Origin of the sequence: Mycobacterium sp. E2327, assembly GCF_001672675.1 — a bacterium.
In the GTDB taxonomy this organism is placed as follows: domain Bacteria; phylum Actinomycetota; class Actinomycetes; order Mycobacteriales; family Mycobacteriaceae; genus Mycobacterium.
The window spans coordinates 1-57671 of record NZ_LZKE01000039.1 but is presented as its reverse complement, the minus strand read 5'-3'; the positions used below and the strand labels follow the sequence as shown (position 1 = coordinate 57671).

Sequence of the window (57671 nt, the reverse complement as noted above, 5' to 3'; positions counted from 1 at the left end):
CGCGACGTGGTGGCGCAGCTGCTCGAGGCCGGCGAGGCCTACTACGCCTTCTCGACGCCGGAGGAGGTCGAGGCGCGGCACATCGCCGCGGGCCGAAACCCCAAGCTGGGCTACGACAACTTCGACCGGCAGCTGACCGATTCGCAGCGCGCGGCGTTCCTCGCCGAGGGCCGCAAGCCGGTGGTGCGCCTGCGCATGCCCGACGACGATCTGAGTTGGGACGACCTGGTACACGGGACCACGACCTTCGCGGCGGGCAGCGTGCCCGATTTCGCGCTGACCCGCGCGAGCGGAGATCCCTTGTATACGTTGGTCAACCCGCTCGACGACGCGCTGATGAAGATCACCCACGTGCTGCGCGGCGAGGACCTGCTGTCGTCCACCCCGCGCCAGCTGGCGCTGTACGGGGCCCTGACGCGGATCGGTGTGGCCGAGCGCACACCGCAATTCGCGCACCTGCCAATCGTGTTGGGCGAGGGAACCAAGAAGCTGTCCAAGCGCGACCCGCAGTCGAACCTGTTCGCGCACCGCGATCGGGGCTTCATCCCCGAGGGCCTGCTCAATTACCTTGCGCTGCTGGGCTGGGCGATCGCCGACGACCACGACCTGTTCAGCCTGGACGAAATGGTGGCCGCATTCGACGTCGTCGACGTCAATTCCAACCCGGCCCGGTTCGACCAGAAGAAGGCCGACGCGCTCAACGCCGAGCACATCCGGATGCTCGACGTCGCCGACTTCACCGCCCGGCTGCGCGACTACTTCGACGCGCACGGCCACGACACCGGGCTGGATGACGCCGGATTCGCCGAGGCCGCCGAGCTGGTGCAGACGCGCATCGTCGTCCTGAGCGATGCGTGGGACCTGCTGAAGTTCCACAACGACGACGAATACGCGATCGAGGAGAAGGCCGCCGCCAAGGAGCTCGGCCCGGACGGCGCCGCGGTTTTGGACGCCGCGCTGGCAGCGCTGGACGGCGTGACCGACTGGACAACCGAGCGGATCGAGGCCGCGCTCAAGGCCGCGCTCGTCGACGGGCTGGCGCTCAAACCGCGCAAGGCGTTCGGCCCGATCCGCGTCGCCGCGACGGGAACAACGATCAGCCCGCCGCTGTTCGAATCGCTCGAACTACTGGGCCGCGAGCGCAGCATGGCGCGGTTGCGGGGCGCGCGCGACGGGGCGGTCTGAGTTTTTGGTAGTCTGCACAGCGGTTTACAAAGGCCGACGACGGCCGGCCACGACGGCGCGGGACACCGCAGAACCGTTGTGACCAGCGGTTTTAGGCAGCCAATGGGGTATGGTGTAATTGGCAACACAGCTGATTCTGGTTCAGCCATTCTAGGTTCGAGTCCTGGTACCCCAGCAAGATCGCGGTCCGGCTTGCGATTAGGTCGCCCTTCTCGGGTGAGCTATGCTGGCAGCTCGGATCGGTTCAGGCCCCGTCGTCTAGCGGCCTAGGACGCCGCCCTCTCACGGCGGTAGCGTGGGTTCGAATCCCATCGGGGCTACAAACAATTACTGGCCGGTCCCCAGCACGGCCGGGGCGGTCGACCCGCCCACCGGCATGGGCGGCAATCCGAGCTTGCGGTGATCCCACGAACGCGCGCGGCGGGCCACGATGCGCACGCACACGCGCTTGTTCATCATCTGCTCGACGAAGGGCTTCATCTCGTCGGTGTAGGGACCGGTGTAGCGCTCGAACACGCTGACACCCACGCGGTGCGCGACGTCGGGATCGTCGACGATCTCCGCGACCCCCTCGAACGACACCCCGCGCAGCGTGTCGTAGGTGTCACCGTCCTCGATCAAAAAGCTCACCCGCGGATCCCGGGTGAGGTTCACCGCCTTCTGCGACTTGGCCTTGGTCTCGAGCCAGACCTCGCCATCGACGACGGCGTACCACATGGCGGTGAGGTGCGGCTGGCCGTCGGGCCCGACGGTGGCGAGTGTTCCGGTGCGGCTCTTGACGACGAAATCGGCGATCTCGTCCTCCGACATGACGATGCTCGCGCGCTGATTGGTTCCCATGGCCGTCAGTTTGTCAGGTCGCTCTTCGGTGTGCGTTCAGGGCGCCCTGTACGCACAATCTCCGCCCTGACGTCACACGCGTCGCGGGGACTACAGCCGGCGGGTGAGCGCCTCGGCGGCGGACAACAGGTCGGCGGCCCAGCGGGCCCCGGGGCGGCGCCCGATGCGATCGACGGGCCCCGACACCGATATCGCGGCGATGACGACACCGCGGCCGTCACGCACCGGCGCCGACACGCTCGCCACCCCGGGCTCGCGCTCGGCGACGCTTTGCGCCCAACCGCGCCGGCGCACTTCGACCAGGGCCCGGTCGGTGAATTTCGCGGTCGGCAGCACGGCCTTCTGGACGGTGGCGTCGGCATAGGCGAGTAGGACTTTCGCCCCCGAGCCCGCCGTCATCGGCAGGCGCGCCCCGACGGGAACCGTATCGCGAAGACCCGCAGCCGGTTCCAGGGCGGCCACGCACACCCGCGACGTGCCCTCGCGGCGATACAACTGCACGCTCTCGCCGGTGGTCTCGCGCAGGCCGGGCAGCACCGCCGCGCTCGCGGCCAGCAGCGGATCGTTGACGCGGCCGGCCAATTCGGTGACGGCCGGACCGAGTCGCCAACGCCCTTCGTCGTCGCGCGCCAGCAGCCGATGGACTTCCAGCGCGGCCGCCAGCCGATAGGCGGTGGCCCGGGGCAACCCGGTCCGCTCGCACAGTTCGGCCAGCCCGCACGGGGATTCCGCGATCGTATGCAGCACGCCCACCGCTTTGTCGAGGACGCCGATGCCGCTATGCTGTCTCACAAAGAGATACTAGCGTCTCGCATTCTGAGATGACAGCCGAAAGACCGGATAGGGGCGAATTCGATATGGGATCCGAAGCCAAGCCGCGCACCCTGGCCGAAAAGGTTTGGGACGACCACGTTGTGGCGTCCGGGGACGGTGCCGAACAAGCGGGGGCCCCTGACTTGATCTACATCGACCTGCATCTGGTGCACGAGGTCACCAGTCCGCAGGCGTTCGACGGCCTGCGCCTGGCCGGCCGGGGAGTGCGGCGCCCCGATTTGACGCTGGCCACCGAGGACCACAACGTGCCGACGGTCGACATCGACAAGCCGATCGCCGATCCGGTGTCGCGCACCCAGGTCGAGACGTTGCGGCGCAACTGCGCGGAATTCGGCGTCCGGCTTTATCCGATGGGCGACATCGAACAGGGCATCGTGCACGTCGTCGGTCCGCAATTGGGGCTCACGCAGCCGGGGATGACGATCGTCTGTGGCGATAGTCACACGTCCACGCACGGCGCATTTGGCGCGCTGGCCATGGGGATTGGCACCTCGGAGGTGGAGCACGTGCTGGCCACCCAGACGCTGCCGCTGCGGCCGTTCAAGACGATGGCGGTCAACGTCGACGGGCAGTTGCCCGCGGGCGTCACCGCCAAGGACATCATCCTCGCGCTGATCGCCAGGATCGGCACCGGCGGGGGACAGGGTCACGTCATCGAATACCGGGGCAGCGCCATCGAATCGCTGTCGATGGAAGGCCGGATGACGGTCTGCAACATGAGCATCGAGGCCGGCGCGCGGGCGGGCATGGTGGCGCCGGACGAGACCACGTACGAGTTCTTGCGTGGCCGGCCACACGCCCCGACCGGCGCGCAGTGGGACGCCGCGGTGCACTACTGGCAGCAGTTGCGCACCGACCCCGGCGCCGTCTTCGACACCGAGGTCTACCTCGACGCGGCCTCGCTGAGCCCGTTCGTCACGTGGGGAACCAACCCTGGCCAGGGGGTGCCCCTGGGGGCGGCGGTGCCCGACCCCGAACTGATGGCCGACGACGGCGAGCGGCAGGCCGCCGAGAAAGCCTTGGCGTACATGGACCTTCGACCGGGCACGCCGATGCGCGAGATCGGCGTGGATGCCGTGTTCGTGGGGTCTTGTACCAACGGTCGTATCGAAGACCTGCGCGTGGTGGCCGACGTGTTGCGGGGGCGCAAGGTCGCCCCGGGGGTGCGCATGCTCGTCGTGCCGGGCTCGATGCGGGTGCGCGCGCAGGCCGAAGCCGAAGGGCTGGGCGAGGTTTTCACCGCCGCGGGCGCCGAGTGGCGCCAGGCCGGATGCTCGATGTGCCTGGGCATGAACCCCGATCAGCTGTCGCCGGGTGAGCGGTGTGCCGCCACGTCCAACCGCAACTTCGAAGGGCGGCAGGGCAAAGGGGGCCGCACCCACCTGGTATCGCCGGCCGTCGCTGCGGCGACGGCGGTGCGGGGCACGCTGTCCTCGCCGGCCGACTTGAACTCCAACTGATTTGAATCGAGGACGAAATGGAAGCCTTTCGCACCCACACCGGCATCGGAGTGCCGCTGCGGCGGTCCAATGTCGACACCGACCAGATCATTCCGGCGGTGTTCTTGAAGCGGGTAACCCGAACCGGATTCGAGGACGGGTTGTTCGCCACGTGGCGCTCGGATCCCTCATTCGTGCTCAATCTCAGCCCCTTTGACCGCGGCTCGGTTCTGGTGGCCGGACCCGATTTCGGCACCGGATCGTCGCGCGAGCATGCGGTGTGGGCGCTCATGGACTACGGGTTCCGGGTGGTCATCTCGTCTCGGTTTGGTGACATTTTCCGGGGCAACGCCGGCAAGGCGGGCCTGTTGGCGGCGGAAGTTTCTCAGGACGGCGTGGAACTGCTTTGGAAGCTCATCGAGGGCAGCCCGGGCTTGGAAATCACTGCCAATCTTCAAGATCGAAATATCACCGCCGGAACGACGGTGCTGCCGTTCAAGATTGACGACCACACCGCGTGGCGATTGCTCGAGGGCCTCGACGATATAGGCCTTACGCTGCGGAAACTCGATCAGATCGAGGCGTTCGAGTCGGCGCGCCCGGAGTGGAAACCGCGCACTCTGCCCGCCTCCTGAAGGGTCGATCGCGACGGCGATTTCACCTCCGACCGTTTAGGTAGCCCGTCTTATTTTGCCCCCGCGCCACCGGTCAAGGGCGGCAACCGGATTGCGAAAAATTCGTTCGTAACGTCCTGAAATTGCGCGTGGCTCTTGGAAATTTGCTGGGTGAGGGTTTACCGTGTTCGCAGTCGGTTCCCAAAAATGGGACCACTGACTTCGGAGGGTTTGGATGAACAAAGCAGAGCTCATAGATGTGCTCACACAGAAATTGGGCTCGGACCGTCGGCAGGCGACCGCCGCCGTCGAGAATGTTGTCGACACCATTGTGCGCGCGGTGCACAAGGGCGACAGCGTGACCATTACCGGGTTCGGTGTCTTCGAACAGCGGAAGCGCGCGGCGCGGGTGGCCCGCAATCCGCGTACGGGCGAGACGGTAAAGGTGAAGCCGACGTCGGTCCCGGCGTTCCGGCCCGGTGCTCAATTCAAAGCGGTTGTGTCTGGCGCACAGCGCCTCCCGGCGGAAGGACCTGCAGTGAAACGTGGTGTTGTATCGGCCGGCGCAGCCAAGAAGGCGGCGAAGAAGGCTCCGGCGAAGAAGGCGGCCAGCAAGGCTCCGGCCAAGAAGGCCGCGGCCAAGAAGGCTCCGGCCAAGAAGGCCGCAGTGAAGAAGGCCCCGGCCAAGAAGGCCGCTACCAAGGCTCCGGCCAAGAAGGCCGCCGTGAAGAAGGCTCCCGCCAAGAAGGCCGCAGTGAAGAAGGCTCCGGCCAAGAAGGCCGCAGTGAAGCGGGCTCCGGCCAAGAAGGCGGCGAGCAAGGCTCCGGCCAGGAAGGCTCCTGCCAAGAAGGCCGCCGCTCGGCGCGGTCGCCGGTAGGAAGTTCCAAACGCGGATACCCTTCGGGGTGGCGGCAACTGCCCCACCCGGAGGGTATTTGCGTGTCAGGCCCGCACGTTGGCGGCCAGCGCGCCGCCGATGTGGTCGGCCGCCACCAGGCGGCCGCCTGACAGGGATAGCACCCACGTGCTGCCCTTGTGGTTGCGCGATTTGTCGGCGCGCACTCCGTCGCGTTCGCACCACCAGGCGATGAGGTCCGGAATCACCTTGCCCTGCGTGCAAATCACGGGGGTGTCTGCCTCCTCGGCGATGCGCAGCATCCGGTGGCGCGCGCGCTTGGGGCTCTTCGCGTACGACTCCTCGGTGAGGGCGGGCTCGTTGTGGACCGTCACACCGAGTTCCTCGGCGAGTGGTTCGACCGTCTGGTGACAGCGCAGCCGGTCCGCCGCATACACGTCGGTGACGCCGAAGGCCAGCAGCTGAGGAACCAGTGCCTCGGCCTGCGCGCGTCCCCGCTTGTCGAGCGGGCGTTTGGTGTCGTCGCCTTTGAAACGTGATTTCCGGCCGGCGGTGCCGTGGCGGACCACGAGCACGGTGCGCGTGTCCTCGGGCTGTTTCGCGAAGTGGCGCAACATCTTTCGATCGTGCGGATAGGTGAGTTTGTCCTTCGCCTCGGCGACCGGCAACCACACCAACTCATCGACCTCGCGTCCCGGCGCGAATTCGCCGCCGGTGTCGCGCGCCGCCCAGTAATAGACCTTCTTGACGCCCTGCTCGATCGGATAGCTCACCATGTCGAGTCGCCGTCCGAGGATCGCGCGGTGGCCCGTCTCCTCGAACACCTCGCGGACCGCCGCCACCGGGGCCGTCTCGCCGGGGTCCACCTTGCCCTTCGGCAGCGACCAGTCGTCGTAGCGGGGGCGGTGGATCAGGGCCACCTCGAGGCTCGGGTCCGCCGGGTCGTCGCCGGTCCTGCGCCACAGCACCGCGCCCGCCGCGTACACGATCTTGCTTCCCGACCGCCGACCCGCCGATGAGGTCTGGTTCGACACCTAAACTCCTGCAGGTCAATTCGCTCGCGGTCGTGGATGCGACCTGGAAGCTACCACACGGCGTCAGGGGCTGCGGTGCCGCTCCATCAGCGATACCTGATGGTCGCGCACGGTGTGACCCTCCTGGGGTGACGCGGTCCACTGCCCGTCGGGACCCAGTTCCCAGCACCGGGTCGAGGGGTCCAGCGCGGACTCGAACAAGTCGTCCAGATAGGCCGTGAGCCGCGGATCCTTGACCTGAACCAGCGCCTCGACGCGCCGGTCGAGGTTGCGGTGCATCATGTCGGCGCTGCCGATCCAGAACTCGTTGAGTCGGTTGAAATGCATAATCCGCGAATGCTCCAGGAAGCGGCCGAGGATGGAACGGACCGAGATGTTCTCCGAAAAGCCTTCTGCTCCGGGGCGCAGCGCGCAGATGCCGCGCACCACCACCTCGACCCGCACACCCGCCCGCGACGCGCGATACAACGCGTCGATCACCTGCTCGTCGACCAGAGCGTTCATCTTCATTCGGATCCGGCCGCCGCCGTGTTCGCGGTGGGCGGCGATCTCGCGCTCGACGCGTTCGATGATGCCGGTGCGAATGCTGTGCGGGGCGACCAGAAGATTGCGGTAGGAAACCTTGCGCGAGTAGCCGGTTAGCGAATTGAACAAATCGGTCAGATCGGCCCCGATTTCAGGGGACGCCGTGAGCAGACCGACGTCCTCGTACAGTCGCGCCGTCTTTCCGTTGTAGTTGCCGGTCCCGATGTGGCAGTACCGACGGATCGCCGAGCCTTCGCGGCGCACCACGAGGCAGGTCTTGCAGTGCGTCTTCAGTCCGACGTAGCCGTAGACCACGTGCACGCCCGCCTGCTCAAGTGTGCGCGCCCAGCGGATGTTGGCCTGTTCGTCGAAGCGTGCCTTGATCTCCACCATGGCCACCACTTGCTTTCCGGCCTCGGCCGCGGCGATCAGCGCCCGAACGATCGGCGAATCACCGGAGGTGCGGTACAACGTCTGCTTGATCGCGAGCACGTTGGGGTCGGCGGCGGCCTGCTCGATGAATCGCTGCACGCTGGTGGAGAACGAGTCATACGGATGATGAAGCAGCACATCGCCTTCGCGCAGCGTCGCGAAGATGCTCCGCGGTGTTTCGCGGTCGGCGAAGGCGGGGTGGGTGTCGGGAACGAATGTCGGATCCTTGAGCGCCGGCCGCTCGATCCCGTAGATCTGCCACAACGACGAAAGGTCGAGCAGGCCGGGCACTTCGATGACGTCACCGGGATGCACGTCGAGTTCACGCAGCAGCAGCTCCAGCATGCTTTCGGTCATGTCGTCGGCGATCTCGAGCCGCACCGGCGAACCGAAACGCCTGCGCGCCAGCTCCCGCTCCAGTGCCTGCAGCAGGTCCTCGTCGCGGTCCTCTTCAACCTCGTAGTCCGCGTTGCGGGTGATGCGGAACGCGTGATGCTCAACGATTTCCATACCCGGGAACAGCTCTGGCAGGAAGGCCGCGATCAGTTCTTCCATCGGGAGATAGCGGACGATCTCCGGTCCCTCGCCGTCGGCACCCCGGATGTCGAGCTCGACGAAGCGATCGACGTTGTTCGGCACCTTGACCCGGGCGAAGTGCTGGCCCCCATCCTCGGGCTGGCGCACCATGACCGCGAGGTTCAGGCTCAACCCGCTGACGAACGGGAATGGGTGAGCGGGGTCGACGGCCAGCGGCGTCAAGACGGGAAAGACTTGTTCGCTGAAATAGGTCGACAATTCGTCGCGCTCCGCCTGATCCAGATCGGCCCACGTGACGATGTGGATGCCTTCCTCGGCGAGCGCCGGTCGTACCGAATCGAGGAACACCCGCGCGTGCCTGGTGGCGATTCGCTGGGTCTGTTCGCCGATGACGGCCAGTTGCTCACGCGGTGTCAACCCGTCGGCCGACCGGACGGACAGGCCCATTTCGTCGCGGCGCTTGAGGCCGGCGACCCGCACCATGTAGAACTCGTCGAGATTGGACGCGAAGATCGCCAGGAATTTAGCGCGCTCCAGCAGCGGCAGCGAGTTGTCGTCGGCCAGCGCGAGCACGCGCGCGTTGAAGTCCAGCCAGCTCAGCTCGCGGTTGAGGTAGCGGTCCTCGGGCAGCTCGTCGGAGATCGCGGCGGGGGTCGCGGCAGGCGGCGCGGCGACGTCGGCCTCGCCTGAGTGCCATGTGGTCTCGTCGGGCCGTGCCTCGGCTTCGGTTTCGGTCACCATGCGATCATTGCTCATCACCCGCTGGTGCTGCTAGCGCTCGGCGGACATCCATTCGCAGTTGGCGCGCCGTTCATCGCTCGTACAGATTTGCTGTGGCCGGTTTTCGTTACTGCTGCGCTCGCACTATTTGATGGCGCGGGCGGTCGCCGCGCCGACTCCGAGACGACGCGCGGCCGCCAGGTCGGCCGGGGTATCGACGTCGCAGCGCAGGCCGGGCCACGCTCCCGTCAGCTCGATCGCGCCCGAACGCCGGTGCCGCGCGCACGAATCCGGGCCGAACTGCGGATCAAGCGCGGCGCCGAACGCGCAGAGCGCGGCGGTTCCGGTGGCCAGCCGGTCGGCGACGAAGCTGCGCCGGTGCTGGCGCGCGGCGGCGATCGCCTCGGCCAGCTCCTGGGTCTGCAGCGCAGGCAAATCACCTTGCAGCACAACGACATTGGTGAAGGCCCCGGCCACCGCTTGTTCGGCGGCGACGATCGCACTGTTCAGCGGGTCGCGGTCGCCCTCGGGCGTCGGGTCGGCCAGCACGGCGGCCCCGAGTTCGGCCGCCGCGGCCGCCGCGGCGTCGTCGGGCGTGACGACGGTGATCGAGCCCAGCGCGTCGACACCCGACGCGGCGGTCAGGGTGTCGACCAGCATGGCCAGCACCACCTTTTCCCGCCGCGGCGCCGAGAACACCGGGGCCAGGCGGGTCTTGGCGGCGGCAAGCCGCTTGACGGCGATGATCAACGCGACGTCACCCGCGCCGTCGTCCGCCCCCTCGGCCCGTGTGCCGCTCATCCCGCCATCCTGCCAGCGCGACCGCGCCGACCCGGCGTCGCGGTAGCGTGATCCGCGTTGAGGACATAACCGCTCGGACGGGGGTGACTGATGGCCGGCACTGACGGCGCCGTTGCGGTGATGGGCGCCGGTGCCTGGGGCACGGCGCTGGCCAAGGTGCTCGCCGACGCGGGCGGACCGGAAGCACAAGTTGTGCTGTGGGCGCGGCGCTCCGACGTCGCCGACGAGATCAACGGCACCCGCTATAACCCGGCCTATCTGCCCGGCACGCTGTTGCCGCCCGGCATCCGCGCCACCACCGATGCGAGCGAGGCCCTGGCCGGCGCGACGACGGTGCTGCTGGGGGTGCCGGCACAGACGATGCGCGGCAACCTCGAGCGGTGGGCGCCGTTGCTGACCGACGGCGCGACCCTGGTCAGCCTGGCCAAGGGCATCGAGCTGGGCACCCTCATGCGGATGAGCCAGGTGATCGTTTCGGTGACCGGCGTGGATGCCACACAGGTCGCGGTCATCTCGGGGCCGAACCTGGCCAGTGAGATCGCCCAGTGCCAGCCGACCGCGACGGTCGTGGCATGCAGCGACTCCGGCCGCGCGGTCGCCGTGCAGCGCATGCTCAACAGCGGCTACTTCCGTCCTTATACCAACAGCGACGTGGTCGGCACCGAGATCGGCGGCGCGTGCAAGAACGTCATCGCGCTCGCCTGCGGGATGGCGGCCGGCGTCGGGCTCGGCGAAAACACCGCCGCGGCGATCATCACCCGCGGCCTGGCGGAGATCATGCGGTTGGGGATAGCGCTGGGCGCCAAGGGGGCGACGCTGGCCGGGCTCGCCGGCGTCGGAGACCTGGTGGCCACCTGCACCTCGCCGCACTCGCGCAACCGGTCGTTCGGCGAATGCCTGGGCCGCGGCGGGACCCTGGAGTCGGCCACGCAGGCGGGGGAGGGGCACGTCGTCGAGGGCGTGACGTCCTGCGAGGCGGTGCTGGCGCTGGCGTCCAGCTACGACGTCGAGATGCCGCTCACCGACGCCGTGCACCGGGTGTGTCACAAGGGTTTGTCGGTGGAGGAGGCGATGGCGCTGCTGCTGGGCCGCAGCACCAAGCCCGAATGAGACGCCCCGGCGAGCGAAAGCCCAGGTAGCGGTGCGGTGCCCGACCCCGCCGCGGATGTACCGGTAGCCTCTCCAGGTTGTGAATGCCAGCGAGCGCGTGCGCGTCGCCGTCGTGTTCGGCGGGCGCAGCAACGAGCACGCCATCTCGTGCGTGTCCGCGGGAAGCATTCTGCGCAACCTCGACCCGCAGCGCTTCGAGGTGATCGCGATCGGCATCACCCCGCAGGGCTCGTGGGTGCTCACCGACGGCGACCCGGATGCGCTGGCGATCACCGATCGGCGGTTGCCCGAGGTGACCGCCGATTCGGGCACTGAGCTGGCCCTGCCGGCGGATCCTGGGCGCGGCGGTGAGCTGGTGTCGCTGTCGCCTGGCGCCGGCGAGGTTTTGACGGCGGTCGACGTGGTGTTTCCGGTGCTGCACGGCCCCTACGGCGAGGACGGCACGATCCAGGGGCTGCTCGAACTCGCCGGGGTGCCCTACGTCGGCGCCGGGGTGCTGGCCAGCGCCGCGGGCATGGACAAGGAGTTCATGAAGAAGCTCCTTGCCGCCGAGGGACTTCCGGTCGGTCCGCACGCGGTGCTGCGCGCGCCGCGGGCGGCGCTGAACCTCGACGAGCGCGAGCGTTTGGGCCTGCCGGTGTTCGTGAAGCCCGCGCGCGGCGGCTCCTCGATCGGCGTCGGCCGGGTCACGAGTTGGGACGAGCTGCCCGCTGCGGTCGCGAACGCCCGCCGGCACGATCCGAAGGTGATCGTCGAGGCGGCGATCACCGGTCGCGAGCTGGAGTGCGGCGTCCTCGAAATGCCCGACGGCACAGTGCAAGCCAGCACGGTGGGCGAGATCCGGGTGGCCGGGGTGCGGGGCCGCGAGGACTCGTTCTACGACTTCGCGACGAAATACCTCGAGGACGCAGCCGAATTGGACGTGCCGGCGAAGGTCGAGGACGACATCGCCGACGCGGTGCGCCAATTGGCGATCCGTGCGTTCAAGGCCATCGACTGCCAGGGCCTGGCCCGGGTCGACTTCTTTCTCACCGAAAACGGGCCGATCATCAACGAAATCAACACGATGCCGGGTTTCACGACCACCTCGATGTACCCGCGGATGTGGGCGGCCAGCGGGGTCGACTATCCCACCCTGCTCGCGATCATGGTGGAGACGGCGTTGGCGCGGGGCGTTGGTCTGCGCTGACTAGCGCGCGGGTGCCGGGTCGATCGGCACGGCGGCCATGGTGTGGTCGATCGCTTCGGAGAGCTGCTGGATGGGCGTCGGTCCCGATCCCGCGGGCAGCGTGAGCGCCACGTACACCGGCCGGTCGACCGTGTACCAGGTGGCCCGCCCGGCCTCACCGGCGGATTGCTGGCCGGCGGTGACCTCGAACCACTGCACCCGATCGACGACCTGGATCGGCGACCCCACCACGAACTCGGCGGGGCGGTCGAGCCCGCAGCGCAACACCACCGGCTGGCTGTCGGGCGAGGTCCGCCAGGCCGCCGCGCCGTCGGGCGCCGGCTGCGCCAGCTGCGCGCGTTGATAGTCCCCCAGCCGCTGCGGCAGCGCGTCCGCCAGCGCGTGGCACGCGGCGCTGTTCGCCTGGGGCGCCGGGAAGGCCGCGACGGTCACCGGTTGGGGCGGCGCCTGGCGGGTGGCCGCGATGGCGAGGATCACGCCGATCGCCGCGACGGCCAGCGCCACCGCCGCGATCATCACGGCGCGCGGTGGTCCGGTATCGGTAACTGGGCCGCTTGCGGGGTCGGTCGTCACCGCCCGCGCACCTCCTTGCTTCTCTTACACTGGCGCGGTCCGCTCGCGCGGGCAGGGATCTAACTTACCGCAGGTCGAGCGGCGTACGGTGGCGCGGGACGGGCGAGGAGGTGGCGTGCGCGACGACACATCGGGGGAGTTCCCCACGCTGGCGCGGCTCGGAGAATTCGCGGTCATCGATCGGCTGGTGCGCGGCCGCCGGCAGCCCGACGCGGTGCTGCTCGGGCCCGGCGATGACGCGGCGCTCGTGGCGGCGGGCGACGGTCGCACGCTGGTTTCGACCGATGTCCTGGTGCAGGACCGGCACTTTCGGCTGGACTGGTCGACAGCCCGCGACGTCGGCCGGAAAGCGATCGCCCAGAACGCCGCCGACATCGAGGCGATGGGCGGGCGGGCCACGGCCTTCGTGGTCGGCTTCGCGGCGCCCGGCGACACGCCGGCCGCGCAGGTCGACGCCCTGGTCGACGGGATGTGGGACGAGGCGGGCCGGATCGGCGCCGGCATCGCCGGCGGCGACCTGGTCAGTGCCCCGCAGTGGGTGCTGTCGGTGACCGTGCTGGGCGACCTCGAGGGCCGCGCTCCCGTGTTGCGGTCCGGGGCGAAGCCCGGCGCGGTGGTCGCGGTCGCCGGTGAGCTGGGCCGCTCCGCGGCGGGATATTCGTTGTGGGAGAAGGGCATTGATGGTTTCGAGGAGCTGCGGCGCCGCCACCTGGTGCCGGAGCCGCCCTATGGGCAGGGCGCCGTGGCCGCGGCCGCGGGCGCGCAGGCGATGATCGACGTCTCCGACGGCCTGATCGGCGACCTGCGCCACGTCGCGGAGGCCTCCGGGGTGGGGGTCGATTTGTCCACCGCGCCGCTGGCCGCGGACCGCGACGCGCTGGCCGCCGCCGGGCACGTGGCCGGCGAGGACCCCCTGGCGTGGGTGCTGGGCGGCGGCGAGGACCACGCCCTCGCCGCGTGTTTCGCCGGACCGGTGCCGCCGGGGTGGCGCGTCATCGGCAGCGTGCTCGACGGGCCGGCCCGGGTGCTCGTCGACGGCACGGAGTGGAGCGGTTACGCGGGCTGGCAGTCGTATTAGGGTGACGCGGTGACCGTCTACGCCATCGCCGAGCTGAAGTTCACCGACCGGGCGGCCTACGACCGGTACCAGGCGAGGTTCATGGAGGTGTTCCGTCGTCACCCGGGAGCGCTGCTCGCCGCCGACGAGTCGCCGAAGGTCGCCGAGGGCCAGTGGGACCGCGAGAAGCTGGTGTTGATGCGCTTTCCCGACGAGGCGGCCTTTTACGCATTCGTGCAATCGCCCGAATACGAGGAGATCGCGAAGGACCGGCGGGCGGGGGCCGACACGGTGGTGCTGCTCGTGCAAGGGCTGCAATGACCGCGCGCCCGTTGAGCGAGCTCGTCGAGCCGGGCTGGGCCACCGCGCTCAAGCCCGTCTGCGACCAGGTCGCCCACATGGGGCAGTTCCTGCGGGACGAGATCGCCGCGGGTCGCCGGTACCTGCCGGCGGGACCAAACGTGTTGCGCGCCTTCACCTATCCGTTCGACGGCGTCAGGGTGCTGATCGTCGGGCAGGATCCCTACCCCACGCCCGGGCACGCCGTGGGTCTGAGCTTCTCGGTGGCGCCCGACGTGCGGCCGCTACCCCGCAGCCTGGCCAACATCTTCGACGAGTACGCCGCCGACCTGGGCCACCCCCAGCCGGCGTGCGGCGACCTGACGCCCTGGGCGGAGCGCGGCGTGATGCTGCTGAACAGGGTGCTCACGGTGCGGCCCAACAATCCGGCCTCGCACCGGGGCAAGGGCTGGGAGGCGGTGACCGAGTGCGCGATTCGCGCGCTGGCCGAGCGGTCGCTGCCGCTGGTGGCCATCCTGTGGGGACGCGACGCGTCAACGCTGAAACCCATTCTGGCCGAAGGAAATTGCGTGGCGATCGAGTCGCCGCATCCCTCGCCGCTGTCGGCGTCCCGCGGCTTTTTCGGCTCGCGCCCGTTCAGCCGCGCCAACGAGCTGCTGACTTCGATGGGCGCCGACCCGATCGATTGGAGGCTGCCGTGACCGAGATGATCGCCCTGCGCGCGCACCGCCGGGGCGGCCCGGAGGTGCTGGTCGTCGAGCGCGCGCCCGTCCCGGTCCCCGCCGCCGGCGAGGTCTTGGTCGCGGTGCACGCTGCGGCCATCACGTTCGACGAGCTGACCTGGGACGAGACGTGGGCTACCGACGGCGTCAGCCGGGTCCCCGTCATCCCGTCGCATGAAGTGTCTGGTGTGGTGTCCGAGATCGCCTCGGGCGTAACGAATTTCAAGCCCGGCGACGAGGTGTACGGGTTGGTCGGATTCGATCGCGACGGCGCGGCGGCCGAATTCGTCACGGTGCCGGCCGCCGACCTCGCCGCCAAGCCTTCGACGGTGTCGCATGCCAGTGCGGCCGCACTGCCGATGGGCGGGCTGACCGCCCTGCAGGCCCTGGTTGACCACGCCGCGGTGCAGCCCGGGGAGGAGGTCCTGGTGCTCGGCGGGGCGGGCGGGGTCGGGCTGCTGACGGTCCAACTGGCCGCGATCCTCGGGGCGCGGGTCACCGCGACCGTGCGCAGCGATGCCGGCGAGCTCCTGCGCGGTCTGGGTGCCGCACGCGTAATCGACGTTCGCTCAGAAGCTTTCGAGGAAGGCGGCGCCGCCTACGACGTCGTCATCGACACGGTCGGCGGCGAGACCTTGGGCCGATCGTTCGGCGTGCTGCGTCGCGGTGGACGGTTGGTCACCCTCTCGGCGCCCCCGCCGGCCGGCAAGGCCGATGAATACGGCATCACCGCAACGTTCTTCATCGTCATGCCGAACGGTGAGCAGCTTGCCGAACTTGCCGCGCTCGTCGACGACGGGCGGCTGCACCTCGAAATCGCCGGGACGTTTCCCCTGGAGCAGGGGCGGGAGGCGTTCGAAAGCGGCCGCCGGCCGGGCCGGCGCGCGGGCAAGACCGTCATCGTCGTCCGCGACTGACGACACGGCCTCGCTCGGCTAGCCGCGGACGACCTTGCCGGCCTTGATGCAGGACGTGCAGACGTTCAGCCGCTTCTTGTTGCCACCAGGGCGGGTGACGACGTGCACGGTCTGGACGTTGGGGTCCCACCGGCGGCTGGTGCGGCGGTGGGAGTGCGACACCGACTTGCCGAAGCCGGGGCCTTTCCCGCAGATATCGCACACAGCGGCCATCGTTCAAGCTCCTCAAATGATCGGGGTCCGGCTCGGCGGTCTGGCTAGGGCCGGGACAGCCCGGAATGACTCGGGCCAGCCCAGGATACCGACTGACATGGGCAACCACCAAAACGATCAACACCCGTCCGGCGACGTGGCCCCGGCATTGTCGTCCGCTCTGGCTAGGCTCGATGGGTCAGCGCGTTCAGGCAGAGGGCGCGCCGCCGTGGCCGGCCGCTGGGAGGCTCCGAGGGAGGTGGGTCGCTTGGGCACGTCAGAGGCGCTGCTGGACGCCCCTGCTCTGCGGAATTGGGCCCACACCGCCGTGAGCGACCTGATCACCCACATCGACGAGATCAACCGGCTCAACGTCTTCCCGGTCGCCGACTCCGACACGGGTGCGAACATGCTGTTCACCATGCGTTCCGCGCTGGCGGAGGCTTCGGCAGGAGCGGGTGCGGACGGCGGGGACGGGTGCGTCGCGCGGGTGGCGGCGGCCCTGTCGGCCGGTGCATTGAACGGCGCGCGCGGCAATTCCGGGGTGATACTGTCGCAAATCCTGCGCGGCATCGCCGATGTCACCGCGGCCGCGGCGGCCGACGCCGGCGGCGAGCTGCCCCATATGGACGCCGCCATGCTCGGGGCCGCGTTGCGGCGCGGCGTGGAGCTGGTCATCGCGTCGATGGGCGGCGCCGAAGTCCCGGGAACCATCGTCTCGGTGTTGCGGGCCGCCGCCGAGGCCGTCGAGGGTTGCGCCGACGAGGGGCTGTCCGCCGCGATCACCGCCGCCGGCGATGCGGCGGTGATCGCGCTGGAAAAGACCCCCGAGCAGCTCGACGTCCTCGCCCACGCCGGCGCCGTGGACGCCGGCGGGCGTGGCCTGCTCGTGCTGCTGGACGCGCTGCGCTGCGCCGTCAGCGGTCAGGCGCCCCGCCGCGCGGTGTACGCGCCGTCGCCGCGGGCGCACCGGCCCGAAGCGGCCGCCGAACAACCGGAGCCGCAGTTCGAGGTGATGTACCGGCTGGACGGCTGCGATCCCGCGGCCGCGGACGCGCTGCGCACTCGGCTCGAGAGCCTCGGGGAATCCGTGGCCATCGCCGCCGCGGCCGCGCAGGAATCCACCGACAGCTATTCCGTGCACGTGCACACCGACGACGCCGGCGCCGCCGTCGAGGCGGGGCTGGCGGCCGGGCGGCTCAGCCGCATCGTCATCTCGGCGCTGACCTCCGGTGCCACCGGGATTCCCGCCGGCGGCTGGACGCGCGAACGCGCGGTGGTGGCGGTCGTGGACGGCGACGGCGCCGCCGAGCTGTTCTCCGGCGAGGGCGCCAGCGTGCTGCGGCCCGACCCGGACATCCGCGACATCAGCGCCCACCAGCTGGTGCGGGCCGTCGTCGACACCGGCGCCGCCCAGGTGATGGTGCTGCCTAACGGGTATGTGGCCGCCGAGGAGTTGGTGGCCGGCTGCACGGCGGCCATCGGGTGGGGGATCGACGTGGTGCCGATACCGACGGGCTCGATGGTGCAGGGGCTGGCCGCACTGGCCGTGCACGATGCGGACCGGCAGGCGGTCGATGACGGCTTCACCATGGCCCGCGCCGCCGGCGCGGCCCGGCACGCGTCGGTGCGCGTCGCGACGGAGAGCGCGTTGACCTGGGCCGGCCGCTGCCAGCCGGGCGACGGCCTGGGCATCGCGGGCGACGAGGTGCTCATCGTGGCGCCAGACGTGGCCGGGGCGGCGATCGGCCTGCTCGACCTGCTGCTGGCATCCGGCGGCGACCTGGTGACGGTGTTGATCGGCTCCGGCATCGACGACCGGGCCGCCACCGCGGTGGGCGACGTCCTGCAGGACCACGTGCACGACCACCATCCGGGGACCGAGCTGATGACCTACCGCACCGGCCACCGCGGCGACGTCCTGCTGATCGGGGTCGAGTAGCCGTGGCGTCGCTTTCCGACCGGCTGACCTTCGTCGTGGGCGGCAAGGTGGTCAAGCTGCTCGACGAGATATTCGGCATCCGGACCGTTGACGATCTCCTGCGCCACTATCCGCGTGGCTACTCCGAAGGCGCGAGCCTGTGGGGCTTCGGCGACGAGCGGCCCGAGGAGGGCGAGCACATCACCATCGTCGACGTCATCACGGATGCCTTCACGAAGTCGATGAACAAGGACCCGAAGAAGAAGTACTGCCGCATCACCGTTGGCAGCGGCCGCAACAAGGTGACGGCGACGTTTTTCAACGCCGGCTGGATCAGCAAGGAGCTGACCAAGCACACCAAGGTGATGTTGTCCGGGGAAGTCGGTTACTACAAGGGCACGATGCAGTTCACGCACCCCGCCTTCCTCATCCTCGATTCGCCGGACGGCAAGGCGCACGGCACCAAATCGCTGGCGAAAATCGCAGGCGCGTCACGAGCCAGCACTGCCGAAGAGGTCGTGGATGCGTACGAACGTCGCTTCTTCGCGATCTATCCCGCCAGCGCGAAATTGCAGAGTTGGGACATCTTCGCGACCGTCCGCCAGGTGCTCGACGTCCTCGATCCGGTGCCCGATCCGCTACCCGACGACCTGCGTAGCCAGCTGGACCTCATCTCCGAGGACGAGGCACTGCGCGCGATCCATCTCTCCGAGGACGAGCGCGAACGCCAAAGGGCGCGTGAGCGATTGACCTTCGACGAGGCCGTCGGCCTGCAGTGGGCGCTGGTCGGCCGCCGGCACGGCGAGCTGTCGCAATCCGGACCACCGGCGCCGCGACGCGACGACGGCCTGGCCGCGGAGTTGTTGCGGCGGTTGCCCTTCGAGCTGACGGCGGGACAGCGCGAGGTGCTCGCCGTGCTGTCCGACGGGCTGGCCGCGACCCGCCCGATGAACCGCCTGCTGCAGGGCGAGGTCGGCTCGGGCAAGACGATCGTGTCGGTGCTGGCGATGCTGCAGATGGTCGACGCGGGCTACCAGTGTGCCCTGCTGGCGCCCACGGAAGTCCTTGCCGCGCAACATCTCCGGTCGATCCGCGATGTCCTCGGCGAGTTGGCGATGGCGGGCCAGCTGGGCGGGGCGGACAACGCGACGCGGGTGGCGCTACTCACCGGCTCGATGACGGCGGCGCAGAAGAAGCAGGTCCGCGACGAGGTCGCGAGCGGTCAGGTCGGCATCGTCATCGGCACCCACGCGTTGCTGCAGGACGCGGTGAACTTCCACAACCTGGGCATGGTGGTGGTCGACGAGCAGCACCGGTTCGGTGTCGAGCAGCGGGATCAGTTGCGCGCCAAGGCTCCCGCGGGGATCACGCCACACCTGCTGGTGATGACCGCGACGCCGATACCGCGGACTGTCGCGCTCACGGTGTACGGCGACCTGGAGACCTCGACGCTGCGCGAGCTCCCGCGCGGGCGCCGGCCGATCGCCACCAACGTCATCTTCATCGGCGACAAGCCCGCCTGGCTCGAGCGTGCCTGGCATCGCATCATCGAGGAGGTTTCCGCGGGCCGCCAAGTCTATGTGGTGGCGCCGCGAATCGACGAGACCGACGACCCGGAAAAGGAAAAGGTAAACGAGGAGGGTCGCCGTCCGTCGGCGACCGCGGTGGGACTGTTCGACCGATTGCGCTCCGGGGAGCTGGCGGACCTGCGGCTGGCCCTGATGCACGGGCGGTTGTCGACCGACGAGAAGGACGCCGCGATGGCCGCCTTCCGCGCGGGTGACGTCGATGTCCTGGTGTGCACCACCGTCATTGAGGTCGGTGTCGACGTCCCCAACGCCACGATCATGCTGGTGATGGACGCCGACCGGTTCGGCATCAGCCAGCTGCATCAGCTGCGCGGCCGCATCGGGCGGGGCGAGCATCCGAGCCTGTGCCTGCTGGCCAGCTGGATCTCGCCGGATTCGCAGGCCGGTCGACGGCTGCGTGCCGTGGCCGAGACCATGGACGGCTTCGCCCTCGCCGACCTGGATCTCAAGGAACGCCGCGAGGGAGATGTGCTGGGCCGCAACCAATCCGGCAGGGCCATGACGTTGCGGCTGCTGTCGCTGGCCGATCACGGAACCTACATCGAAGCCGCCCGCGACTACTGCGTGCGGACCTACGAGCGGGATCCGGCCAACCCCGAATTGGCCTTGCTGGCGGCGCGTTTCACCGACACCGACCGGATCGAATACTTGGACAAAGCTTGAACCGGAAGCTGCTGCTGTGGTTGTCGGCGGCCGCGGTGCTCGCGGTGCTGGTCGCCTACCAGACGCTGGGATCGCTCTCGGCCAAGCATGCGGAGGTCGCCGCCCGCGCCGACGTCCCCACGGTGCAACCCGGCACCGATGTGCTCGCGGGCGTCGCGGTACTGCCAGAGCGGGCCCACCGCTATGACTACCGCCGCGCGGCGTTCGGCGACGCCTGGGACGACAACAACGACGCCCCGCTCGGGCACAACGGGTGTGACACCCGCGACGACATCCTCGACCGCGATCTCGTCGACAAGACCTACGTCTCGATCAAGCGGTGCCCGAACGCGGTAGCGACCGGAACCCTGCACGACCCGTACACCAACACCACCGTGACATTTCAGCGCGGCGCCAAGGTGGGCGAGGCGGTGCAGATCGACCACATCGTCCCGCTGGCCTACGCCTGGGACATGGGGGCCTACGGCTGGCCGCTCCCCGAGCGGTTGCGCTTCGCGAACGATCCGGCCAACCTGCTGGCCGTTGAGGGGCAGGCCAACCAGGACAAGGGCGATTCGCCGCCGGCCCAGTGGATGCCGCCGAACGCCGCGTTCGCGTGCCAGTACGCGATGCAGTTCATCGCGGTGCTGCGCGGTTACCAGTTGCCGGTCGACCAGCCGTCGGCGGGGGTGCTGCGGCAGGCCGCGGCCACCTGCCCGGCGGGGTAGCCCGGCCGGTTACGAGCCGTCGTAGGTGTCCGGGTCCGGGCGCAGCCGGGTGCCGTCGTTGAGGCCGTTGATCGTATCCATGTGCTCGCCGGCCAATTCGAAATCGAAGATGTCCAAATTGCTGGCGATGCGCTCGGGGTTGCTCGACCGGAAAATCACTGAATTGCCCAGCTGCACGTTCCACCGGAGCAGCACCTGGGCCGGCGTCTTGCCGTACTCGGCGGCCACCGAGGTCACCGTCGGGTTGTCGATCAGCTTGCCCAGCGCGAGCGGCGTGTACGACTGGGTGACGACGTTGTGCTGCGCGTTGGCCTTGCGCATCCCGTCCTGGTTGAGCAGCGGGTGCAACTCGATCTGGTTGACCGCCGGGGTGACGAAGGTCAGGTCGATCACCATGGAGAGGTGGTCCTCGGTGAAGTTGGAGACGCCGATCGAGCGGGCGTGGCCATCCCCGCGGGACTGGATCAGGCCGCCGAAGGCGTCGACATACTGGCCCAGCGCCGCGGCCGGCCAGTGAATCAGGTAGAGGTCGACGTAGTCCAGGCCGAGACGCTCCAGGCTGGCGCTGCAGGCCCGGGGAGCCTTGCTGAAACCTTGGTCCGGGGTGGCCAGCTTGGTGGTGACGAACAGCTCCGCGCGCGGAATCCCGGAGGCCGCGATCGCGCGGCCCACGGCGGCTTCGTTGCCGTAGGCGGCGGCGGTGTCGATGAGCCGGCAGCCGAATTCCAGCGCGGCCGACACCGCGCGCTCGGTCTCGTCCTCCGACAACTCGGCGACGCCGAGGCCGAGCACCGGGATGGTGTTTTCGTCGTTGAGAGCTATCGACGGTATGGCGGCGCCCGACTCCCGAGTCAACGTCATTCACCTACCTGTGGAATTGTTGGTCCGTGGATTCGGATCCGCCGCCGAAATCTCTCACAATCCGTTTGGGTTCACCGACTTGGGGATCACGATATTACCCAGCCGGAAAAGCGACGTGAGCGACGCCCGCGCGGGCGTGCCCTGTTCCCCGCTCGTCTCGCCGACGCCCGTAGAGTTGGTCGCACGCCGCGCCGGGTATAGACGGGTATCGGACACCGTCGTCCGGTGTGACGAGGGGAGCAGGAGAAAGTCATGGCCAAGAGTCTCGCGGTGGACCTCGACCTCGGAGCCAAACGCGCATCGATGCGGTGGACGAGCCGCGTGCAGGGTGCGGTCTCCACGATCGGCGTCAAGGTCATTCCCTGGATCCCGACCCCGGCCAAGCGGGCGCTGTTCGGCGGCCGCTCGGTGATCATCGACGGCAACACGCTGGACCCGACGCTGCAGCTGATGCTGTCCGGGTTGCACGCCGTCGGCATCGACGGCCTGGTCGTCGACGACGACGCGGCCGCATCCCGCGCCCAGCTGCGCGCGACGACGGCGGCCCTGCCCGGGCCCCAGGTTCACGTCGAGGTGGACGAGATTTCGCTGCCCGGGCCGGCCGGCGAGATCCGCGCGCGCCACTACCGCCCGGCCGACGGGACGGACGCGCCCCTGCTCGTCTTCTACCACGGTGGGGGATGGGTGATCGGCGACCTGGACACCTACGATCCGCTGTGCCGGCTGACGTGCCGGGACGCCGGCATTCACGTGTTGTCGGTCGACTACCGGCTGGCTCCCGAGCACCCGGCGCCGGCCGCGGTCGAGGACGCGTACGCGGCCTTCGAATGGGCGCACGAACACGCCGGCGAACTCGGCGCGGCCCCCGGGCGCGTCGCGGTGGGCGGCGACAGCGCCGGCGGCAACCTGGCCGCCGTCGTCGCCCAGTTGGCACGAAACGAGGGCGGCCCCGCCCCGGTGCTGCAGTGGCTGATCTACCCGCGGACCGACTTCACGGCGCAAACCCGATCCATGGGCCTGTTCGCCCGCGGCTTCCTGCTGACCCGCCGCGACATGGACTGGTTCCAGGCGCAGTACCTGAGGGGTTCGGGGATCGACCCGGCGGATCCACGGCTGTCCCCGCTGCGGGCCGAGTCGCTGTCGGGCCTGGCGCCCGCGCTGATCGCCGTCGGCGGCTTCGACCCGCTGCGCGACGAGGGCGAGGCCTACGCCGCGGCCCTGCGGGCCGCCGGGACCGCGGTGGACCTGCGCTACATGGGCTCGCTGACCCACGGCTTCGTGAACCTGTTCCAGCTGGGCGGCGACAGCGCCGTCGGGACCAGCGAACTGATTTCGGCGTTGCGCGCCCATCTGAGCCGCGCCTGAGTCACCGGGCGTCACGCCGGTACGCTAGAGGCGCCTCTCAAGCGTGCATCACCGTGACAAAGGATCAGCGAACCCGTGGCCGACAAACCCAAACGCCCCCCGCGCTACGACCTGAAGTCCGGCACCGGGAAATCCGGGCGGCTCCTCCAGGTCGCGGGCACCGCGATCGTCGTACTCCTGTTGGTCGGCGTCGTCTACTGGGCCGTCAGCCACAAGAAGAAGCCGGGCGCCACCGGCGAGGGCGACACGGTGCGGGTGACGTCGAGCAAGCTGGTCACCCAGCCGGGGACCAGCAAGCCGAAGGCCGTGGTCACGTTCTACGAAGACTTCCTGTGTCCGGCGTGCGGCAATTTCGAGCGCACATTCGGACCGACCGTTTCGAGGCTGATCGACGTCGGCGCCATCGCCGCCGACTACTCCATGGTGGCGATCCTCGACAGCCAGCGGAACCAGAATTATTCGTCGCGGGCGGGCGCGGCGGCGATGTGCGTCGCCGACGAATCCATCGACGCGTTCCGCCGTTTCCACAGCGCGCTGTACAGCACCGACATCCAGCCCAACGAACGCGGCACCAGCTTCCCCGACAACGCGCGGCTCATCGAACTCGCCCGCGAAGCCGGTGTCGTCGGCAAGGTCCCGGACTGCATCAACAGCGGCAAGTACCTCCCCAAGGTCACCGGCGAGGCGGCGGCCGCCAAGATCAACGCCACCCCGACCATCAAGATCAACGGCGAGGATTACGACCCGTCGACGCCCGACGCGCTGGTCGGCAAGATCAAGTCGATAGTCGGCGACGTGCCGGGCCTGGACACCGCCGTCGCTCCCGCGGCGTGACGACCACCCCGGTGTCCGCGCACGCCCCCGAGGACGGCGGCGAGGCGACGCCGGATTCGCCGAGCCGGGTGCCCGCGCCCAGCGCGTGGTGGGTGCTCATCGGCGGGGTGATCGGCCTGGCCGCGTCGATGACCCTGACGGTCGAGAAGATCCAGCTGCTGCTCAACCCGTCGTACGTGCCGACGTGCAACATCAACCCGATCGTGTCGTGCGGGTCGGTGATGGTGACGCCGCAGGCGTCGGTGCTGGGATTCCCCAACCCGCTGCTCGGGCTGGTGGGTTTCACGGTGGTGATCGTCACCGGCGTCCTCGCTATCGCGAAAGTCCCTCTGCCGCAATGGTATTGGGCCGGACTTACGGTCGGGGTGTTGCTCGGCTCGGTGTTCGTGCACTGGCTGATCTTCCAGAGCCTGTATCGAATCGGGGCGTTGTGCCCGTACTGCATGGTGGTCTGGGTGGTCACCATCGCGCTGCTGGTGGTGAGCGCATCGATCGCGTTTCGTCCGGCGCTGCAGACCGGTGTCCTGCGGGCGCTCTACCAGTGGCGGTGGTCGATTGCCGCGCTGTGGTACACGGCGGTGTTTCTGCTGATCATGGTGCGGTTCTGGGACTACTGGTCGACGCTGTTGTGAGCGCGTGACCCGGATCATCGGCGGCGTCGCCGGGGGCCGGCGCATCGCCGTCCCGCCGCGGGGAACCCGGCCGACCACCGACCGGGTGCGCGAATCACTCTTCAACATCGTCACCGCGCGCCGCGACCTGACCGGGCTGGCAGTGCTCGACCTGTACGCCGGGTCGGGCGCGCTAGGGCTGGAGGCCCTGTCGCGCGGGGCCACGTCCGCGCTCTTCGTGGAATCCGACCAGCGCACTGCGGCGGTGATCGCGCGCAACATCGAGGCGCTGGGGCTGCCCGGTGCAACCCTGCGCCGGGGCGCGGTAGCGGCCGTCGTGGCGGCCGGGGCCGCGTCCCCGGTGGACCTGGTCCTGGCCGACCCGCCCTATGACGTCGACGCTGCGGAGGTGAACGCCGTGCTGGCCGCGCTGACCGCGCACGGCTGGGTGCGCGACGGAACCGTCGCCGCGGTCGAGCGTGCGGCCGGCGGCGCGGCGCTGACGTGGCCCGCGGGCTGGTCGGCGTGGCCCGAGCGCGTCTACGGCGACACCCGCCTGGAGCTGGCCGAATTTGGGTGAGCCTGGCGTGTACCGTCGTTCGACATGAGCGCCGCTCCTCCTCATCGCTCCGTCCCCCGCAAGCGGGAGGTGCCCCCACTGCATCGTCGCCGGCGCGCGACATGAGCGGCGCGGTATGCCCCGGTTCTTTTGACCCGGTGACATTGGGCCACATCGACGTCTTCGAACGCGCCTCGGCCCAATTCGACGAGGTCGTCGTCGCGATCCTGGTCAACCCCGCCAAGAAGGGCATGTTCGATCTCGACGAGCGAATCGCCATGATCGAGGAGTCGACGACGCACCTACCCAACCTGCGGGTGGAGGCCGGGCAGGGTCTGGTGGTCGACTTCGTCCGGGCCCGCGGCATGACCGCGATCGTCAAGGGCCTGCGCACCGGCACCGACTTCGAATACGAACTGCAGATGGCACAGATGAACAAGCACATCGCCGGTGTGGACACGTTTTTCGTGGCCACCACGCCGCGCTATTCGTTCGTGTCCTCGTCGTTGGCCAAAGAGGTCGCGATGCTGGGCGGAAACGTGTCGGAGCTGCTGCCCGAACCGGTGAATCGCCGTCTGCGCGAAAAGCTTTCGGCCCGGCCCTGAGGGCGGTCAGAACACCCGCCTCCGTCGGCGTCCGAGATTTTTGAGTTTTGACGCCCGTAACGGTGGTCCGTGAGAAACTCCTTGCTGGATTTCCTCAGCACACGTATTGAAGGGAATTGGCAGTGGACGAGCGACCTGCCGTCGTACTGGAACCGCGCGCCGAACCCGGTGTGACCCCCGTTCTGGGTGGGTGGCGCGCGACCACCGCGCCGCCGGCATTCGCGCCGGCGGACATCGCTCGCGTCCTCCAACACGTTCGCCACCCGGTCCACGTGGTCCGCGAGGCCGCTAGCGGGCAGCTCGGGCTTGCCATGGGCGGTGAACTGGTGGGCGTCGGTGCGTCCGAGATATCGCTCGTGGCGACGTTGCCGCCGATATACCCGGAGTGGCTCGGCGATCGCGAGTTCTGCGAGGCCCACGGGACCCGTTTCCCTTACGTCACCGGGGCCATGGCAAACGGCATCGCGACGCCGGCTCTGGTGGCGGCGGTGGCGCAGGCCGGCATGCTGGGTTTCTTCGGCGCCGGCGGCCTCGCGTACGCCGACGTGGAGCGCGGCGTGGCCGACATCCGGGCGAGGCTCGCGGGCAGGACCGGAGTCGCGTGGGGGGCGAACCTGATCCACTCGCCCACCGAGCCCGCGCTCGAGGCGCGGGTGGCGGAGCTGTTCATCGCGCAAGACGTCCGCATCGTCGAGGCGTCGGCGTTCATGAAACTGACCCCCGCGGTGGTCCACTACGCGTTGTCCGGTCTGTCGACCGATGCGGCCGGGGCGATCGTCCGCAAAAACCATGTGATGGCGAAGGTTTCGCGGCCGGAGGTCGCTCGCCTGTTCATGGAACCCGCGCCGGCGGCGCTGGTGTCGGCGCTCGAAGCGGCCGGCAAGCTGACTTCGCGGGAAGCCGAGCTGTCGCGGCGGGTGCCGGTGGCGGAAGACATCACGGTCGAGGCCGACAGCGGGGGACACACCGACAACCGCCCGCTGTCATCGCTTTTCTCCGAAATCGCGCTGCTGCGCGACGAGCTGGCGCACCGACATGGCCTCGACAACCGCGTGCGGGTGGGCACCGGCGGCGGGATCAGCACGCCCCAGTCGGTCGCCGGTGCGTTCGCGATGGGGGCGGCGTACGTGGTCACGGGCTCGGTCAACCAGTCGTGTGTCGAGTCGGGGTTGTCGGCTCGCGCGCGCGAGATGCTCGCCAAGGCTTCGGTGGCGGACGTGATGATGGCGCCCGCGTCCGACATGTTCGAGATGGGCGTGAATCTGCAGGTGCTCAAGCGGGGGTCGATGTTCGGCCCGCGGGCGAGGAAGCTCTACGCGTGGTACGCCGGCTACCCGGACCTGGCGGCGGTGACCAGCGAACACCGCGCGGAGCTGGAGAAGATCCTCGGTAAGAGCGTCGACGACGTCTGGGACGAAACACGCCGGTACTGGGAACAGCGGGAGCCGGCGGTGCTCGAACTCGCCGACCGAGACCCGAAGTATCAGATGGCGCTGGTGTTCCGTTGGTATCTGGGCAAATCAAGCCGGTGGGCGATCGAGGGCGATCCGGAGCGCGTCCTGGACTACCAGATCTGGTGCGGCCCATCCATGGGAGCCTTCAACGGCTGGGTGGCCGGGAGTTACCTGGAGAAGTGCGAGCACCGCAACGTCGACCAAGTGGCGCTCAATCTGCTCGAAGGGGCTGCCCGAATCAGCCGCGCCCAGCAGGCGCGAACCTGCGGCGTGCCCGTTCCGATAAGTGCATTCCGTTATATTCCACAGCCATTATCGATAGCGCCCGACAGCGCGGTGTCTGTCTGAACGTCGCCTGACTCGGCTCGCATTGCCGGGGCCGCAGAATTCGTTGCCGCGGAAATGGCGAACACGTGGCAAATATTACTTACTGGTAGTTTTTTCCGCCTGCCCGCTCCTTGGTCGCACGCGGCGGATCCCCCGCCCGGAGACCGAAGCGGAGTTATTGACATTCCGTCAATACGACCGCCTATGCTCTGGTATCGTCCGGCGAGCGTTCGACCCGTCTTGGCTGATCAACCCGGCAAAACCTAACGGTCAGTCTTTACCAACCGGGTTGACAGGCGGTGCGGTAGGTGTTATCGACGCGAAGGAGACCGGTGGTATCCAAGCATCCCCCTGTGGCAGTTGTCGGGGTGAGCGCGCTGTTTCCCGGGTCCCCGGAGGCCGAACGCTTCTGGCGGAACATCGTCGCCGGCGCGGACCTGTTCTCCGACGTTCCGTCGTCGCATTGGAACGTTGACGATTATTACGACCCCGCTCCGGGGATTCAGGGCAAGGTTTACGCCCGCCGCGGCGGATTCTTACCCGATATCGACTTCTCGCCGATGGATTTCGGAATTCCACCGAATGTTGTGCCCGCGACCGACACCGCCCAATTGCTTGGTCTGCGGGTCGCGCAGCAGGTATTGGAGGACGTTGCCGATGGTGACTTTTCCCGACTGGATCGCGAGCGCGTCAGCGTAATTCTGGGCGCGTCCGGCGGCACCGAGATGACCAACTACATGGGCGGCAGCCTGCACCGGCCGGTCTGGGAGCGGGGGCTGCGCGCCGCGGGGCTGTCGGAAGCCGAGATCACCGCGTTCAGCGAGAGCGTCGCATCCGACTACACGCCGTGGCAGGAAAACACCTTTCCCGGCCTTCTCGGCAACGTCATCGCCGGGCGGATCGCCAACCGCTTCGACCTCGGCGGCACCAACTGCGTCATCGACGCCGCGTGTGCGAGCTCGCTGGCCGCTCTCGAGGTCGGGCTGCACGAGCTGTATCTCGGCGAGTCGGACATGGTGATCGCCGGTGGGGTCGACGCCTTCAACGACATCTTGATGTTCATGTGCTTCGCCAAGGTCACCGCGCTGTCGCCCACCGGCGACTGCCGCCCCTTCTCCGACCAGTCGGACGGCACCATGCTGGGCGAGGGGCTGGCGATGTTGGCGCTCAAGCGCCTCGACGACGCCGAACGCGATGGTGACCGGATCTACGCCGTGATCCGCGGCATCGGCACGTCTTCGGACGGCCGCGCCAAGAGCATCTATGCCCCGAGCCCGGCCGGTCAGGCGAAGGCCCTTCGCCGCGCCTATGCCGCCGCCGGCTACGGACCCGAAACCGTCGGGCTGGTGGAAGCCCACGGCACGGGGACCAAGGCCGGCGATGTCGCCGAATTCACCGCGCTGCGAGAGGTGTTCGACGGTTCGGGGCGGGCGGACCGGCAATGGTGCGCGCTCGGCTCGGTGAAATCTCAGGTCGGCCACACCAAAGGCGCGGCCGGTGCCTGCGGCCTGTTCAAGACCGTGCTGGCGCTGCACCACAAGACGCTGCCACCGACCATCAAGGTCGATCGGCCCAACCCGGCCCTGGAAATAGAGCAGTCGCCGTTCTATCTCTCGACGCAGGCGAAACCATGGGTGGCCGTCGACGGCCTCCCGAGGCGCGCGTCCGTCAGCTCATTCGGCTTCGGCGGCACCAACTTTCACGTCACGGTCGAGGAGTACACGGGCGCCGGAAACCGCGCGTGGCGCTACCGATCCTGGGATTGCGAACTGATAGTGCTCGGCGCGCCCACCGCCGCGGCGCTTTCCGAACAGGCCGCCGGGCTGTCCGCGTCACTGGTCGACGATCCCGACATGCTCGGCTACCTCGCGCGGAGCACGCAATCCGCCTACGACGCCACCGCGCCGCACCGCCTGGCCGTCGTCGCCGACAGCGTGGCGAACCTACGCGCGATGCTCGACGAGGCCGCGGCCAAACTCGGAACCCCCGACCTGGCAACATCGTTCGGCTCGCCGCGGGGTTACTACTACTCGGCGCAACGACCGGGTCCGGTCGCACTGTTGTTCCCGGGGCAGGGCAGCCAGTACGTCGGCATGGGCGCCGACGTGCCGCAGCTCTACGAGCCGGCGCTGGCGCCGTGGGAACTGGCCCGGGCCGAACTGCTGAACGCCGACCGCGACCTGCACCAGGTCGTCTGGCCGAGAACGGCGTTCAGCGACGACGAGCGCGCGCTGCAGGCGGGCGAGTTGACGAGGACCGAGTGGGCGCAACCGGGCATCGGCGCGCACAGCCTGAGCCTGCTCTCGGTGATCCGTGCCCTCGGCATCACACCCGTGGCCGTCGGCGGACACAGCTTCGGCGAGGTCACCGCGCTGTGCGCGGCCGGCGTTTTCAGCGAAGAGGTGGCGCTGCTGATCGCCCGCGCGCGCGGGGCGTTGATGGCCGAAGCCGCCATCAACAGCGACGGGGCGATGTGCGCGGTGACCGCGCCCGTCGACTGGGTGCGCAAGCTGATCAGCGAGTATGGGCTGCCGGTGGCCATCGCGAACTACAACGCCCCCGACCAGTTTGTGCTCTCGGGCGAAAGCGCAGCTATAGACGATGCGGCGCAACGGTTTATGGAGGCGGGCATCAACGCGCGGCGCCTCGACGTCGCCACCGCCTTCCATTCCGACATCGTCACCCCGGCCGCGGCTCCGTTCGCCTCGTTCCTCGACCAGATTCCGTTCGAAGCGCCGCAGGTGCCGGTCTACGCGAACGCGACGGCGCAGCCGTACGCCGGCGACCCCCACCAAATGCGGAGCACGCTGGCCAACCAGATCGCGCAGCCGGTGCGGTTCGCCGAACAGATTCAGGCGATGTGGCAGTCCGGCGCGCGCACCTTCATCGAGGTCGGCCCCGGCGCCGTGCTGACGGGTCTGGTCGGCAAGTGTCTCGCCGGCGAGGAGCACTCCGCCGTGTCCTTGGACACCAAGGGCCGCAACGGCATTCGATCGCTCTGGATTGGGCTGGCCCAGCTCGCGGCCGCGGGCGTCCCGATGAATTTCGAAAGCCTCTGGGCCGACTACCGCGTCGTCGACGACCCGCGGACCAAGGAGCGGCCGAAGCTGACACTGAAGATCAACGGATCCAACTATGGACGACCCCAGATGAGCAACGAGCCCGTCCAACGGGCTGCCGGCAACCCCACCGACCGCAGTGCCCGAAGCAACGGACACAGGACCGAATCGGAGTACAAATTGGCGCAATCCGAGTCGTACACAACCGTCGTCCCGACCGCGACCGCGTCCCCTCCCGCCCCGCCTTCCTCGCCGACGCTCCAGATCGGCGCCGACGTGGTGGCCGAGCTGATCGCCGCCGTCGGGACCGTGCAGGAGGGAATCGGCCAAATACAACGGCTGCTGCAAGGTCTCGCGCCGGGGGCCCCGGTGGCCGCCCCGCCCGCCTCGCCCCCGGTCGTCTCCGTCGTCCCCAACGGGAAACCGGCGATGCCCACGCCGCCGCCGGCCCCCGCCGTCCGCAACGGCGGCCCCTCGGTGCCGGCGGCGCCGGCGGTCCCGGCCGTGCATAACGGCACCCCGGCGGCCCACAACGGGACGGCGGCACCGGTGAGCACGCTTGCGCCGGCGACCGTTTCGGCTGCCGGTGGGGAGTTGGTGACCCAGATGTTGGAGGTGGTGGCGGACAAGACGGGTTATCCGGTGGAGATGCTGGATTTGTCGATGGCATTGGAAGCCCATCTGGGTATTGATTCGATCAAGCGGGTGGAGATTTTGTCCGCGGTGCAGCAGCGGGTCCCGGCGCTGCCCGAGGTGGAGGCCGCCACGATGGCGACGCTTGGCACCTTGCGGGAGATCGTCGATTACCTGCAAGGTCTGACGGCTCCGGCTGCGAGCAATGGCAGTCCGCCTGCGCCGGCGGCGGTTTCGGTTGCCGGTGGGGAGCTGGTGACCCAGATGTTGGAGGTGGTGGCGGACAAGACGGGTTATCCGGTGGAGATGCTGGATTTGTCGATGGCATTGGAAGCCCATCTGGGTATTGATTCGATCAAGCGGGTGGAGATTTTGTCCGCGGTGCAGCAGCGGGTCCCGGCGCTGCCCGAGGTGGAGGCCGCCACGATGGCGACGCTTGGCACCTTGCGGGAGATCGTCGATTACCTGCAAGGTCTGACGGCTCCGGCTGCGAGCAATGGCAGTCCGCCTGCGCCGGCGGCGGTTTCGGTTGCCGGTGGGGAGCTGGTGACCCAGATGTTGGAGGTGGTGGCGGACAAGACGGGTTATCCGGTGGAGATGCTGGATTTGTCGATGGCGTTGGAAGCCGATCTGGGTATCGATTCCATCAAGCGGGTGGAGATTTTGTCCGCGGTGCAGCAGCGGGTCCCGGCGCTGCCCGAGGTGGAGGCCGCCACGATGGCGACGTTGGGCACGCTGCAAGAGATCGTCGACTACCTCCAAGGCCTGACGGCCCCGACCGAGGCAGGTGATCGCCTCCCTTTTGACTTAGCCGGAGCGGGGATCGCGCGCTATGCGGTGCGTGCGATTCCTGCTCCGGCTAGCGGAATGGGAATGCCCGGTCTCTACACCGCCACCAACGTGGAGATCGTCACCGCGCAAGACGCCACCGACGCCATTGCCGACGCGCTGGCCGCGATCCTGCGCACGCATGGCGTGAACGCCACGCTCGTGGCCGAGCCAAACGCCAACGCCGAGGCGGTGATCCACCTCGGCGGTCTACGGCGAACCGCCAGGCGCGACGACACGCTGGCCATCAACCGAACGGTCTTCGCGGACGCCCAGCGGGTCGCCGCGAGGTTCGCCGAACACGGCGGCGTCTTCGTCACCGTCCAAGACACCAACGGCACCTTCGGACTGCTCACCGACCCAGGCCCGCGCGCCTGGGCCGGCGGCATCGGCGCCCTCGCCAAGACGGCCGCACAAGAGTGGACCCAAGCGCAGGTGAAGGCGATCGACATCGCGGTCGGAGAGCGGTCGCCGCTTGCGGTGGCCGAACAGCTCGCGCAGGAGATACTGGCGGGCGGGGCCGAACTGGAAGTGGGCCTGGGCAGCGCGCACGGCCGGGTCACGGTTGTCGCGGACGCCCGCCGGGTGACCACCCACGCGCGCCGCATCGACCATCGCGACGTGATCGTGGTGTCGGGTGGGGGTCGCGGCGTGACGGCAGCGTCGGTGATCGCCCTGGCGAAGGAGACCCGGGCCACCTTCGTGCTGCTGGGACGCACGGAGCTTTCCGACGAACCTCCCGAGGCGCACGGCCTGACAACCGACGCCGAACTCAAGCGGGCGCTGCTCTCGAGCGCCGTGACACGAGGGCTTAAGCCCACGCCCAAAGAGTTGGAACAGCAGGTGCAGCGCGTCCTCGCGGATCGCGAGGTGCGGGCGACGGTTGCCGCCCTGACCGCCGCGGGCTCCCGGGTCCGTTATGCCGCGACCGATGTGCGCGACGCGTCCACGCTCGACGCTCTACTGGACGGCGTGCGAGCCGATTTCGGGCCTATCACCGGATTGGTGCACGGGGCGGGCGTATTGGCCGATGCGCCCTTGCACAATAAGACCATCGACGGGTTCGACCGTGTCTTCGATACCAAGGTCGGCGGCCTGTGCGCGCTGCTGGACGTCACCGCCGGCGATCCACTGAAAATCATCTGCCTGTTTTCCTCGGTGGCGGCGCGCAGCGGCAACGCCGGCCAAAGCGACTACGCCATGGCCAACGAGATCCTCAACAAGGTGGCTCTGGCGGAGCAGGCGCGACGCGGCCCGACCTGCCTGGTGCGGGCCTTGGGTTGGGGGCCATGGGATTCCGGCATGGTCACGCCCGGCCTGAAGGCGATGTTCGAGTCGCGCGGCATCGGGTTGATCCCGCTTGCCGACGGCGCGCGGGCGTTCGTCTCCGACGTGCTGGACGCGGAGACCGACGACCCCGAGGTCACCCTCGGTGACGGCGTATCGGCAGGCGTGTCAACCCATCCGATGCCGGCCGAGGGCCGGATCGCGCGGGTGCTGGCCCAGGTGCGACGGCAGCCGCAGCTGGCGGATCACCGCGTCCGGGGCAACGTCGTGCTACCAGTGGTGCAGGTCCTGGAATGGTTCGTGCGGATGGCCGAGGCGTGCCGCCCCGGACAACTCGTGCAGCGTCTGCTCGACCTCAGGGTGCTGCGCGGCGTGACCCTGAACGAGTTCGAGGGACAGGGCGACCCGATGCTGGTGCGCGCCGCGCCGGTGCAAGATCTGCCGGATCGACTCGCCTGCACGCTGTCCGACATCACCGGATCGACTCCCTACTATTCCGGCACGGCCGAAATGGGTTCGGCCCCAGAGATTGCGCCGGCGGCACCGACCGCGCCAGCCGGTGGACACCGGCTGGACCGCGACACCTGCTACAGCAACGGCGCGCTCTTCCACGGCCCCGCGTTCCAGGTCCTCGAAGACGTCGAGTGCCTGGCCACGAGCGCGACGGCGTCGCTGCACGGCCTGACGAAAGCGCGTTGGCAGGGCGAGGGCTGGGCCACGGATTCCGCGGCGCTCGACGGCTGCCTGCAATTGGCGTTGGTGTGGAGTTACGCACAGCTCGGTCGCCCGGTGCTGCCCCTGCGGGTCGGGGAGGTGGTGCGCTACCGCGCCGGGGTGCTCGGCGACGGATTGCGGTGTGTGCTCTCCAACGGAGATGCCAAGAACAGCGGAGCCGTCTGCGACTTGGATCTCATCGACGCGGGCGGTCACGTGGTGGCCAGCCTCAGACGCCTCGAGTTGTACCCCTACGGCGGCTGATGTTTTCACCCGTCGCGATCGTGGGCCAGGGCTGCGTCCTGCCCGGCGGCCTGAGCCCCGACGAGTTATGGCGGACGGTGCGCGACGGCCGAGACGCGCTCGGCTCGGTGCGACCCGGCCAGTGGGGGGTAGCGGCGGCGCGCATCGTCCGCGACGAAAAGGACGCCCCCTTCCTCGATCACGCCTGGTCGGACCGCGGCGGATACGTGCGTGGCTTCGACGAGATCTTCGACGCCGGCCGTTTCCTGCTCGGCGCCAACGAGTTTCGGGGCCTGGACCCCCTGTACCTGTGGGCCGTCGAGGCCGCCCGGCAAGCCCTGCAGAGCGCCGGCTGGCGCCTGGGTGAGATCCCGGGCCGGTCCGGGGTCGTCATGGGCAACTTGAGCTACCCGACGAAGTCGATGATCGACCTGGCCCAAAAGGTATGGCGCGGAAGCGAACACGGGGCCGACTGGCGCAACCGCTTCATGTCCGGCCTGCCAGCCCATATCATGGCCGACGCACTGGGATTGACCGCAGGCGCCGCGGCCCTCGACGCCGCGTGTGCGTCCTCGTTGTACGCGATCAAGCTGGCCTGCGACCGACTCCACGACGGCACGGCGGACGTGATGGTGGCGGGCGGCGTGAACGGAGCCAGCGACCTGCTCCTGCACGTCGGCTTCACCGCGCTGCAGGCGCTCAGTCGGACCGGAAGGTCGCGCCCCTTCCACCGCGGCGCCGACGGATTGGTGCCCGCCGAGGGCGCGGCGTTTCTGGTGCTCAAACGGCTCGACGACGCGATCGCCGACGCCGACCCGATACAGGGCGTCATCCGGGCGGTCGGGCTCAGCAACGACGGGCGGGGACAGGGCCCGCTCGTGCCGTCGCAGGAAGGACAGGAGCGGGCCATGCGGCTCGCCTACGAAGTGGCCGAGCTCGAGCCGCGAGACATCTCGCTCGTCGAGTGCCACGCTACCGGAACCTCGCGCGGCGACCTGACCGAGCTGATGAGCATGGCGCGCATCTTCGCGGGCATGTCGGACCTACCCATCGGATCACTGAAATCCAATCTGGGACACTCGATCACGGCATCGGGCGCGGCGGGAGCGATCAAGGTGCTCGCGGCGATGCGCGCGGGCATCCGGCCCCCCACCCTGCACGTCGACGACCCGTTGCCGTTCATCGCCGACTCGCCATTCCGGTTACTCACCGAGGCCGAACCCTGGGAGTGCAGCGGGCCGCGCCGCGCGGCCGTGAACAACTTCGGTTTCGGCGGCAACAACGCCCACCTGCTGCTCGAAGAATGGATCCCGCCCACCGGCGACATTCCCGCCCGGCCGAGGGTCACCGTTTCCCGCGCGGATGACGACATCGCGATCGTCGGCGTCAGCCTGCTGGTCGGCGACGACGAAACGGCCTCGGTGGCAGATCACCTGAAGAAGGCCGAACCGATTCCGACCCGCGGGGCGGGCGGCGCCCGCCGGGCTCGGATGACCGAGGTCCGCCTGGACGTCACCCAAACACGCTTTCCCCCCGCGGATCTCAGCCAGACGCTGCCCCAGCAGCTGGCCCTTCTCGGCGCTGCCGTGAACATCGAGACGGTGATCGGCGGGCTGCCGCCGGACCGGACGAGCGTCATCGTCGGGATGGGCTGCGACGCCGAGATCACCCGACTGGGGCTGCGGTGGCGGTTGGCCGACGAGATCGACGACCCCACCGAACTGGCGGCGGCGCGCGATGCGGTCGTCCCCGGATGGACGGCCGCCGGCGTCGTCGGCGCCATGCCCAACATCGTCGCCAACCGCCTTAACCGCCAATTCGACCTGCGGGGACCGAGTTTCACGGTGTCCAGGGAGGAGCTCTCCGGCACCACCGCGCTGGAGATGGCCGCCCGCGCCCTGCGGCGAGGCGAGGTCGACGCGGCCGTCGTCGGCGCGGTGGACCTCAGCTGTGAACCGGTGCACGAGGCTGCGGCGCGCGCACTGCTCGGGTCGGGCGAGCAGACACCCGGCGACGCCGCCGTCGTCGTGGTGCTCAAACGTGCCGAGGACGCCCATCGGGCCGGTGACGCCGTCCTGGCCACCCTGCCCGCGGATCAGCAACCACACGGCGAGTGCCTTCATTTGGGCACCGCGCCGGGCGCGATGAACCTGTCGTCGCTGCTGGGCCACGCGCACGCCGCATCCGGTCTGCTGCAGGTCGTCGCGGGCGCGCTCTACGGCGTCCTGGGCGTGTGCCCCGATGGCACGCCGTGGACGGCCGAAAAGCGTTCGGTGGTGGTCGCGCTCAGGGGCCTCGGGGGCCAGGAACAGCAAATCGTGCTCGCGCTACCGCCACCCGCGCACCACGACGCGTTCGGGAGTCTGTTCTCCACGCCTCCCTCTGGGAAACACGAACGGTTGGGTTTTCCGGCTCACCACGTCACCCCTCAACTGGAGCGGCCCATGACAACACACCTGCCCGTCCCGCCCGCCCTGCCCAAGGTCGCGGAGGCAATGGCACGGGTGCCGCTCGGCGCGGACCTGCTCGGGCAGGCGCCACGGGAGCCACTGTCGATCGGTGAGCACGGCCAAAAACCGTTGGCCCACAATGACGTCGGGTATCGGCCCCACGCGGGCGCCTACCGCGCGATCCAACCGTCCCCGCCCCCCGGCAAGGAGTTACCCAAGCCGACGATCAAGCGTCCCCCGGTGGGCCTCGCGCTGGACAAGGACGGCCTGCGCGTGCACGCCTCGGGCAAGATCTCCGACATCTTCGGCCCCGCGTTCGCGGTGCAGGACGGCTACGCGCGGCAGGTGCGGATGCCGGAACCCCCGTTGCTGCTGGCGGATCGGCTGCTTGGCATCGACGCCGAGCCGGGCAAGAGCGGCACCGGAACACTGTGGACCGAAACCGATGTCACCGCCGACGCCTGGTGGCTGCATCAGGGCCGGATGCCGGCCGGAATCATGATCGAGGCCGGGCAGGCCGACCTCATGCTCATCTCCTGGATGGGCGCCGACTTCGCCAACAAGGGCGAGCGGGTGTATCGGCTGCTGGGCTGCGAGGTGACCTACCTGGGCGGCTTGCCCGAGATCGGCGACACGCTGCGCTTCGACATCCACGTCGACGGACACGCCCGGCAGGGCGACATCCGCCTGTTCTTCTTCCACTACGACTGCACGATCGACGGTGTCGAGCGGATGTCCATGCGCAACGGCCAGGCCGGGTTCTTCTCCGACGAGGAGTTGGCCGCGTCGGGCGGGATCCTGTGGCGCCCCGAGGACGAAACCGTCGACGGCCCAATGGAGCCGACCCCGGCGCGAACGTCGCGGACCTCGTTGCAGCGCGCCGACCTGGAGGCGATCGCGGCGGGCGACATCTGGCGCACGCTCGGTCCCGGCTTCGAGCGCGCCGCCAGCCACACCCGCACGCCGAGCATCGCCGGCGGCAAGATGCTGTTCGTCGAGGAGGTGACCCGCCTGGACTTCGCCGGCGGCCCGTGGGGCCGCGGCTACCTGCGCGCCGTCGAGCACATCACCCCCGATAAATGGTATTTCGACGGTCATTTCAAGAACGACCCGTGCATGCCCGGCACGCTCATGTACGAGGCCACAATGCAGACGATGGCCATCTACATGACCGCCCAGGGCATGACCATGGCCTGCGACGGGTGGCGCTTCGAGCCCGTGCCGTTCGAGACGTACAAACTGGTCTGCCGCGGCCAGGTCACCCCGCGATCGCGCGAGCTGGTTTACGAGGTGTTCGTCCGCGAGGTCATCGCCGGGCCCGAGCCCACGCTGTTCGCCGATTTGCTGTGCACCGTCGACGGATTGCCGGCCTTCCACTGCCGGCGGATGGGACTGCGGCTCTCACCCGGCTGCCCGATGGACATGGGCGTCAAAGAGCTGGAAGGCTACGTCGAACCCAAACCCGTCGCCGAAGGTCACGGGGTTAAGTTCGACTACGCCGCGATGCTGGCGTGCGCCATCGCCAAGCCTTCCCTGGCGGTTGGTCCGCTTTACGAGAAGTTCGACACTCACCGCAGGGTCGCGCGGCTGCCGGGTCCGCCCTACCACTTCATGTCCCGGGTCACCGAGGTGGTGGGCGAGCTCGGCGTCGCGACGCCCGGCGCGCAGGTCGTCGCGGAGTACGACGTTCCCAGCGACGCTTGGTATTTCGCCGAGAACAAGGGCTCGAACGCGCGGCCGACGATGCCCAACGCGGTCCTCATGGAGATCGCGCTGCAACCCTGCGGCTGGCTGGGCGCCTATGCCGGCTGCCCACTCGACTTCGATGTCGACCTCTTCTTCCGCAACCTCGACGGAACCGGCGTACAGCACCGGGAGATCACGCCGTCGACCGGCACCTTGCGAATCAAGGCCGTGCTCAAGAACATCGCCCAGGCCGGCGGGACCATTATCGTGACCTTCGACGGCGAAATCTCCGCCGACGACGGCATCGTCTACACGTTCGACACGGTGTTCGGCTACTTCCGTCTCGAAGCGTTGCAGCAACAGGTCGGGCTCCCGGTCAGCGAGGACCAGCGTGCCCTGTTGGAACTTCCCTGCGAGGCACCCGTCGTCGACCTGGGTGCGCGTCCGGCCGAATTCTTCGGCCCGGGAGCGCGACTGGCCGACCCGATGCTGTTGATGATCGACCGGGTCACGGGGCGTTGGCCCACCGCCGGCGGCGCCGGACTGGGCCGGTGGCGGGCCGTCAAGGACATCAACCCCGCCGAGTGGTACTTCAAGGCGCACTTCTACCGCGACCCGGTGCAGCCGGGGTCGCTGGGCATCGAGATGCTGCTCCAGCTACTACAATTCGCGATGCTCGACCTGGGTTTCGGTGACGAGAAGGGGACCTCGGCGCGCTTCGAGCCGGTGGCCATCGGAGAAGCGATCACCTGGCGGTATCGCGGTCAGATCGTGCCCACCAACAAACAGATCACGGCGGAGATAGAGATCACCCGCATCGAGCGCGGTGCAACCGGCATCCTGGCGGTGGCCGACGCGTCCCTGTGGTGCGACGCGATACGGATCTACAGCGCAACCAATTTGGCCATGCGCATCGCACCCGGCGAGCCCCCAGTGTCCGACACCGGTTCGGCCACCACGCTGGAGACGACGATCGATCCCGCTTCGGACGCCTGGGTGCTCGACCACTGCCCGACGTATGTGATCCCTTCGCTGCCAATGACGTCGGTGCTGGACCTCTTCGCGCAGGCGGCCAGCCGGGCGACGGGCGGGGCCAAGGTGGTCGAAATCAGCGACCTGCGTTTGGTTCGCTGGGTCGTCGTCGATGCGCCGACACGGCTACGCGTGGTGGTCGAGCCCGTCGACCCGGGCCGCTTCGACGGGCGCCTCGAGGTGTGGCGGGATGCGCCCCGAGCCGAGTTGTCGCGCTGGGAGACCCACGCCGAGGCCGTGATCTTCACCGCGAACCACTACACGGGCGAACCCGTAACACCCGCCCCGCTGCACGACGCGGTGCCCTACGCCAGCCCGTACGACGGCACGGTGTTCCACGGGCCCGCGTTCCAAACCCTGATGGACGGTGCCCGAATCGGCCGCAACGGCTCATCGGGGACGCTCGCGGTGGAGCGGTGCAAGGTCCCCGTGGGTGAGCAACACCCGGGGCTGCTCGACGGTGCGTTCCACATCGTGCCCCACACCGCGATGAACGTGTGGACCACGGACACCTCGGATGTCGCCAGCTACGCGGACGCCGCGGACACGACCGTCGGATTCCCGCGCCGCGTGATCTGGGCGCGCTTCTACGGCGACGCCCCGCAGGCGGGGACGGTGGACGTGCAGACGCGGTTCGTCGGATTCGACGACGCCGACGACCGACTGCCGGTCGTCGATCTCTGGCTCAGCGTCGCGGGCAAGCCCTGGGCCTACCTCCGCATCGTCGAATTCCTCTTGGACAAGGGTCATCTGGTCCAGGTCAGCGGCGCCAAGCGGCGCGCGTTCCTTGCCGAGCAGCGCGCGGTGCCCGGCATGTCGTTGAGCGACCGGCTGGGCCGCGGCGTGGTCACACTCGATCCGGCGCGCGCCGCAACGCAGGACTGGTTCAAAGGCACCCTGCGGGCGGTGTATGACACCGAGGGCCAAGGCAACTCACTGATCGCCGATATTGCCGCCAAGGAAGCCGTCGCAGACGCCGCCCACGGCGCGATCCACCCATCCCAGGTGCTCGTCGTCGACGGGAAGGTCAGCTGCCCGGCCCTGCCGCTGGAGCGAATCTCCGTCGAGGTCGAACAGACGGACCGGGGCGAATGGCGGGCGAGCGCGTCGTTGCACACGGACTGGCAACCGGTGCGCAGCTGGTCGACCGACAGGCTGGGAATACCGCCGGACGGGTTCGCCGACCTGGTCCACTGGGCCCTGCTGTCGCGCTACGTCAGGCACGTCATCGTCACGGACCCGGCCGCGATGGCGGCAATTCGGGGCCGTCCCGTGCTGCTGCTGGGCAACCATCAGGTGCAGGTCGAGTCGATCCTGGGCACGTCGATCGCGTCGTGGTTGACCGACACGAAAGTCGTCACGATCGCGCACGCCAAGCACCAAACCCGATGGGTGGGTGCTCTGACGCGGCTGGCGGATGCCACCGCGAACGGAAAACCGGGCAGCACCAGGTACTTCGACCAGCGCAACCCGGCGCAGTTCTTGAGCCTGATCGAGGAGATCAAGCGCGACGTCGCCGCCCACGCGGTGTCGACCATGGTGCACGCCGACGGAACGCGATCGGTCCGCTCCGGCCAGCGCGTCGAGCGGCTGACCTCCACGCTGCTGGACCTGGCCATCGCCGCGTCGTTGCCGATCGTGCCGGTGTACTTCGCCGGGGGCCTGCCGAAGGAACCGGTGGAGCACAAGCTCGAGGTGCCGTATCGGCATGCGGCGCAGGACTACATCTTCGGCCGGCCGATCATGCCCGCCGAGTTGGTCGCCTGGCCCTACGCCGAACGGCGACGCCGCATCATGGACGCCATCAATGCGCTCGCGCCGTTCAGCGATGCGCCGCACGAGCCGAATTATGCTGTGGAGGACCGGATTGCGGCCGCCGCCCCGGGTGCGTCCCCGCTTGAGTCGATATGGGACTGCATCGAAGACGCCCTGGACGCGCTCCCCGCGGACTGGCGAAGCACGATCGGCGGCGACGAATGGATGGCGACCCGGTCAACCCAGCGCCACAGCCCTCAGTCGCAATGATGGCTCTGATCGTGGTGACCCTCCGCCGCCGCGGGGGAGCCGCCCATCATCCGTAGCATCGGGAGCCCGCCCGAAGTGACGAACCGCACGATCAGGACGGCCGCGATGACGAGGAAGGCGATATTGAGCCAGGTGGTGTAGTTCCACGAGATCGACGCCTCCATCACCGTGGCGTTGCGCTGCCTGGGGATGAGACCGGTTGTGCCGAAAAGCAATTCGACCAGGTATCCGGCGGCGACCATCGCGGCGTAGAAGGTGCCGAGCAGCGTGAGCATCATCCTGGTTCCGTAGTACTTGCGGTAGATGTTCAGGATCGGCAGGATCAGCAGGTCGGCGTAGATGAACGCGATGACGCCGCCGAAGCTGATGCCGCCGTTCCACAGCACCGCGGCCAGCGGCACGTTGCCGATCGAGCAGACGAACGACACGATTGCGACGATCGGCCCGACGATCGGCCCCCACACCGCCGACCAGCCCGGGTGATCGGTCAAAAAGAAGATGCGCCAAAAGCTTTCGGGCACCCACGCCGCGATGGCACCCGCGATCAGCAGGCCCAGCACGAGGTCGCGCAGGATCGCCAACCACTCCATCACGAACACGTGCGAGACCGAGGTGAAACCTTCTGGGGAGAAGAGCCGTTGGGCGAACGAGCCCTGCTTCTGGATGGACATGTCCATGGCGGCATGGCCCTCCATCGAGCCGGCGATCCCGCGCTCGGCCTGCTGCCGAGCGGCATCGACGAGCCGGGACCGCACGAACAGCCGGAAGAGAACGGCGAGCACCACGATCATCAGCGGGCCGCCCACGAATTCCGCGGCGGTGAACTGCCAGCCCATCAGCAGCGCCAGGATGATGCCCAACTCGACCACGAGGTTCGTCGAACCGATCTCGAACGCCATCGCGGCGGTGAAGTTGGCACCCTTGCGGAACAGCGAGCGGGCCAGGGCCACCGCGGCGTAGGAGCACGACGATGACGCGGCCCCCAGCCCGGCGGCCACCGCCAGCGTGCGTGGCCGGTCGTCGCCCATCAGGCTCACGATCGTCGAACGGCGCACCACGGCCTGCACCACTGCCGATAGGGCGAAACCCAGGATCAGTGCCCATAGGATTTCCCATGTCATCGACCCCGCCAAGCCCAGGGCATGACCGACCGCTGCCAGCGCTCTCATCGAGGCCTCCGCTTTGGTTGCGTGATTCGGCGATTTCCCCGCGTAGCCTATACCCCTAGGGGGTATACGTCAAGGTGAGAAACGGCCGTTTGCGCGCGGAGAGGGCCATGAACCCTAGAATGGCTGCAAATCGGTGCGGGGGCCGGCAAAGAATATGGACGGAACAACCCCGCGCGGCTGCCGGGCCCGCGGAAACGGCGTGAACGGGCATTTTCTATGGAATTCACTGGTGGCGAACGGACGCGGAGGGCAAATGCCCGACACACCGGCCGCGCCACCGCTGTCACAGACGTAACAACAGGCACACTGGTAACAACGAGTTTTTTCGGCAAGACGCCAGGAGGGTATGGCCGTGTACCGAGTTTTTGAAGCGCTGGACGAATTGGGCGCCATCGTCGAAGAGGCGCGTGGCGTGCCCATGACGTCCGGCTGCGTCGTGCCCCGCGGTGACGTGCTGGAACTGATCGACGACATCAAGGACGCGATCCCGGGCGAGCTGGACGACGCCCAGGACGTGCTCGACGCGCGTGACTCGATGCTGCAGGACGCCAAGTCGCACGCCGAATCCATGGTTTCCTCGGCGACCACCGAATCGGAATCGATGCTCAACCACGCCCGCGCCGAGGCGGACCGGCTCCTGTCGGACGCGAAGGCGCAGGCCGACCGGATGGTCAGCGAGGCGCGCCAGCACAGCGAGCGGATGGTCGGCGAGGCTCGCGAGGAGGCGATGCGCATCGCCACGGCGGCCAAACGCGAGTACGAGGCCAGCGTCAGCCGCGCCCAGGCCGAGGCCGACCGGCTGATCGAGAACGGCAACATCTCCTACGAGAAGGCCGTGCAAGAGGGCATCAAGGAGCAGCAGCGCCTGGTCTCGCAGAACAGCGTGGTGGAGGCGGCGAACGCCGAGGCCACCCGCCTCATCGACACCGCACACGCCGAGGCCGACCGGCTGCGGGGCGAGTGCGACATCTACGTCGACAACAAGCTCGCCGAGTTCGAGGAGTTCCTCAACGGCACGCTGCGGTCGGTGGGGCGCGGTCGCCACCAGCTGCGCACGGCCGCCGGCACCCACGACTACGCGACCCGCTAGCGGCGATCGCGAGCCCGGCGAGCCGGGTGAAGCGGGTCGCCGCCATCCGGACCAGCGGCTTATCGCGCACTTTCATTACGCGCGCGGCGCCGTAGGATTTGCTCTATGACGCGGCAGCACAGCACCACGCAGCGCCGTTCGACCTCGCCGATGACCATCGACATCACCAGGCTGGGGCGGCGTCCGGGCGCGATGGTCACCCTGCGCGAGACCGTGCCCAGCCCGTCGCGCATCGGACTGGACATGATCGCGATCGACCGCGCCGCCCCGTTGGAACTGGACCTGCAGGTGCAGTCGGTGTCGGAAGGCGTGCTGGTCACCGGGACGGTGGCCGCGCCCACGGTCGGCGAATGCTCCCGCTGCCTGACGCCGGTCACCGGGCGGGTGCAGGTCCGGTTGACCGAACTGTTCGCCTACCCGGACAGCACGACCGAGGCGACCACCGAGGAAGACGAGGTCGGCCACATCGTCGACGACACCATCGACCTCGAGCAGCCCATCATCGACGCCGTCGGGCTGGAGCTGCCGTTCGCGCCGGTGTGCGAGCCGGATTGCCCGGGGCTGTGCCCCGAATGCGGCGTCGCGCTCGCGGCCGAGCCCGGCCATCACCACGATCGCATCGACCCGCGATGGTCGAAGCTGGCCGACATGTTGCGGGAGCCGCCCCAACCGGACGACACGCCGGGGGACCAGCGGTGACGTCGCGGCAAGCCCTGCTCGAGGCGCTCGGGGTCGAGCTGCCCGACGAGCTGCTGTCGCTGGCCCTTACGCATCGCAGCTACGCCTACGAGCATGGCGGGCTGCCCACCAACGAGCGCCTGGAATTCCTCGGCGACGCCGTGTTGGGCCTGACCATCACCGACGAGCTCTACCACCGCCATCCCGACCGGTCCGAGGGTGACCTGGCCAAGCTGCGGGCCAGCGTGGTCAACACCCAGGCGCTGGCCGACGTTGCGCGGAACCTGTCCGAGGAGGGCCTCGGCGTCCACTTGTTTCTCGGTCGGGGCGAGGCGAACACCGGCGGAGCCGACAAGTCGAGCATCCTGGCCGACGGCATGGAGTCACTGCTGGGCGCGATCTACCTGCAGCACGGCATCGAAACGGCGCGCGAGGTCATCCTGCGGCTGTTCGGCGCGCTGCTGGACGCCGCGCCGACGCTGGGGGCCGGGCTGGACTGGAAGACCAGCCTGCAGGAGCTGACCGCGGCGCGGGGCATGGGGGCGCCGTCGTACGTGGTCACGTCCACCGGCCCGGACCACGACAAGGAGTTCACCGCGGTCGTCGTCGTGATGGAGACCGAATACGGGTCGGGTGTGGGCCGCTCCAAGAAGGAGGCCGAACAAAAGGCCGCCGCCGCGACCTGGAAAGCGCTCGAAGCGCTGGACACCGCGGGAAAAACCTCCGCCTAGTTTGATGATCCGCTGAATGCCCGAACTACCCGAAGTCGAGGTGGTGCGCCGCGGCTTGGCGGCCCACGTCGTGGGCAAGACGATCACCGCGGTCCGGGTGCATCATCCCCGCGCGGTGCGCCGCCACGAGGCCGGCCCCGCCGACCTCACCGCCCGGCTGCTCGACGCGAAGATCACCGGGACCGACCGGCGCGGCAAGTACCTATGGCTGCTGCTCGACGACCCGGACGCGGCGCTCGTCGTCCACCTCGGCATGAGCGGGCAGATGCTGCTGGGAAAGGTGCCGCGCTCCGACCACGTGCGCATCTCCGCGCTGCTCGACGACGGGACCGTGCTGAGCTTCGCCGATCAGCGGACGTTCGGGGGGTGGATGCTCGCCGACCTGGTCAGCGTCGACGGCAGCGTGGTTCCCCAGCCCGTCGCCCACCTGGCGCGCGACCCGCTGGATCCCCGCTTCGATGCCGCCGCGGTAGTAAAGGTGTTGCGGCGCAAGCATTCCGAGATCAAGCGGCAGCTTCTCGATCAGCAGGTGGTGTCGGGCATCGGCAACATCTACGCCGACGAGGCGTTGTGGCGGGCCAAGGTGAACGGCGCGCGGATCGCCGACACGCTGAGCCGCCGGCAGCTGACCGCCGTGCTGGACGCCGCCGGCGCCGTGATGCGCGAGGCGCTGGCCAAGGGCGGGACCTCGTTCGATTCGCTCTACGTCAACGTCAACGGCGAGTCGGGGTACTTCGACCGATCCCTCGATGCCTACGGCCGCGAGGGTGAACCCTGCCGGCGCTGCGGCGCGCTCATACGCCGGGAGAAGTTCATGAACCGGTCCTCGTTCTACTGCCCGAGTTGCCAACCGCGGCCGCGGGTTTCGATTGTGCATTCGGGGCTTTGAGTCTGCGCCCAGAAATCACACTTCACGCCGATTCAATCGAAGATGTCGTGGCGCGTCGGCCCCGCCGGTCGCGCGGGATCTACGTACCATTCCCGCGGGAATAACAGGCCAAAAGCCTGGGGCGGCAGCGCGAGCAGCACGTCGAATGCGCGCGCGGCCGCGGCCGTGTTGCCGATTTGGGAGCGGTGGGCGGCCATCGCGTCGCGCTTGCGCCGAGCGGAACCGAAGACGTTGATCCGGTGGGTAATCCGCGCTTTTGGCGCGTACGCAGTGCGGGCGATTTCCGGCTCGTAGGGCGCCGGTAGCCGCAGCAGGCGCGCGAGATTGCTGACTCGCACCAGCAATTCGCGCGGCATCGTCGCCTCCAGCACGCGCGGAGTCGCCGCGAGCTCGGCGGCCCGCTTGCCCACGTGATGCACCTGGATATGGTCGCGATGGCCGTACCCGCCGTTGGCTTCGTAGCTCAGCAGCAGATCCGCGTCTTCCTCACGAAGTATCGCCGACAGCCGCCCCGCCGCCTGGCCGACGTCGGCTCGTCCGAACCTGACGCGTCCGGGTGGATCGGGGTAGAACTCGGGGCCGTAGCCGCTGTCGGCGTAGCCGAGGCACTCGACCCGATGCACCCCGAGAATGTCCGCGCTGCAACGTAATTCGTCCAATCGCAAATCGTCGTCCGCGTCGTGCACGCGGCCGTCGGTGGCGGTGACGAGAACGACGCGATGTCCGGCATCCGCCGCCCGCGCGAGGGTCCCGCCGGTCAGGATCACCTCGTCGTCGGGGTGGGCGTGGAATGCGACGACGGTGGCCATGCAACGCAGTATGCCCGCCGGGGTGCAACGGCAGCCCGGTAGAAAAGTAGCCATGACGGAACTGTGGGTCGAACGGACCGGATCACGCCGCTACACCGGTTACAGCTCGCGCGGCGCGCAGGTGCTGGTCGGTTCGGAGGACGTCGAGGGGGTCTTCACCCCGGGCGAGCTGCTCAAGATCGCGCTGGCCGCCTGCAGCGGCATGTCCATCGACGAGCCCCTCGCACGGCGGCTCGGCGATGACTACAAGGCCGTCGTCAAGGTGTCCGGGCCCGCCGACCGCGAGCAGGAACGCTATCCGCTGCTCGAGGAGACGCTCGAGCTCGACCTGTCCGGGCTCTCCGACGAGGAAAAACAGCGCGTGCTCGTGGTCGCCAACCGGGCCGTCGACCTGGTCTGCACCGTCGGGCGCACGCTGAAGTCCGGCACGGAAGTCAACTTCGAGATCGCCGATGTCTCAGATGCCCCAGCCTGACGTCCGGCTCACCGCCTGGGTGCACGGCCGGGTCCAGGGAGTCGGCTTTCGCTGGTGGACCCGATGCCGCGCGCTGGAGCTCGGCCTCACCGGCTACGCGGCCAACCAGGCCGACGGCCGGGTGCTGGTGGTGGCCCAGGGGCCGCGCGAGGCGGGCGAGAAATTACTGCGGCTGCTGGAAGGCGGCGGCGGGTGGCCGTCCAGGCCGGGTCACGTCGACAAAGTGGTCGCCGACTGGTCGCAACCAACGGAGCGGTTCAGCGGATTCGTCGAGCGCTGACGTGACTGATGTGGCGCCTGTGACCGGTGTGCCCGTCTGTGAACGACAGGTGAATTTCGGGCCCGCCGACACCCCGTCGGGAGGGCTGACCCGCGCGATTTGAGCGGTAGTCTGGCGCGCTGTGTACCTCAAGAGTCTGACGCTGAAGGGCTTCAAGTCCTTCGCTTCGCCGACGACTCTGCGCTTCGAGCCGGGCATCACCGCCGTCGTCGGGCCCAACGGCTCGGGCAAGTCCAACGTCGTCGACGCCCTGGCCTGGGTGATGGGGGAGCAGGGCGCGAAGACGCTGCGCGGCGGGAAGATGGAGGACGTCATCTTCGCCGGCACCTCGTCGCGGGCCCCGCTGGGCCGCGCCGAGGTCACCGTCACCATCGACAACTCCGACAACGCGCTGCCCATCGAGTACTCCGAGGTATCGATCACGCGGCGGATGTTCCGCGACGGCGCCAGCGAATACGAAATCAACGGCAGCAGTTGCCGTTTGATGGACGTCCAGGAGCTGCTGAGCGACTCGGGCATCGGGCGTGAGATGCACGTCATCGTCGGGCAGGGAAAGCTCGACGAGATCCTGCAGTCGCGACCCGAGGATCGCCGCGCCTTCATCGAGGAGGCCGCGGGCGTGCTCAAGCACCGCAAGCGCAAGGAAAAGGCCCTCCGCAAGCTCGACGCGATGCAGGCCAACCTGGCCCGCCTGTCCGATCTGACCACCGAGCTGCGCCGCCAGCTCAAACCGCTGGGCCGCCAGGCCGAGGTGGCCCGTCGGGCCCAGACCATCCAGGCCGACCTGCGCGACGCGAAGCTGCGCCTGGCCGCCGACGACCTGGTCAGCCGCCAGGTAGAGCGCGACGCGATCTTCGAGGCCGAGGCCCTGATGCGCCGCGAGCACGACGAGGCCGCCGCCCGCCTGGAGGTGGCCTCGCAGGAGCTGGCCGCGCACGAGACGGCGCTGGCCGAGCTCTCGGGCCGGGCCGAATCGGTCCAGCACACCTGGTTCGGGCTGTCGGCGCTGGCCGAGCGCGTCGCCGCCACGGTGCGCATCGCCAGCGAACGCGCGCAGCATCTGGACGTCGAGCCGGTGACGCCGAGCGACACCGACCCGGACGCACTCGAAGCCGAGGCCCAGCAGGTGGAGCTGACCGAGCAGCGGCTGCTGGGCGAGCTGGCCGCCGCGCGCACCCGCCTGGACGCCGCGCGCACCGACTTGGCCGAGCGCGAGGCCGAGGCCGCCGAGGCCGACCGCGCCCACCTGGCGGCGGTGCGCGCCGAGGCCGACCGGCGCGAGGGCCTGGCGCGGTTGGCCGGGCAGGTGGAGACCATGCGGGCCCGCGTCGAGTCGATCGACGACAGCGTGGCGAAGCTCTCCGAGCGCATCGAAGAGGCCGCCGCCCGCGCGCAGCAGACCCGCGCGGAGTTCGAGACCGTGCAGGCGCGCGTCGGCGAGCTGGACCAGGGCGAGGTGGGCCTCGACGAGCACCACGAGCGGACCGTGGCCGCGTTGCGGCTGGCCGACGAACGCGTCGCCGAGCTGCAGGCCGCCGAGCGCGGCGCCGAACGGGAGGTGGCGTCGCTGCGCGCCCGCATCGACGCACTCTCGGTCGGGCTGGAGCGCAAGGACGGCGCCGCGTGGCTCACGCAAAACCACGCCGGCACAGGGCTTTTCGGCCCGATCGCCAAGCTGGTCAAGGTGCGGCCCGGCTACGAGACGGCGCTGGCGGCGGTGCTCGGTTCGGCCGCCGACGCGCTGGCGGCCGAGAGCTTCGGCGCGGCGCGTTCTGCCGTGGCCGCCCTCAAGCAGGCCGACGGCGGCCGCGCGGCCCTGGTGTTGGGCGACTGGCCGGCCGATCAGCCCCCGCCCGCTGGCGCGCTGCCCGGCGGCGCCCTTTGGGCGCTCGACCTGGTCGAGGCGCCGCAACGGCTGCGCGGGGCGATGACGGCCATGCTTTCCGGCGTCGCGGTGGTCAACGACCTGGGCGACGCGCTGGACCTGGTCGCGGCGCGCCCGCAGCTGCGCGCGGTCACGCTCGACGGTGACCTGGTGGGCGCGGGCTGGGTGAGCGGCGGCTCGGACCGCAAGCTGTCCACCCTGGAGCTCACCTCGGAGATCGACAAGGCCGGCGCCGAGCTGACCGCCGCGGAAGCCCAGGTGGCCCAGCTCAGCGCGGCCCTGTCCGGCGCGCTGACCGAGCAGATCGCGCGGCAGGATTCCGCCGAGCAGGCGCTGGCGGCGCTCAACGAATCCGACACCGCCATCTCGGCGATGTACGAGCAGCTGGGCCGGCTCGGGCAGGAAGCCCGGGCCGCCGAGGAGGAGTGGAGCCGGCTGCTGCGCCAGCGCGAGGAGGCCGAGGCCGGGCGCGCGCAGACCGTCGAAGAGGTCACCGCGCTGGAAACCCGGCTGCGCAACGCCCAGGAGACCCAGCACGTGCAGGCGGCCGAGCCCGCGAACCGCCTGCAGATCGCCGCCGCCGCCGAAAGCGCCCGCGGCGTGGAAGTGGAGGCCCGGCTGGCGGTGCGGACCGCCGAGGAGCGCGCCAACGCGGTGCGCGGACGGGCGGACTCCCTGCGGCGTGCGGCCGCGGCCGAACGCGAGGCGCGGCTGCGGGCTCAGCAGGCGCGGGCGGCGCGGCTGCACGCGGCCGCGGTGGCGGGGGCCGTCGCCGACGCGGGGCGGCTGCTGGCATCGCGGCTGGACCGGGTGGTCGGCGCGGCGTCGACGATGCGCGACGCGCTGGTCGCCGAGCGCCAGGAGCGCACCGCCGCGATGGCGACGGTGCGCGACGAGGTGAACGCGCTGAGTGCGCGGTTGGCCAAGCTGACCGACTCGCTGCACCGCGACGAGGTGGCCAACGCCCAGGCGGCGATGCGCATCGAGCAGCTCGAGCAGATGGTGCTCGAGCAGTTCGGCATGTCGCCGGACGACCTGATCGCCGAGTACGGGCCGGAGAATCAGCTGCCGCCCACGGACCTCGAGATGGCCGAATACGAGCAGGCCAAGGAGCGTGGCGAGCAGGTTTTCGCGCCCGCCCCCATCCCGTACGACCGGGCCACCCAGGAGCGCCGGGCAAAGCGGGCCGAGAAGGAACTCGCCGAGCTGGGCCGCGTCAACCCGCTGGCGCTGGAGGAGTTCGCTGCGCTGGAGGAGCGCTATAACTTCCTGTCCACCCAGCTCGAGGACGTCAAGGCCGCCCGCAAGGACCTGCTCGACGTCATCGCCGACGTCGACGCGCGCATCCTGCAGGTGTTCAACGACGCCTTCATCGACGTCGAACGAGAATTCCGGGAAGTCTTCGCCGTGCTGTTCCCGGGCGGCGAGGGCCGGCTGCGGCTCACCGACCCCAACGACATGCTCACCACCGGCATCGAGGTGGAGGCGCGTCCGCCCGGCAAGAAGATCACCCGGCTGTCTTTGCTGTCGGGCGGTGAGAAGGCGCTGACGGCGGTCGCGATGCTGGTGGCGATCTTCCGGGCCCGCCCGTCGCCGTTCTACATCATGGACGAGGTCGAGGCGGCGCTCGACGACACCAACCTGCGCCGGCTGATCAGCCTGTTTGAGCTGCTGCGGGCCCGCTCGCAGATCATCATCATCACCCACCAGAAGCCCACGATGGAGGTCGCCGACGCGCTGTACGGCGTGACCATGCAGGGCGACGGCATCACCGCGGTGATTTCTCAGCGGATGCGTGGGCAGCAGGTGGAGCAGCTGGTCTCGAGCTCCTCGTAGACCTCGGGGGCACGTGAGTGTGAACCGACGGCTTTCTTAGTGAATTGATGGCGCGATTTCGGCGATTTTTCCGCCCGGGAGCAACGCCCGAAGGCCTGGACGCAGACCCCGTGCCCCGGACGCACACCGAATGCGCTTGAGCGCCGGGTAACGGCGGCTGGAAGGATTACCTGCGTGTCCCAAGGTCTTTGGATCGCGATCGCGGTCGTCGCCACTCTGGTCGTCATCGCCGCGCTGGTCCTGGGCCTGGTGCGGTACCGCCGCCGAAGGATCAGCCTCGCGCGGCCCGAACCCGAAGCGCTCGACCGCTCCGGCGGCTACACCGCGTCGTCGGGCATCACCTTCAGCCGCACCCCGACGGTCGACACCACCGGCCTGCCCGCGGTAGGCGACGACGCGACCGTTCCCCGCGACGCGCCGCGGCGCACGATCTCCGACGTCGAACTGCCGGAGCCCGAGACGCTCGCGCCGCCGCCCGCCGCGCCGCCGGAATCGCCAGCGGCCCCTCCGGCGCCCCCACCGGTCCCGGAGGCCGCGCCGTCGCCTGAGCCGGGGCCCGAGGCGGCCGAGATCGAGGCCATCGCCCCACCCGAAGGCCGGCTGGAGCGACTCCGCGGAAGGCTGGCCCGCTCGCAGACCGCGCTCGGTCGCAGCGTGCTCGGCCTCATCGGCGGCGGCGACCTGGACGAGGAATCCTGGCAGGACGTCGAAGACACATTGCTGGTCGCGGACCTGGGACCCGTCGTCACCGAGTCGGTGATCACGCAGCTGCGCAGCCGGCTGGCCAGCGGCAGCGTGCGCACCGAGGCCGACGCGAAGGCGGTGCTGCGCGACGTCCTGATCAACGAGCTGCAGCCCGACATGGACCGCTCGATTCGCGCGCTGCCGCACGCCGACCATCCCTCGGTGCTGCTGGTCGTCGGGGTCAACGGCACGGGGAAGACCACCACCGTCGGCAAGCTGGCGCGGGTGCTGGTGGCCGACGGGCGGCGCGTCGTGCTGGGCGCGGCCGACACGTTCCGGGCGGCGGCCGCCGATCAGCTACAAACCTGGGCCTCGCGGGTGGGCGCGGACGTGGTGCGCGGCGCCGAGGGCGCCGATCCGGCATCGGTGGCTTACGACGCGGTCGACAAGGGCATCGCGGCCGGCGCCGACGTCGTCGTCATCGACACCGCCGGGCGACTGCACACCAAGGTCGGGCTGATGGACGAGCTCGACAAGGTCAAGCGCGTGGTGACCCGGCGGGCCGCGGTCGACGAGGTGCTGCTGGTGCTCGACGCCACCATCGGGCAGAACGGGCTCGCCCAGGCGCGCGTCTTCGCCGACGTTGTCGACATCACCGGCGCCGTGCTGACCAAGCTGGACGGAACGGCCAAGGGCGGCATCGTTTTCCGCGTTCAACAAGAACTCGGGGTGCCGGTGAAGCTGGTCGGGCTGGGCGAAGGGCCCGACGACCTGGCGCCGTTCGAACCCGCCGCTTTCGTGGACGCCCTGCTCGGCTGAGACCGCTTACACGTCAAGCGCGACGTTAATACCGCCGAAACACGGCGGCACCATCGCCGAAACAACAATTGCGCATGGTTCTGGCAGGCCACAGACGGACGTCTGACGGCCTTTCCTGTGCAACCGGAGGTGATAGCGCGTGGCATTCCCGCAATTGGGCCAACCCGATACGGGCGATACCGCCTGGATGTTGGCGAGTTCCGCTCTGGTGCTGTTAATGACGCCGGGCCTTGCCTTCTTCTATGGGGGCATGGTCCGAACCCGAAGCGTGCTCAACATGATCATGATGAGCATCAGCGCGATGGGCGTGGTGACCGTGCTGTGGGTGCTCTACGGCTACTCGATGTCGTTCGGCAACAGCAAGGGCGGCGTCGTCGGCAGCCCCGGCGACTACTGGGGGCTGAAGGGCCTCATCGGTGGCAATGCCGTCAAAGCCGATCCGAGCAAGGCGCAGGCGGCCGTCGACATCCCGCTGGCCGGCACCATGCCGGCTACCGTCTTCGTGGCCTTCCAGCTGATGTTCGCGATCATCACCGTCGCCCTGATCTCGGGCGCGGTGGCGGACCGGCTGAAATTCACCGCGTGGCTGGTGTTCGCCGGGTTGTGGGCGACGCTGGTCTACTTCCCGGTCGCGCACTGGGTGTTCGCGGCCGACGGCTTCGCCTCCGAGCACGGCGGCTGGATCAACAACAAGCTGCATGCGATCGACTTCGCCGGCGGGACGGCGGTGCATATCAACTCCGGTGCGGCGGGCTTGGCGCTGGCAATCGTCTTGGGTAAGCGCAAAGGCTGGCCGACGACGCTGTTCCGCCCGCACAACCTGCCGTTCGTCATGCTGGGCGCCGGGTTGCTGTGGTTCGGCTGGTTCGGGTTCAACGCGGGATCGGCGACCAGCTCCAACGGCTCCGCCGGGTCGACCTTCATGACGACGACGATCGCAACCGCGACGGCCATGCTGGCCTGGCTCCTGGTCGAGCGCATCCGGGACGGGCATCCCACCACGCTGGGTGCGGCCTCGGGTATCGTCGCCGGGCTGGTGGCCATCACGCCGTCCTGCTCGTCGGTCAACGTGCTCGGTGCCCTGGTGATCGGCTTCGTCGGCGGTGCGGTGTGCGCGCTGGCGGTGGGGCTGAAGTTCAGGTTCGGCTTCGACGACTCGCTGGACGTGGTCGGTGTCCACATGATCGGCGGTTTGACGGGCACGCTGCTGGTCGGCCTGGTCGCGGCCCCGGAGAGCACGGCCATCAACGGCGTGACCGGCGTTTCGAAGGGCCTCTTCTACGGCGGTGGCTGGTCGCAGCTCGAGCGGCAGGCGGTCGGCGCGTTCAGCGTCCTCTTCTACTCGTTCCTCGTGACGCTTGTCCTGGCGCTTATCCTGAAATACACCATCGGGATTAGGCTGAGTCCGGAAGCCGAGGCCGGCGGCATCGACGAGTCGGAGCACGCAGAAACCGCTTACGAGTTCGCAGTTATCGGGGCCTCGTCCATTCCGCACCGGATCGGCGGCGCGGAGGAAAGCCCCAACGGACAGGACGACGCAGTCAAGAAAGTGGAGGCAGAGACTTCATGAAGCTGGTCACCGCTATCGTAAAGCCGTTCACGCTCGACGACGTCAAGACCGCCCTCGAGGAGGCGGGCGTCCTGGGGATGACGGTCAGCGAAATCCAGGGCTACGGACGGCAGAAGGGCCACACGGAGGTCTACCGGGGTGCCGAGTACTCGGTCGACTTCGTGCCGAAGGTGCGGATCGAGGTCGTCATCGACGACTCCATCGTCGACAAGGTCGTGGACAGCATCGTTCGGGCGGCCCGCACCGGCAAGATCGGGGACGGCAAAGTCTGGGTGAGCCCCGTGGAAACCATCGTGCGGGTGCGCACGGGTGAACGCGGGACCGATGCCCTCTGACCTTGACCGTAGCTTGCTGATTCAGGCCGGACGGGCCGGGAGGGTATGAAAGAGGACCCACCCGGCCCGTCCGGGTCATCTGGACCGGGCACGGAAAATGGCCGCGGGGCAAGCGATTTGGTTGCCGCGCGGCGCCGTTTGCTGTCGGACGGTCGTGAGTTGGGGGCCGCCGAGTTGCGGCACGCGTGGCAGGATCTGCACGAGTCGTGGCTGACCGCCAAGGCGGACGAGATCGGCATCACCGACGGCAGTGGCTTCGCGATCGTCGGGATCGGCGGGCTGGGGCGCCACGAGCTGCTGCCGTATTCAGATCTGGACCTGATGTTGTTGCACGACGACAAGGCCGCTGAGGTCCTGCAAGAGGTCGCCGACAAGCTGTGGTATCCGTTGTGGGACGCCAACGTTCGGCTCGACCACAGCGTGCGAACGGTTTCCGGGGCGCTCGGCGTGGCCAACACCGACATGATTGCGGCCCTGGGCATGCTCGATGCCCGCCACATCGCCGGCGACGCGCGGCTGTCCGAGGAGTTGATCGCGGGCGCAAGAAGGCAGTGGCGCAGCGCAATTCGCTCCCGGATGGGAGAGCTGGTCGAAATCACCGAGGCGCGTTGGCAGCGCTGTGGCCGGATTTCGCAGCGCGCCGAGCCGGACCTCAAATCCGGTCGCGGCGGCCTGCGCGACGTGCAATTGCTGGACGCCCTCGGGGTGGCCCAGCTCATCGACCGCCACGGCATGGCCCGTCCGGAAACGCCGGGCGGCTCGCTGGACGAGGCCTACCTGACGCTCCTCGACGTGCGCACCGAGCTGCACCGCGTCTCCGGGCGCGGGCGCGATCAGCTGCTGGCCCAGTACGCCGACGAGATCAGCGCCGCCCTGCACATCGGTGACCGATTCGACTTGTCCCGCAAGCTGTCCGACGCGGGCCGGACCATCGCCTACCACGCCGAGACGGGGCTGCGCACCGCGGAAAACGCGCTGCCACGTCGTGGCGTGTCGGCCCTGGTGCGGCGGCCCAAGCGCCGCCCCCTGGACGAGGGCGTCGTCGAGTATGCGGGCGAGATCGTGCTCGCCCGCGACGCCGCACCGGAAACCGACGCCGGGCTGGTGCTTCGGGTGGCCGCCGCGTCGGCGGACACCGGGTTGCCGATCGGCGCCGCCACGCTGAGCCGGCTGGCCGCCGCCGCGCCCGAGATGCCAATCCCTTGGCCCAGCACGGCTTTGGACGACCTGCTGGTCGTGCTCTCGGCGGGACCGACCGCGGTGGCGACGGTCGAGGCGCTCGACCGCACCGGGCTGTGGGAGCGGCTGTTGCCGGAATGGGCTGCGATCCGCGACCTTCCGCCGCGCGACGTCGCGCACAAGTGGACGGTGGACCGCCACGTCATCGAGACCACCGTGAACGCGGCGCCGCTGGCGACCCGCGTGGCACGGCCCGACCTGCTTGCGCTGGGCGCGCTGCTGCACGACATCGGGAAGGGCAGGGGAGTCGACCACAGCGTGCTCGGCGCCGAAATGGCCCTCGAAATCGCGCCGCGGCTCGGGGTGGCGGCCAAGGATGCCGAGTTCCTGTCGAAGCTGGTTCGCCACCACCTGCTGCTGCCGGTGGCGGCGACCCGAAACGACCTCAACGACCCCAAGACGATCGAGGTCGTATCCGAGGCGCTGGACGGGGATCCACTGTTGCTGGAGGTGTTGCACGCGCTGACCGAGGCCGACTCGAAGGCGACCGGCCCCGGGGTGTGGAGCGACTGGAAGGCGTCCCTGATCGAGGAGCTGGTGCGCCGCTGCCGGCTGGTGATGGCGGGCGAGCCGTTGCCGCAGGCGGAACCGACTGCGCCGCAATATCTTTCGCTGGCCGCCGACCACGGCGTGCATGTGCAGATTGAGGCCGCCGGTGGTGAGCGCTTGAACCTGGTGATGATCGCGCCCGATCAGCGTGGATTGGTGTCGAACGCCGCAGCGGTGCTCGCCCTGAACTCGTTACGCATCCATTCGGCGTCGGTCAACACGCACGAGGGCGCGGCGATCATCGAATTCGTGGTGTCGCCGCTGTTCGGTTCGCCGCCAGAAGCCGGCCTGCTGCGCCAGCAGTTCACCAACGCGCTCCATGGCGACGTCGACGTCCTCGCCACGCTGGAGAAACGCGACACCGATGCCGCCAGCGCGGCGACCGAGCGGGCCGGCGAGATCCAGGTCGGGGTGCCCGTGACGCGGTCGACTGCCCCGCCGCACGTCCAGTGGCTCGACCCCGCCGCGTCCGGCCAGCCCCTCGTCGAAGTCCGCGCCATGGACCGATTGGGTTTGCTCGCGCTGCTGGCCCGGGCGCTGGAGCGCGCGGGCGCCGACATCGCATGGGCCAAGGTGCACACGTTCGGGTCAACCGCGGCCGACGTGTTCTGCGTGGAGCTGCCCGACGAGCCGGACGCACAGGCGGCGGTGGAGAAGCAGCTGCTGGCGGTGCTGGGCGGCCTGGAGGCGTAGTCGCTCACGGTTCGTCTTCGTCGGGTGGGTCGGGGTCTTGGTTGAGGAGTTCGTCGGGGTGATGCGCGTGGTTGATTTCGGGCGGGCTGGTGCCGTCGGTCCAGGCGAGGCGTCCGGTGTTGGTGACTTCGGTGTGGTAGTCGCCGCAGCTGGCACCGGCGTGGTCGCAGCCGCAGGCGAAGAAGAGTTTGTCGGCGTCGGTTTGTCCGCCGGCGGCCCAGTCGGGCGCGTGGTGGACTTCGCAGTCGTAGCCGGGCACGAGGCAGTGCGGGCGGGTGCAGCCGTGGTCGCGGGCGTGGCAGATCAGGCGTTGATCGGCGGTGGCGATGCGTTTTTGCCGGCCCAGGTACAGCGGGCGGGCGGTGTGGTCGTCGAACACCGCCAGATAGTGGATGGCGGTGGATGCCATGCGAATCAGATCCGACATCGGCAACCGCGAGCCGCCGCCGGTGCGCGCGGGAGCGGGCATCGCGATGGCAGGGTTGACGGCGGCGTGGGCGGCTTGGTCGAGTTCGGCCAGGGTGGTGGTGATCACCACGGTGACGGGGTGGCCGCGGTGGGTGCCGAGCTCGCCGGAGCCGATCGCGGTCTTGAGGGCGAGTTTGAGGGC

43 protein-coding genes, 2 tRNA genes and 1 pseudogene (1 of these 46 running past the window's edge) are annotated in these 57671 nt (G+C 69.1%); 34 read left to right on the top strand and 12 right to left on the bottom strand.

Annotation, left to right across the window (positions count from 1 at the left end; genetic code table 11):
* From gltX to A5712_RS04950, 3 genes are all read left to right on the top strand, one after another.
* Window positions 1-1185 carry the 3' portion of a glutamate--tRNA ligase gene (gltX, locus tag A5712_RS04960; RefSeq protein WP_082973271.1) on the top strand. It extends 270 nt beyond the left edge of the window, so 1185 of the gene's 1455 nt are visible here — the last part of the coding sequence; its start codon lies beyond the left edge, outside the window; its stop codon occupies window positions 1183-1185.
* 103 nt (window positions 1186-1288) lie between these two features.
* Window positions 1289-1360 (top strand) — tRNA-Gln (locus A5712_RS04955).
* Window positions 1361-1432: 72 nt separating this feature from the next.
* Window positions 1433-1505 (top strand) — tRNA-Glu (locus tag A5712_RS04950).
* 7 nt (window positions 1506-1512) lie between these two features.
* Here the strand turns inward: A5712_RS04950 and A5712_RS04945 are convergent.
* Window positions 1513-2025 carry a pyridoxamine 5'-phosphate oxidase family protein gene (locus tag A5712_RS04945; RefSeq protein WP_067153361.1) on the bottom strand — a complete coding sequence of 171 codons (513 nt, stop codon included), beginning with the start codon at window positions 2023-2025 and terminating at the stop codon, window positions 1513-1515.
* 90 nt (window positions 2026-2115) lie between these two features.
* A complete protein-coding gene (locus A5712_RS04940; RefSeq protein WP_068102062.1) occupies window positions 2116-2817 on the bottom strand; it encodes an IclR family transcriptional regulator in 702 nt (233 codons plus the stop codon).
* 65 nt (window positions 2818-2882) lie between these two features.
* Here A5712_RS04940 and leuC point away from each other — a divergent pair, with 65 nt between their 5' ends.
* From leuC to A5712_RS04925, 3 genes are all read left to right on the top strand, one after another.
* Window positions 2883-4319 carry a 3-isopropylmalate dehydratase large subunit gene (gene leuC / locus A5712_RS04935; RefSeq protein ID WP_068102060.1) on the top strand — a complete coding sequence of 479 codons (1437 nt, stop codon included), beginning with the start codon at window positions 2883-2885 and terminating at the stop codon, window positions 4317-4319.
* A gap of 17 nt (window positions 4320-4336) precedes the next feature.
* Window positions 4337-4933 carry a 3-isopropylmalate dehydratase small subunit gene (gene leuD, locus A5712_RS04930; RefSeq protein WP_068102057.1) on the top strand — a complete coding sequence of 199 codons (597 nt, stop codon included), beginning with the start codon at window positions 4337-4339 and terminating at the stop codon, window positions 4931-4933.
* Window positions 4934-5147: 214 nt separating this feature from the next.
* Window positions 5148-5789 (top strand): HU family DNA-binding protein, encoded by a 642-nt coding sequence (locus tag A5712_RS04925; RefSeq protein WP_068102054.1) that lies wholly within the window; start codon window positions 5148-5150, stop codon window positions 5787-5789.
* A 65-nt stretch (window positions 5790-5854) separates the two neighbouring features.
* On the opposite strand, the gene A5712_RS04920 is transcribed toward A5712_RS04925, so the two are convergent.
* From A5712_RS04920 to cofC, 3 genes are all read right to left on the bottom strand, one after another.
* A complete protein-coding gene (locus A5712_RS04920) occupies window positions 5855-6802 on the bottom strand; it encodes an NUDIX hydrolase (RefSeq protein WP_068102052.1) in 948 nt (315 codons plus the stop codon).
* Between the two features lie 63 nt (window positions 6803-6865).
* Window positions 6866-9055, bottom strand: coding sequence for an RNA degradosome polyphosphate kinase (locus tag A5712_RS04915; protein WP_068102050.1), 2190 nt, complete (start codon window positions 9053-9055; stop codon window positions 6866-6868).
* Between the two features lie 105 nt (window positions 9056-9160).
* A complete protein-coding gene (gene cofC / locus A5712_RS04910; RefSeq protein ID WP_068102047.1) occupies window positions 9161-9817 on the bottom strand; it encodes a 2-phospho-L-lactate guanylyltransferase in 657 nt (218 codons plus the stop codon).
* Between the two features lie 90 nt (window positions 9818-9907).
* Here cofC and A5712_RS04905 point away from each other — a divergent pair, with 90 nt between their 5' ends.
* Both A5712_RS04905 and A5712_RS04900 read left to right on the top strand, forming a co-directional pair.
* The gene (locus A5712_RS04905; RefSeq protein WP_068102045.1) at window positions 9908-10927 is read left to right on the top strand and encodes an NAD(P)H-dependent glycerol-3-phosphate dehydrogenase; all 1020 of its coding nucleotides are present in this window, start codon (window positions 9908-9910) and stop codon (window positions 10925-10927) included.
* A gap of 79 nt (window positions 10928-11006) precedes the next feature.
* The gene (locus A5712_RS04900) at window positions 11007-12116 is read left to right on the top strand and encodes a D-alanine--D-alanine ligase family protein (RefSeq protein ID WP_068102043.1); all 1110 of its coding nucleotides are present in this window, start codon (window positions 11007-11009) and stop codon (window positions 12114-12116) included.
* Here the strand turns inward: A5712_RS04900 and A5712_RS04895 are convergent, their stop codons facing one another.
* Window positions 12117-12632, bottom strand: a complete 516-nt coding sequence (locus tag A5712_RS04895) for a DUF3515 domain-containing protein (protein WP_082973270.1) — start codon at window positions 12630-12632, stop codon at window positions 12117-12119.
* 172 nt (window positions 12633-12804) lie between these two features.
* On the opposite strand from A5712_RS04895, the gene A5712_RS04890 reads away from it, so the two are divergent.
* Genes A5712_RS04890 through A5712_RS04875 form a run of 4 tightly spaced genes read left to right on the top strand, consistent with a single transcriptional unit; the run spans window position 12805 to window position 15685 of the window.
* Window positions 12805-13767 (top strand): thiamine-phosphate kinase, encoded by a 963-nt coding sequence (locus A5712_RS04890; protein ID WP_068102037.1) that lies wholly within the window; start codon window positions 12805-12807, stop codon window positions 13765-13767.
* Window positions 13768-13776: 9 nt separating this feature from the next.
* The gene (locus A5712_RS04885; RefSeq protein WP_068102036.1) at window positions 13777-14067 is read left to right on the top strand and encodes a DUF1330 domain-containing protein; all 291 of its coding nucleotides are present in this window, start codon (window positions 13777-13779) and stop codon (window positions 14065-14067) included.
* Window positions 14064-14747, top strand: coding sequence for a uracil-DNA glycosylase (locus tag A5712_RS04880; protein ID WP_068102034.1), 684 nt, complete (start codon window positions 14064-14066; stop codon window positions 14745-14747). Before A5712_RS04885 ends, A5712_RS04880 begins: the two co-directional genes overlap by 4 nt.
* A 5-nt stretch (window positions 14748-14752) precedes the next feature.
* On the top strand, window positions 14753-15685 hold the full coding sequence (locus A5712_RS04875; RefSeq protein WP_068102118.1) for an NADP-dependent oxidoreductase: 933 nt from the start codon (window positions 14753-14755) through the stop codon (window positions 15683-15685).
* An 18-nt stretch (window positions 15686-15703) separates the two neighbouring features.
* On the opposite strand, the gene rpmB is transcribed toward A5712_RS04875, so the two are convergent.
* On the bottom strand, window positions 15704-15898 hold the full coding sequence (rpmB, locus tag A5712_RS04870) for a 50S ribosomal protein L28 (protein WP_066930307.1): 195 nt from the start codon (window positions 15896-15898) through the stop codon (window positions 15704-15706).
* A 247-nt stretch (window positions 15899-16145) separates the two neighbouring features.
* On the opposite strand from rpmB, the gene A5712_RS04865 reads away from it, so the two are divergent.
* From A5712_RS04865 to A5712_RS04855, 3 genes are read left to right on the top strand one after another with little or no spacing between them, the layout of a single operon-like run.
* A complete protein-coding gene (locus A5712_RS04865; RefSeq protein WP_156766418.1) occupies window positions 16146-17819 on the top strand; it encodes a DAK2 domain-containing protein in 1674 nt (557 codons plus the stop codon).
* Between the two features lie 2 nt (window positions 17820-17821).
* Window positions 17822-20050 (top strand): ATP-dependent DNA helicase RecG, encoded by a 2229-nt coding sequence (gene recG / locus A5712_RS04860; RefSeq protein ID WP_068102032.1) that lies wholly within the window; start codon window positions 17822-17824, stop codon window positions 20048-20050.
* Window positions 20047-20757: an HNH endonuclease family protein gene (locus A5712_RS04855; protein WP_068102030.1), complete on the top strand. Its 711-nt coding sequence runs from the start codon at window positions 20047-20049 to the stop codon at window positions 20755-20757. Before recG ends, A5712_RS04855 begins: the two co-directional genes overlap by 4 nt.
* 9 nt (window positions 20758-20766) lie before the next feature.
* Here A5712_RS04855 and A5712_RS04850 read toward each other — a convergent pair whose 3' ends face one another.
* Window positions 20767-21612 (bottom strand): aldo/keto reductase, encoded by an 846-nt coding sequence (locus tag A5712_RS04850; RefSeq protein ID WP_197519296.1) that lies wholly within the window; start codon window positions 21610-21612, stop codon window positions 20767-20769.
* A 258-nt stretch (window positions 21613-21870) separates the two neighbouring features.
* Between A5712_RS04850 and A5712_RS04845 the strand changes: the two genes are divergently transcribed.
* The 4 genes from A5712_RS04845 (at window position 21871) to rsmD (ending at window position 25008) form a co-directional block, all read left to right on the top strand.
* Window positions 21871-22983: an alpha/beta hydrolase gene (locus tag A5712_RS04845; protein WP_068102025.1), complete on the top strand. Its 1113-nt coding sequence runs from the start codon at window positions 21871-21873 to the stop codon at window positions 22981-22983.
* Between the two features lie 75 nt (window positions 22984-23058).
* Complete coding sequence (locus tag A5712_RS04840) at window positions 23059-23817, top strand: DsbA family protein (RefSeq protein WP_068102023.1); 759 nt, start codon at window positions 23059-23061, stop codon at window positions 23815-23817.
* 11 nt (window positions 23818-23828) lie between these two features.
* Window positions 23829-24449 (top strand): vitamin K epoxide reductase family protein, encoded by a 621-nt coding sequence (locus A5712_RS04835; protein ID WP_068102113.1) that lies wholly within the window; start codon window positions 23829-23831, stop codon window positions 24447-24449.
* Window positions 24450-24453: 4 nt separating this feature from the next.
* Window positions 24454-25008, top strand: a complete 555-nt coding sequence (gene rsmD / locus A5712_RS04830) for a 16S rRNA (guanine(966)-N(2))-methyltransferase RsmD (RefSeq protein ID WP_068102021.1) — start codon at window positions 24454-24456, stop codon at window positions 25006-25008.
* A 28-nt stretch (window positions 25009-25036) separates the two neighbouring features.
* On the opposite strand, the pseudogene A5712_RS31770 reads toward rsmD, so the two are convergent.
* Window positions 25037-25105 (bottom strand): annotated as a pseudogene (locus A5712_RS31770) (16S rRNA (guanine(966)-N(2))-methyltransferase RsmD); the annotation flags it as partial.
* Window positions 25106-25109: 4 nt separating this feature from the next.
* On the opposite strand from A5712_RS31770, the gene coaD reads away from it, so the two are divergent.
* The 4 genes from coaD to A5712_RS04810 all read left to right on the top strand — a co-directional run bounded on the left by coaD (window position 25110) and on the right by A5712_RS04810 (window position 41330).
* The gene (coaD, locus tag A5712_RS04825; RefSeq protein ID WP_068102018.1) at window positions 25110-25592 is read left to right on the top strand and encodes a pantetheine-phosphate adenylyltransferase; all 483 of its coding nucleotides are present in this window, start codon (window positions 25110-25112) and stop codon (window positions 25590-25592) included.
* Window positions 25593-25714: 122 nt separating this feature from the next.
* Entirely contained in the window at window positions 25715-27394 is a 1680-nt protein-coding gene (locus A5712_RS04820) for a PfaD family polyunsaturated fatty acid/polyketide biosynthesis protein (RefSeq protein WP_231981980.1), read from the top strand.
* A 332-nt stretch (window positions 27395-27726) separates the two neighbouring features.
* Complete coding sequence (locus tag A5712_RS04815; protein ID WP_068102016.1) at window positions 27727-34158, top strand: type I polyketide synthase; 6432 nt, start codon at window positions 27727-27729, stop codon at window positions 34156-34158.
* Window positions 34158-41330, top strand: coding sequence for a beta-ketoacyl synthase N-terminal-like domain-containing protein (locus tag A5712_RS04810; protein WP_068102014.1), 7173 nt, complete (start codon window positions 34158-34160; stop codon window positions 41328-41330). Before A5712_RS04815 ends, A5712_RS04810 begins: the two co-directional genes overlap by 1 nt.
* Here the strand turns inward: A5712_RS04810 and A5712_RS04805 are convergent.
* Window positions 41318-42499: a permease gene (locus A5712_RS04805; protein WP_068102013.1), complete on the bottom strand. Its 1182-nt coding sequence runs from the start codon at window positions 42497-42499 to the stop codon at window positions 41318-41320. The genes A5712_RS04810 and A5712_RS04805 overlap by 13 nt on opposite strands.
* Window positions 42500-42851: 352 nt before the next feature.
* On the opposite strand from A5712_RS04805, the gene sepIVA reads away from it, so the two are divergent.
* The 4 genes from sepIVA to mutM all read left to right on the top strand — a co-directional run bounded on the left by sepIVA (window position 42852) and on the right by mutM (window position 45887).
* Window positions 42852-43589, top strand: a complete 738-nt coding sequence (sepIVA, locus tag A5712_RS04800; RefSeq protein WP_067155092.1) for a cell division protein SepIVA — start codon at window positions 42852-42854, stop codon at window positions 43587-43589.
* A gap of 105 nt (window positions 43590-43694) precedes the next feature.
* Entirely contained in the window at window positions 43695-44288 is a 594-nt protein-coding gene (locus A5712_RS04795) for a DUF177 domain-containing protein (RefSeq protein WP_156766417.1), read from the top strand.
* The gene (gene rnc, locus A5712_RS04790; RefSeq protein WP_068102011.1) at window positions 44285-44998 is read left to right on the top strand and encodes a ribonuclease III; all 714 of its coding nucleotides are present in this window, start codon (window positions 44285-44287) and stop codon (window positions 44996-44998) included. Before A5712_RS04795 ends, rnc begins: the two co-directional genes overlap by 4 nt.
* Window positions 44999-45014: 16 nt before the next feature.
* Window positions 45015-45887, top strand: a complete 873-nt coding sequence (gene mutM / locus A5712_RS04785) for a DNA-formamidopyrimidine glycosylase (RefSeq protein WP_068102009.1) — start codon at window positions 45015-45017, stop codon at window positions 45885-45887.
* Between the two features lie 32 nt (window positions 45888-45919).
* Here the strand turns inward: mutM and A5712_RS04780 are convergent, their stop codons facing one another.
* A complete protein-coding gene (locus tag A5712_RS04780; RefSeq protein WP_068102008.1) occupies window positions 45920-46696 on the bottom strand; it encodes a PIG-L deacetylase family protein in 777 nt (258 codons plus the stop codon).
* A 52-nt stretch (window positions 46697-46748) separates the two neighbouring features.
* On the opposite strand from A5712_RS04780, the gene A5712_RS04775 reads away from it, so the two are divergent.
* The 7 genes from A5712_RS04775 to A5712_RS04745 all read left to right on the top strand — a co-directional run bounded on the left by A5712_RS04775 (window position 46749) and on the right by A5712_RS04745 (window position 57061).
* The gene (locus A5712_RS04775) at window positions 46749-47171 is read left to right on the top strand and encodes an OsmC family protein (RefSeq protein WP_068102006.1); all 423 of its coding nucleotides are present in this window, start codon (window positions 46749-46751) and stop codon (window positions 47169-47171) included.
* Window positions 47158-47451 (top strand): acylphosphatase, encoded by a 294-nt coding sequence (locus A5712_RS04770; protein ID WP_068102004.1) that lies wholly within the window; start codon window positions 47158-47160, stop codon window positions 47449-47451. Before A5712_RS04775 ends, A5712_RS04770 begins: the two co-directional genes overlap by 14 nt.
* Window positions 47452-47572: 121 nt before the next feature.
* Window positions 47573-51172, top strand: coding sequence for a chromosome segregation protein SMC (gene smc, locus A5712_RS04765; RefSeq protein WP_068102002.1), 3600 nt, complete (start codon window positions 47573-47575; stop codon window positions 51170-51172).
* 174 nt (window positions 51173-51346) lie between these two features.
* Window positions 51347-52675 (top strand): signal recognition particle-docking protein FtsY, encoded by a 1329-nt coding sequence (ftsY, locus tag A5712_RS04760; protein ID WP_068102000.1) that lies wholly within the window; start codon window positions 51347-51349, stop codon window positions 52673-52675.
* 187 nt (window positions 52676-52862) lie between these two features.
* On the top strand, window positions 52863-54245 hold the full coding sequence (locus A5712_RS04755; protein ID WP_068101999.1) for an ammonium transporter: 1383 nt from the start codon (window positions 52863-52865) through the stop codon (window positions 54243-54245).
* Window positions 54242-54580 carry a nitrogen regulatory protein P-II gene (gene glnB, locus A5712_RS04750; protein WP_068101997.1) on the top strand — a complete coding sequence of 113 codons (339 nt, stop codon included), beginning with the start codon at window positions 54242-54244 and terminating at the stop codon, window positions 54578-54580. The genes A5712_RS04755 and glnB overlap by 4 nt, the downstream gene beginning before the upstream one ends.
* Before the next feature lie 45 nt (window positions 54581-54625).
* Window positions 54626-57061 (top strand): [protein-PII] uridylyltransferase, encoded by a 2436-nt coding sequence (locus A5712_RS04745; RefSeq protein ID WP_082973268.1) that lies wholly within the window; start codon window positions 54626-54628, stop codon window positions 57059-57061.
* A gap of 4 nt (window positions 57062-57065) precedes the next feature.
* Here A5712_RS04745 and A5712_RS04740 read toward each other — a convergent pair.
* Window positions 57066-57671: DUF222 domain-containing protein (locus tag A5712_RS04740; RefSeq protein WP_156766416.1), on the bottom strand; the 606-nt coding region annotated here is incomplete at its 5' end.

Coding starts and splice junctions, on each gene's coding strand:
- coaD (WP_068102018.1), top strand. CDS start 25,110: ATGAGCGGCGCGGTATGCCCCGGTTCTTTTGACCCGGTGACATTGGGC.
- glnB (WP_068101997.1), top strand. CDS start 54,242: ATGAAGCTGGTCACCGCTATCGTAAAGCCGTTCACGCTCGACGACGTC.
- A5712_RS04805 (WP_068102013.1), bottom strand. CDS start 42,499: ATGAGAGCGCTGGCAGCGGTCGGTCATGCCCTGGGCTTGGCGGGGTCG.
- A5712_RS04795 (WP_156766417.1), top strand. CDS start 43,695: ATGACGCGGCAGCACAGCACCACGCAGCGCCGTTCGACCTCGCCGATG.
- cofC (WP_068102047.1), bottom strand. CDS start 9,817: ATGAGCGGCACACGGGCCGAGGGGGCGGACGACGGCGCGGGTGACGTC.
- A5712_RS04880 (WP_068102034.1), top strand. CDS start 14,064: ATGACCGCGCGCCCGTTGAGCGAGCTCGTCGAGCCGGGCTGGGCCACC.
- leuD (WP_068102057.1), top strand. CDS start 4,337: ATGGAAGCCTTTCGCACCCACACCGGCATCGGAGTGCCGCTGCGGCGG.
- leuC (WP_068102060.1), top strand. CDS start 2,883: ATGGGATCCGAAGCCAAGCCGCGCACCCTGGCCGAAAAGGTTTGGGAC.
- A5712_RS04905 (WP_068102045.1), top strand. CDS start 9,908: ATGGCCGGCACTGACGGCGCCGTTGCGGTGATGGGCGCCGGTGCCTGG.
- A5712_RS04770 (WP_068102004.1), top strand. CDS start 47,158: ATGCCCCAGCCTGACGTCCGGCTCACCGCCTGGGTGCACGGCCGGGTC.
- A5712_RS04810 (WP_068102014.1), top strand. CDS start 34,158: ATGTTTTCACCCGTCGCGATCGTGGGCCAGGGCTGCGTCCTGCCCGGC.
- A5712_RS04945 (WP_067153361.1), bottom strand. CDS start 2,025: ATGGGAACCAATCAGCGCGCGAGCATCGTCATGTCGGAGGACGAGATC.
- A5712_RS04925 (WP_068102054.1), top strand. CDS start 5,148: ATGAACAAAGCAGAGCTCATAGATGTGCTCACACAGAAATTGGGCTCG.
- rpmB (WP_066930307.1), bottom strand. CDS start 15,898: ATGGCCGCTGTGTGCGATATCTGCGGGAAAGGCCCCGGCTTCGGCAAG.
- A5712_RS04745 (WP_082973268.1), top strand. CDS start 54,626: ATGAAAGAGGACCCACCCGGCCCGTCCGGGTCATCTGGACCGGGCACG.
- A5712_RS04755 (WP_068101999.1), top strand. CDS start 52,863: ATGTTGGCGAGTTCCGCTCTGGTGCTGTTAATGACGCCGGGCCTTGCC.
- A5712_RS04775 (WP_068102006.1), top strand. CDS start 46,749: ATGACGGAACTGTGGGTCGAACGGACCGGATCACGCCGCTACACCGGT.
- mutM (WP_068102009.1), top strand. CDS start 45,015: ATGCCCGAACTACCCGAAGTCGAGGTGGTGCGCCGCGGCTTGGCGGCC.
- A5712_RS04895 (WP_082973270.1), bottom strand. CDS start 12,632: ATGATCGCGGCGGTGGCGCTGGCCGTCGCGGCGATCGGCGTGATCCTC.
- A5712_RS04845 (WP_068102025.1), top strand. CDS start 21,871: ATGGCCAAGAGTCTCGCGGTGGACCTCGACCTCGGAGCCAAACGCGCA.
- A5712_RS04780 (WP_068102008.1), bottom strand. CDS start 46,696: ATGGCCACCGTCGTCGCATTCCACGCCCACCCCGACGACGAGGTGATC.
- A5712_RS04875 (WP_068102118.1), top strand. CDS start 14,753: ATGATCGCCCTGCGCGCGCACCGCCGGGGCGGCCCGGAGGTGCTGGTC.